The following is a 57,671-nucleotide window of genomic DNA, read 5'->3' as shown; positions in this document are numbered from 1 at the left end:
ATCGTCTGCTTCATCCACCGTTACCTGCGGGCGCAGGCGAACCGCCTGGACGACCTGGCCGACCGGCGGCTGGCCACAGAGACGGGCCACGTCGCCGACCAGGCGCGTTCCGCCGAGCGTCTGGCGCACTACCGGCGGCTGCACGACACGGTGCTCACCACCCTGACGGCCATCGCCCGCGGCGGTCTCGACCACAGGGAGGAGCAGGTACGGCTGCGCTGCGCCGCCGACGCGGAGTACGTCAGGCTGCTCATCGGGCGCGAGGGCACCGGAACGGCCGCCCGCCTGGAGGACAGCCTGGCCAAGGTGATCACCAGGGCCTCCGGGCTCGGGCTGCGGGTCCGCTACGCCGCGGCCTGCCTGCCCGAGCGGGTGCCCGCGGCCGTCGTCTCCGCTCTCGCGGACGCCTCCCAGGAGGCGCTCAACAACGTGGCCCTGCACTCGGCGACGAAGGAGGCCTGGCTGACGGTCATCGGCGAGGACGCGCACGGGAACGTTCCTGAGGACGGCCGGGGCCGTCGGGTGACCGTGCGCGTCGTGGACCGGGGGAGAGGCTTCGACCCGGCCTCCACAGCCCCGGGCTTCGGGCTCGCCTCCTCCGTCGCCGGCCGCATGCGGGAGGTCGGCGGCCAGGTCACCGTCCTGTCCGCCGAAGGCGAGGGCACCTGCGTCGAACTGGTCTGGCCCGGTGACCCGGCAGGGAGCGGGACGGGGCCGGTCCTCGACGGTCACGTCAACCGAGACGGAGCCCGGCCCCCCACCGGGCCCGGAGGGGACGGGCGTCAGAGTGACCGCGGCGCGCACGGCTGACCCGCGGTGCACGACCCCGTCGCGCCCCCACCAAGTGGCCCGCGTTCCAGACGGACCCTCAAGGGATCCCCTCGCCCGTGAGGCGCCTTACGGGGTTCCCCACTGTCTCCGACGCCAGAAGTGAAGAGCGTCGGCTTGTGCCTTACCCGGTGTCGTGCGCGAGGGGTTTGACCTTGTGCTTTACCGGCGCCAAGTATGAGGAGTGTCGGCTTGGGCGCGTCGGCGCTTGGACTGAGGAACGCAGGAGCGCAGCGACGGAGTGACGAGGGAAAGCGCCGACTCGGGGCGCCCAAGCCCGCGACGCCGTCAGGCGGAGCAAGGAGACACAGCGACGAGGGAAAGCGCCGACTCGGAGGCGCCCAAGCCCGCGACGCCGCCAGGCGGCGCAAAGAAACACAGCTATCTCAACCAGCCGTCCTCCCTCACCCGGGTGGCGAGGTCGAGTTTGGTGTAGGCGGGTCTGCCCGCTCTGCGGTACTTCTCCTTGACCCGGTCGAGGTAGTTCTTGGCGGTTCCCGGCTGGACTCCCGCGCTGCGGGCCGCCGCGGACAGCGTCATCCCCGACGCGTAGGCCAGCAGGACGGCCCGTTCCTGGGGGGAGAGCACGGGGCGGTCGGCGGCGCGGTCGGACAGCCAGCAGAGCGCCAGTTCGGGGGAGTGCGTGCTTCCCCGGGTGGCGACCTCGCGGACGGCGGAGGTCAGCACGCTCAGGTCGTGGTCCTTGGTGAGGTATCCACCGGCCCCGGCTCTGACGACCTGGGAGCCCATGCTCGGTGAGGTGATCACGCTCACCACGAGCACCCGGCTGCCCGTGGCCACGATCCTGCGTACGTTGCCGATCGGGTCGGAGCGGTCGGCCAGGAGCAGGTCGAGGATCACCACGTCGGCGGGGGCGTGTCCTCTGGAGAGCAGTTCTGTGACCGTGCGGGCGGTGCCCGCCAGGCGTATGTCGGGGACTCCGGAGAATCAGGCGGTCAGTCCGTCGAGCAGCATCCGGTCGTCGTCGACCACTGAAACCGCGATCATGGTTGCCCTTCCCGGCACCGAGGAAACGGGGTGGTCTCGCCGTGATATGAACGCGTCAAAATCCTATTATGTCCTTACTTTTCGACCTGACTAACATAGATCATTACGCCGGTCGAAGTGAGAAATATGACATATACCAAGGCATAAAGCGCCTGAGTCACGCCCGGCGGGAGGGCTCAGCCCCCGCGAGCCGTACGGCCGGGCAGGAGGGCCTCGCCGCCGAGCCAGGCGGCCAGTCGCTCACGCTCGACGAGGATCAGCCCGCCCTGGTTCGCCTCGGTCAGGGCGGGGCGGGTGAGGCGGCCGGAGGTGACCAGGACGCCGGTGTGCCCGGCGAAGGCGTGGGCCAGCGCGCCGAGGAAGTCGCGGACCTGGGGGGCGCCGACGCTGCCGGTGTAGCGCTTGCACTGGAAGGCGAAGGGACGGCCCCCGGGGCCGATCGCGGTCAGGTCGACGCCCCGGTCGCCCGCGCCGCCGAGCAGCCTGACATGACGGAAGCCGTCCCGGCGCAGCAGTTCCGCGGTGAGCCTCTCGAACTCCGCCCCCGTCAGCCGGTCGACCCGCTCCAGCTCGGAGTTCTCCCGGAACCACCTGCGCTCCCGCTCGGCCGTCGCTCTGGCGCGCGCCACGGCGAAGGCCGTGGCCAGGACGAGCGCGGCGACGGCGGCGGCCACGAACCACGGCCAGTTCCGCTGCAGGAAGGGCAGGGCCGCCCTGAGCAGCAGGAACACCAGCGCGGCGCCGAAGAGCCAGAGCAGGAGACCGGTCTCGCCTCCCTTCCCGCGCTTTCCCGCGCCCGAGGGTCGTCTTCTTCCGGCCGGTCGCCGGTCCGCCATCGTGTCAGCTCCCGTCGTCAGGGGGTCGAAGCAGTGAGTGTGAACGACGTCTCCGACAGAAACGGTCATGAGAGGAGGGAGAGTTCCCCCTTTCGCGGAAGAAAGTCCCCCCGGGGACCGATCGCGTTGGCGAGGCCGTACGAAAGGGAAAAACCATAAAAGAGCGGATAGTTCGCCATATAAGGCTTATGGAGAGAACGCGAACTTCATTTGGGTGCCGCTCCGTGGCCCCGAGGGGCGCCGCCCGGATCGGGTCCCGGTACGGCCCGGCGGGGGCGAGGTGGCGGTGCCGCCGTATCGCGCGGTGGGGGGCGCCGGGGCGCGCGGGGCGGCGGCGGACCGGGGAGCGCTCTCTCGTTTGACCCGGAAAGATGTGCACAGTCTTGGAACCCTGTGAAATCGCTATTGGATTTTGATTTAAAATGGTAAGGTTTCTCCCTATCATCGCCGCATGGACATGGAAATGCGCCATCTTCGGGTCATCCATGCGATCGCCGAGCACGGCAGTATCTCCAAGGCGGCCTCCTCCCTCGGACTGTCCCAGCCCGCGCTGGCCGGTCAGCTGCAGCGCATAGAGCGCATGCTCGGCGGCCAGCTGTTCGAACGGGCCCACGAGGGCAGCCGCCCGACCGCGCTCGGCGGATGGATGCTGGAGCGGTCGAGTTCGCTGTTGCACGCCTTCGGCACCCTGCAACGGGATGCGCGCCACTACGTCGAGCGGGGTACGGGGAAACCTCTCGTGCGGGTCGGCTGTGCGCCGATGTCGCTGGCGGGATACGTCAGCAACTGCATGTACGACCTGGTGCCCGGGGTGGACTTCACCATCCGTACCGAGGAGTGCATGGACACCCTGCACTCCTTCATGGAGACGGGCAGGCTGGAACTGGCCGTCCTGGGTGACTATCCGGGCTACGAGCTGACGCCGCCGCCCGGGGTGGTGTACGAGATCCCGGTGATCGAACCGATCTTCATCGGGCTCGCGGAGTCCCATCCGCTGGCCCGGCAGGAGGAGATCGACCTGGCCGACCTGGCCGGCGACGACTGGGCGATGCCCCCGCAGGCGGAGGTGGGCCACAGGGAGCACTTCTGGGACGCCTGCAGGAAGCACGGCTTCGCCCCCAGGCTGAACTTCTCGGTCAGTCCCGCCCTGGCCTACGACCTGATCAGAGCGGGCAGGTGTGTGGGGATGTTCCAGGCGATCTACCAGCCGCACCCGGGGATCGTGGTCCGCCCGCTGGTGGGCACCCCCATGTTGTTCCGCTACATCATCGCCTGGACCCGGCACGGTCCGCTGGCCGAGCACGTGGTCTCCCTGATCAGCAGTGCGATCCGCAGGTACTGGAGCGAGGCGCTGAAGGTCCCCGTCTACGCGGCCTGGCTCGAACGCCACGGACAGCCCCTGCGTTTTCCGTAGTGTCCCATGCCGGTCGTCTTGATGGGGTTCATGCGGCAAATCTGGTTCGAGTGAAAAAATTGGAAAAGTGAAGACGTATCATATCAAGGGGAAAGATTTTCATCTTCCGGATGAGCGTGCCGAGAAGGATGTGGCCGATGCTTTTGAGGCCACAAACCATGGGATTAGACCGCTGCTGCTCATGTTCTGACATCGTGGAAACGCCGCAATGATCAGCGGCTCAGAACACGATTCCGGAGGATCAATGAAGCTCTATCGCTCATCGCTCCGAAGCGCCGCGACGGCCGCCGCCGTCGCGGCGCTTCTCGGGAGCGGATTGACCACCGTATCGGCCATTCCCGCCCAGGCGGCCCCCTGCACCGTCAACATCTACAAGGTCAACACAGGTCATGGCGGGTCGAGTGTGTACGTCAGTTACATGGGCGCCGAGCTGGTCTATCAGGATCCGAAGGCGGATGATTCCCCCGTTACCGGGCCAAGTTCCTATGTGATGAAGCCCAACCAGGTCAATGGCAGACGTGCCGTCTACCTGGCCGGTGGCCGTCTGGCCTGGATGTACGCTCCGGCGCTGGAATACGAAACCTGTCGTTAGCCGGATTCGAGAGGGCGGCCCGCGACCGTGCGGCGCCGCCCTCTTCTCTTTTCCTCCGGGCGAACCTTTCCGTGGAGGCCGCCCGGACGGCCCGGGGAAAACCCGGCCCGGGAAACGGCGCCCGTCTTTGCGGTGGTCGGCCCGGACGGAAAAGGTGTGTCCGAAACGGACCGCCGTTATTCATTGCACAGGAAGGTTTCCTATTTAATACTGTTGTCAACGCGGCGTGTCCACGGTGCGGGGAGCAGCCTCTCCGCATCCCGGCCGCTCCGCCGTACCCCCCGGAGGTTCGTGTGGCCATTGGCCTCGGGGCGCTGACCGGCCCGGTCGTTCTCCCGTGGGCGATGTCCGGGCCTGACAACGACATTGACTCCGGTTGTGCCGGAGGTCTTTGGCGCCGCCCCTGATGTTCGCGGGATGGGGAATGACCTGCGGACACTCAAGAACGGCCTGGTCGTGCGACCGTCGGCCGGCATATGACACCGACGATTTCAGCCGCTCATCCGATGGGTAACGGGTGTCCGCTGACCAGTGAATACGCGCTGCCCCCTGTCAAGAGATGAACGCCTGATCACCCCATAGTGGCGGACTATGGGCAGCTGGAGGGTTCCTGACATGTCGTAGTAATGGCACCTTTGGTCCAGCCCTGGCCGGCCACGGCTCCTTGGTCCCTTTCCCCCCAGGGGACTTGTGAGAGGAGTCATCCAGAGTGAGATCCAAGCTCAGAACAGGTGCCGTCGCCGTACTGGCGACAGCGGCGTTGGCGGCTTCCACGTTCGCGAACGCGCCCGGCGCCTACGCGGCCAAGCCCGCGGTGGACGCGAAGCCCACCCCCGTGGGAGCGGCGCAGAAACTCGACAGGGCGTTCACCCCGCCCAACGCCAGAGGCCGCGAGCGTGCGATCGCGAACGCGGGCAAGGCGCTGGCCGCGGAGTCCGGGACACTGCGCAAGAGCGCACAGGACAAGTTCACCCTGGCCAAGACCATCGACGGCGCGTACGGCCTGCAGTACCTGACCTACGCCCGCACCCACCGAGGGCTGCCGGTCTACGGCGGCGACGTGATCGTGACCACCGACCGGGCGGGTGACCAGCTCGGCCAGGTCGCCTCCGGCCAGCGGGCGGAGATCAAGGTCGGGGTCACCCCCAGGGTCAGGCCCTCGGCGGCGGCGGCCACCGCCCGCGCCAAGCTCGCCAAGGTGGAGAGCGCCGACGCCCCGACCCTGCTGGTCCACGCGGCGGGCACCCAGCCGAAGCTGGCCTGGGAGGTCGTGGTCAGGGGCGCCACCGAGAAGGCGCCCAGCGTGCTGCACGTCTTCGTCGACGCGCTGACCGGCTCGGTGCTGGACTCCTACGACGAGGTCCGCGCGGGCACCGGCAACAGCTTCTACAACGGCAACCCGGTCACCATCCAGACCTCGGGGTCGTCCGGTTCCTACACCATGCGTGACACCACCCGCAGCGGCCTGGCCTGTGGCGGCCAGAACGGCTCGGCCTACACCAAGAGCACCGACTCCTGGGGCAACGGCTCCGGCACCAACCTTGAGACCGCCTGCGTCGACGCCCTCTACGCGGCGCAGACCGAGTGGAACATGCTCAGGGACTGGCTGGGCCGCAACGGCTTCAACGGCCGGGGCGGCGCCTTCCCCATCCGCGTCGGCCTCAACGACGTCAACGCGTACTGGAACGGGTCCTACACCAACTTCGGCCACAACCAGTCGAACAACCAGCAGGCGACCCCGATGGACGTCGTCGGCCACGAGTTCGGCCACGCCATCTTCCAGTTCTCCGGTTCCGGGGACGGCGGCAGCGGCAACGAGGCCGGCGGCCTGAACGAGTCGACCGGTGACATCTTCGGCGCGCTGCTCGAAAGCTACGCCAACAACCCCAACGACCCGGCGGACTACCAGGTCGGCGAAGAGGTCAACCTGGTCGGCCAGGGGCCGATCCGCTACATGTACAAGCCGAGCACCAACGGTGACCCGGACTGCTACAGCTCCTCGATCCCGAACACCGAGGTGCACGCGGCGGCCGGTCCGCAGAACCACTGGTTCTACCTGCTCGCCGAGGGCACCAACCCCGGCGGCGGCAAGCCCACCAGCCCGGTCTGCTCCGGATCGTCGAACCTGACCGGCATCGGCATCCAGAAGGCCGGCCAGATCTTCATGGCCGGGCTCAACAACAAGACCTCGCCGTGGACCCACGCCAAGGCGCGCGCCGCCACGGTCGCCGCGGCCAAGCAGCTCTTCCCCAACAGCTGCGTCGAGTGGAACGCGGTCAGGGCGGCCTGGAGCGCGGTCAACGTCTCCGCCGGTTCCGGTGAGGGCACCTGCACCATCCAGAACCCGAACGACTTCTCGGTCTCCCTCAACCCCACCTCGGGCAGCGTCCAGGCGGGCCAGCAGGCGACCTCGACCGTCGGCACCACGGTGACGGCGGGCAGCGCCCAGTCCATCACGCTGCGGGCCTCCGGTCTGCCTTCGGGGGCGAGTGCCTCCTTCAGCCCGCCGACCATCACCGCGGGCCAGAGCTCGACGCTGAGCGTCACGACCTCGTCGAACACGCCGAACGGCACCTCGTCGATCACGGTCACCGCGGACGGCACCGACGTCGACAGGACCGCGACGTACTCGCTCACGGTCAACGGCGGCCCGCCCGGCGGCGGTGAGGCACCGGACATCAGCCTCGCCAACGTCAAGGCGCACCTGCAGCAGTTCCAGAGCATCGCCAGCAGCAACGGCGGCAACCGCCGTTCGACCGGCGCCGGCTACACCCAGTCGGTCAGCTACGTGGAGAACAAGCTCCGCGCCGCGGGCTACACCGTGACCCGGCAGAGCTGCACCTCCGGCTGCAGCGGCGGCGCGGGTCCCAACCTGATCGCGGACTGGCCGGGCGGCGACGCCAACCAGGTCGTCATGTCCGGCGCCCACCTCGACAGCGTCTCCGCCGGTCCCGGCATCAACGACAACGGCTCGGGCTCCGCCACCCTGCTTGAGGTCGCGCTGACCCTCGCCGCGAAGAACCCCACCATGACCAAGCACGTGCGGTTCGGCTGGTGGACCGACGAGGAGCAGGGCCTGCTCGGCTCGAAGTACTACGTCGGCTCGCTCAGCTCGGCCGAGCGCTCCAAGATCAAGGTCTACTACAACTACGACATGGTCGGCTCGCCCAACGGCGGCTACTTCATCAACAACATCGCCACCGCCGCGGCGGCCGATCTCAAGGCCTTCTACACCAAGATCGGCGTCCAGACCGAGGAGAACGTCGAGGGCGCCAACCGCTCCGACGACGCCTCCTTCCGCAACGCGGGCATCGCCACCTCCGGTGTGGCCGCGGGCGCCAGCGACATCAAGACCTCGGCCCAGGCCACCAAGTGGGGAGGTACGTCGGGCAGGGCGTACGACTCCTGCTACCACTCCTCCTGTGACACCACCAGCAACATCAACGACACCATCCTCGACCGGGCGGCCGACGCCGCAGCGTACGCGGTCTGGAAGGGTGCCGTCGGCGGCGACACCCCGCCCCCGACCGACGACTTCTCGGTCTCGGTCAGCCCGTCCTCGGCCACGGTCCAGGCCGGTGAGTCGGCCTCGGCGACGCTGAGCACCCAGGTCACCTCGGGCAACGCCCAGTCGGTCTCGCTCAACGCCGGCGGCGTGCCCTCCGGCGCGAACGTGAGCTTCAGCCCGGCGACCATCACCAGCGGGCAGAGCTCCTCGGTCAGCATCACCACCTCGTCCGCGACCCCGGCGGGCACCTACTCCATCAGCCTCAACGGCAACGGGACGAGCGCCAACCGCTCGGCCGTCTTCACCCTCACCGTCGGCGGGACCGGCGGCGGGCGCACCTTCACCAACGACACGCCCTTCGAGATCAACGACGGATACCAGGACTACACCGACATCGACGTCGCCCTCGACGGGGAACCCGAAAGCACGTTCACCGTCACGGCCGACATCCAGCACACCTGCTCGCAGGACGTGCGCATCACCCTGTACCAGCCGAACGGGTCCGCCCGGGTGCTGAAGTACGAGGGCTACGAGGCCTGCACCCCCTACGATGGGCCGGTCACCTTCACCGTGAGCAACCCCTCCAGGCTCGGCAACGGCACCTGGTCGCTCATGGTCGGCGACTACTTCCAGGGAGACACCGGAGTGGTCAACTCCTGGAGCATCTCCTTCTAGCGGGAACACCCCAAGAAACCGGAGAGCGAGCACCCGGCGGTGGCCCGGACCTGTGAGGGTCCGGGCCACCGCCCCCGCCGTTATCCGGGAAGCCTGCCCGGCAGGTCGGAGACGCTCTCGCGCCAGGCCCGGTGCAGGTCCGCGAACCGGCCCGCGTCCCGGACGAGCCGATCGGGCGGCCCGTCCTCGACGATCTCGCCGCCCTCCATGACCAGGACCCGGTCGGCGATCTCGACGGTCGAGAGGCGGTGCGCGATGATCAGGGCGGTCCGGTCGGCGAGGATCGTGCGCATCGCCCGCTGGACCAGCCGTTCCCCCGGTACGTCGAGACTTGAGGTCGCCTCGTCGAGGATCAGCACCGCCGGGTCGGCGAGGAAGGCCCTGGCGAAGGCGACGAGTTGCCGCTGTCCCGCGGAGAGCCGTCCGCCGTGCTTGCCGACCTGGGTGTCGTAGCCGTCGGCGAGCGCGGAGACGAAGCCGTGGGCGCCGACCGCCTTGGCGGCCTCGACGACCTCGGCCGTGGACGCCTCCGGCCTGCCGAACCTGATGTTGTCCGCGACCGACCCGGTGAACAGGAAGTTCTCCTGCGTCACCAGGACCACCGCCGCGCGCAGCGTCTCGTCGTCCAGGTCGCGCAGGTCGACCCCGTCCAGCAGCACACGCCCGGCGACCGGGTCGTAGAACCTGGCCACGAGCTTGGCCAGGGTGGTCTTGCCCGCCCCCGTCGTGCCGACCAGCGCCACACTCTGCCCGGCGGAAATCGTCAGGTCCATCCTGGGCAGTACGGGGGTCCCGTCGAGGTAGGAGAACTCGACCGCCTCGAACCGGACGCCACCGCGTGGCCGTACCAGCGGCACGGGGTCACGCGGCTCGGCGACGTCGGGTTTCTCCTCCAGCACGCCGGAGAGCTTCTCCAGCGCCGCGCCCGCCGACTGGAAGGCGTTGTAGAACTGGCTGATCTCCTGCATCGGCTCGTAGAACTGACGCAGGTAGAGCAGGAACGCGGCCAGCACGCCGACCGTGACGTGGCCGCCGAGCGCCAGCCACCCGCCGTAGAGCAGGATCGCGGCGATCGTGACGTTCCCGATCAGTTTGACGACCGGTGCGAAGATCGAGATCAGGCGCATGCCCCGGATGTTGGCGTCGCGGTAGTCGACGTTGAGCCGGCCGAAGATCTCCTGGTTGCGCGGCTCCCTGCGGAAGGCCTGGACCGCCCTGACACCGGCCATCGACTCCACGAAGTGGACGATCAGCAGCGCGACCGTCTCCCGTGTCCTGCGGTAGGCGATGCTCGACTGCCGCCGGAACCAGCGGGTGAACAGCAGCAGCACCGGCAGCGGGAGCAGGGCGACCAGGCCGAGCCGTACGTCGAGGACGAGCAGCAGGACGGCGGTCCCGGTCAGGGTCAGCACCGCGGTGACGAGCCCGTCGAAGCCGGATTCGAGCATCTCGTAGATGGCGTCGATGTCGGAGGTGAGCCGGGAGACGACCCGGCCGGAGGTGTAGTCCTCGTGGAAGGACAGCGACAGCCGCTGGAAGTGGGCGAAGACCCGCCGCCGCAGTTCGAGCAGGACGTCCTGGCCGATACGGCCGGAGCGCCTGAGGAACACCTGCCGGGTCGCCGCCTGGAGCGCCGCGGCCACCAGCACCGCCATGACCACCGCGACGAGCGTGCCCGGTCCCTGTCCCGAGGTCATCGGCGGGATGCCCGAGTCGATGCCCACCTTGACCAGGAACGGGATGGCCAGCGAGGCCCCGTTGCAGACCACGATGACCGCGACGAGCACCGCGATCTCCCGCCGGTACGGCCGCAGCAGCTCGGCCAGCAGCCGGCGCGACCGGGCGCGCAGCAGGAAGGAGGCCCGCTCGGACAGCTCGTCCTGGTTCTCCGCGGCGACGCCCCGCCAGCCCGGGCTCTCGCCGGTCGTCTCCGTCTTCTGGTTCTCCTTCGTGGTCCCGCTCACAGCAGCGCCTCCTGTTCGTCCAGCGGCTCGTCGAGGGCCGCCGACAGCAGCTCGCGGTACTCGGGAACGGTCGCCATCAGCTCGTGGTGCGGGCCGACGTGGGTGATCGTGCCGTCGAGCAGCAGGGCGACCCGGTCGGCGAGCAGCACCGTCGAGGCGCGGTGCGCGACGACGATCCCGGTCGCGTCCCGCAGCACCCGCCTGAGCGCCTCCTCGACCAGGGCCTCGGTCTCGACGTCCAGGGCGGAGAGGGTGTCGTCGAGGACGAGGACCTTCGGCCTGGCCAGCACGGCGCGGGCCAGGGCCAGGCGCTGACGCTGGCCACCGGACAGCGACATGCCCTGCTCACCGATCCTGGTCTCCAGCCCCCACGGCAGGTCGTGGACGAACCCGGCCTGGGCGATCTCGACGGCCGCCGCCATCTCCTCCTCGGTGGCGTCGTGCCGTCCCAGCGTGAGGTTCTCCCTGACGCTCATCGAGAACAGCGTCGGCTCCTCGAAGGCGGTGGCGACCATGGTGCGGAGCGCGGCCAGGGACAGGTCCCGCACGTCGTGGCCGTCGAGGGTGACCCGGCCCTCGGTGACGTCGTGCAGGCGGGGCACCAGCGAGGTCAGCGTGGTCTTGCCCGACCCCGTCGCGCCGACGACCGCCACCGTCTCCCCCGGACGGACGTCCAGCCAGACGTCGCGCAGCACCGGCCTGTCCGCGCCGGGGAAGGTGAAGCCGACCCCCTCGAAGCGCAGGTGCCCGCGGGGCCGTTCGACCGCGTCCGTGCCGCCGACGATGGCGGGCTCGGTGTCCAGGACCTCCATCACCCGGTCGGCCGCGGTCATCGCCTCCTGGCCCATCACCAGGATGAAGCCGAGCGCGGAGATGGGCCACACCAGCTGCAGCATCAGCGTGGTGAAGGCCACCATCGTGCCCAGGGTCAGCGCTCCCGTGCCGACCGCGAGCGCACCGGTCAGCAGCACCACGGCGAGGGTGACGTTGGGGACGACCTCAAGGAAGGTGAAGAAGCGGGAGGACAGGCCCACCTTCTCCATCGCGGTGCGGTAGATCTTCAGCGCCGCGTCGCCGAAGACGCCGCCGACGTACGGCCCCCGCCCGAAGGCCTTGATCGTGCGGATGCCCGCCGCGGACTCCTCGACCAGGGTGGCCAGGTCGCCCTGCTGGTCCTGGACCCGGCGTGAGGCGTCGACGTACCCCCGCTCGAAACGCAGCGAGATGAGGGCGATCGGCAACGCCGAGGCGGCGACCAGCAGGCCGAGCGGCCAGTACATGTTCAGCAGCAGGCCCGTGACCGTCACGATCTGGACGCTGATCAGGACGAGGAAGAGCATGCCGAAGCCGAGGAAGCGCCGGATCGCCGACAGGTCGGTCGTCGCGCGGGACAGCAGCTGCCCGGACTGCCAGGAGCCGTGGAAGCCCATCGGCAGCCGCTGGAGGTGGGCGTAGAGGTCGTCGCGGATGCTGGTCTCCACGCCGAGGACGGCCTCGCCGAGCATCCACCTGCGCAGCAGGACCAGCAGCGCCTCACCCGCGCCGAGGGCCAGCGCGAGCAGGAACAGCGGGAGCAGCGCGCCGGTCTCACCGCTGGCGACGGGGCCGTCGATGACCTCCCTGCCGATCAGCGGGATGACGATGCCGATCCCGACCCCGGCCAGGGCGGCCAGCCAGATGACGATCAGCCGGGTCGTGTAGGGACGGAGGTAGGGCCGCAACCGCCACAGTGACGAGATCCTGGCGCGGCGGGGGTGGGGGAGAGGGGAACGGGTGGTACCGGATTCTCGCGCTGAGGCGACGGTATCGGGGGGCATCAGCAGGCAGCACACTCCTTACTGGGTTCAGCACTGTCCTCGCAGAAGGGCCCGTAAAGGCTAAAACCCCCGTCAAACGGTTTTCCGCGTCACGGGCCCCGGTGAACGCCCGCCGGATCGGTCCCCCCGTCCGGCGTGCGGCGACCATCAGAGTGTCCGCAACGGTTCAGACGCCGACAACTGTCCTGAAAGTGGGCCTCCCCTGACATCGGGGCCACACGACCCGCGTCTCCACCCACGGGTGGAGTTCTCCTGTCTCCACCCGTGCTCCGATCCGCGCCGGGGCCACCGTCCCTACCGTCGCTGACATGGATTCGCTGCAGATCGCCGTCTTCTCCCTCGTCGTCCTCGCCCTCGTCGTCTACCGCCAGATGCGGACCCGGCCCGCCGCGGGACGCGGCCTGCTGGTCTTCGGCCTCATCCTGACGGGGGCCGGGGTGTACGGCGGCGGCCTCCTGGAGGAGAGCCCGTCCGTCCTCGGCGTCGCCGTGATCGCCGTCGAGGCGGTCATGGCCGTCGCCTTCGGCGCCCTGCGCGCCTGGACCGTGCGGGTGTGGCGGGAGGCCGACGGGGTCGCCTGGGCCAGGGGCACCGCATGGACCCTGGCGGCCTGGGTGGTCTCCTTCGCCGCCCGCCTGGCCCTGTTCGCCGCGGGCGGCGCGCTCGGCCTCACCTACCGGCCGGCCGCCGCCCTCGTCTTCGCGGGCCTGACCGTCGCGGCCCAGGCCGTCCTGGTCGCCAGGAGGGGGCGGATGCTCTGCGAGGCCGTACCGGCGTGGGTGCCCGCCTCGCAGCCGGCCGGGCGGGATCGGTAACGTCCGTGGCGTGACGACGCGACTCAGGGACACCACGATCGCCCCCGTTGTCCTGCGGGCCGGGGTGATCGTGTTGTTCCTGGTCGCGCAGGCGGGTGCCGGGGCCGGGTTCGGCCTGTCGGGGGAGAGGCTCGCGGTCACGCTCCTGGCCTTCGCCGTCGCCGGGTTCCTCGCCGTGGCGATCCTGCCGTCGGCGACCGGGCCCTCGCCGCGCCTGCCGCTCCTCGGGGTGCCGGTCAAGGTCGTGGCCCTCGGCCTGGCGGTGCTGCTCGCGCTCTGGCTGGAGATGATGGCCGTCGACGGACCGGCCGTCGCGGTCCTGCTCTTCGGCGTGGGGACCGCCGCGGTCAGGTATCCCCTCGCCCGCTCGCTGCCGATCGGAGGGCTCGCGCTGGGCGGGCTGCTGGTGGCCGGGGCGGTGACCGGCGCCTTGGAGCGGGACCTCAGCCTGGCCTTCAGCCTCTGCATGGTCTTCATGATCGCCTACTCGATCAGGGAGCGCAGGGCCGCCAGGAGCGCGCAGGAGCGGGAGGCGGTGCTCGCCGAGCGCGCCCGTATCGCCAGGGAGATACACGACATCCTCGCCCACAGCCTGTCGGCGCAGATCGTGCACCTGGAGGGGGCCAGGATGCTGCTGCGCGCCGACCGGGCGGGAGAGGCCCTGGAACGGGTCGAGCGCGCCGGTGACCTGGCCAGGAACGGGCTTGAGGAGGCACGAAGGGCCGTGTCCGCGCTGCGGGAGAACCAGCCGCCGCTGCCCGAGGCGCTGCGGAGGCTGGCCGAGGAGTTCCACGCCGCGACCGGGCAGGAGTGCGCCCTGCTGACGTCGGGCAGGCAGCGGCGGCTGCCGCCGGAGACCGAGCTGGCGGTGATCCGCACCGCCCAGGAGGCGGTCACCAACGTGCGCCGGCACGCGCCCGGCTCCCCGGCGACCGTACGGCTCGGCTTCCACGGCGGCTCGTGCGAACTGGAGGTCACCAACCCCCTGGCGGACTCCCCGGGGACGCCCGGGGGAGGATACGGGATCGTGGGCATGCGGGAACGGGCCGAGCTTCTCGGCGGGACGCTGGAGTCGGGGGAGCGGGAGGGGATCTTCCTGGTCCGGCTGCGGGTGCCCGCGTGAGCGCCCGGGTGCTGGTGGCCGACGACCAGGCCGTGGTCCGCGAGGGGCTGGTCCTGCTGCTCGGCCTGCTGCCGGACGTCGAGGTGGTCGGCTCGGCAGGGGACGGGCTGGAGGCGCTGCGGCTGGTCGCGGAACTGCGTCCCGACGTGGTGCTGATGGACCTGCGGATGCCGAGGATGGACGGGGTCGAGGCGACCCGGGAGATCCGTGCCGCCTTCCCCGCGACCCAGGTCGTGGTGCTGACCACCTACGCGGACGACGAGTCGGTCTTCGCCGCGCTGCGCGCCGGGGCGCGCGGCTTCCTCACCAAGAGCGCGGGCGCGGAGGAGATCGGCAGGGCCGTCGCGGCGGTCGTCAACGGCGACGCCCAGCTCGACCCCGGCGTGCAGCGCCGCCTGCTCAACGCCGTGATGGGGGAGCCGTCCCCGCCGCCGGGCCGTACCCGGCCTGCGGAGCGGGAGCGGCAGGAGCGGCGGGGGCGGGGGCCGCTGCCCGACGGGCTGACCCCGCGTGAGGCGGAGGTGCTGCGCCTCATCGCCAGGGGACTGTCGAACGCCGAGATCGCCGCCGTCCTGTTCATCGGCGAGGCCACCGTCAAGACGCACATCAACAACCTGTTCGCCAAGGCCCGGCTGCGCGACCGGGTCCACGCCGTCACCTACGCCTACCGCGTCGGCCTGGCGGAGCCGGAGACCGGCGGGGCGTAGGGAACGCGTCAATAAACAGTGCGAAGGCGTATGGAACCCATCAAGGCGCGCAAAAACCCATAAATCCCGCGATTTCCTTGTCGCATGGCCGCCAAACGGCGGCCGGGAACGTATGCGCCAACAAGGAGTGAGGATGGCCGACGTCATCTTCGTCGCCCTGACGATCGCGATCTTCGCGGTCCTCGGGCTCGTCGTCAAGGCGGTGGAACGGCTGTGAGCGCCGTCAACGCCATCGGCCTGGTCGTGGCCGTCGTGCTGGCGGCCCTCATGGTCGCCGCCCTGTTGTTCCCGGAGCGCTTCTGATGTCACCGGCCCTGTCGGGGATCGTGTTCATCGCCTCCCTGATCGTCGCCCTCGCGGTGGCCCACCGCCCGCTCGGCGACTACATGTACCGCGTCTACACCGCCCCCGGGCACCTGGCCGCCGAGCGGGTGATCTACCGGCTGGCCGGGGTCCGCCCCGAGGCCGGGCAGCGCTGGAGCGCCTACGCCCGCGCCGTGCTCGCCTTCTCCGCGGTCTCGGTCCTGCTGCTGTACGGCCTGCAGCGCCTGCAGGAACGGCTGCCGCTGAGCCTGGGCATGCCCCCGGTCACCGGCCACGTCGCCTGGAACACCGCGGTCAGCTTCGTCACCAACACCAACTGGCAGGCCTACTCCGGCGAGTCCACCATGGGACACCTGGTGCAGATGGCCGGGCTCGCGGTGCAGAACTTCGTCTCGGCCGCGGTCGGCATGGCCGTGGCGATCGCCCTGGTCCGCGGCTTCGCCCGCGGCCGGAGCGAGGAACTGGGCAACTTCTGGGTCGATCTCGTACGCGGCTCGGTCCGCATCCTGCTGCCGATCGCCTTCGTCGGGGCGCTCGTGCTGGTCGCGGGCGGCCTGGTGCAGAACCTCGCCGCGCCGTACGAGGTGACCACCCTGACCGGCGGCACCCAGGCGATCACCGGTGGCCCGGTCGCCAGCCAGGAGATCATCAAGGAACTCGGCACCAACGGCGGCGGTTTCTACAACGCCAACTCCTCCCACCCCTTCGAGAACGCCACCGGCTGGACGAACTGGGTGGAGATCTTCGCGATCCTGCTGATCCCGTTCGCGCTGCCGCGCACCTTCGGCCGCCTGGTCGGCGACCGGCGGCAGGGATACGCGATCGTCGCGATCATGGCCACCCTCGCCGTCGTCAGCGTCGCGGTGCTGACCGGCCTGGAGCTGGCCCACAACGGCACCGTCCCGCAGGCTGTCGGTGCCGCGACCGAGGGCAAGGAGGTGCGCTTCGGCGTCGCGAACTCCGCGACCTTCGCCGCGGCCACCACGCTCACCTCGACCGGCGCCGTCAACTCCTTCCACGACTCCTACACCGCGCTCGGCGGTATGGTCACGATGGTCAACATGATGCTGGGCGAGGTCGCGCCCGGCGGCGTCGGCTCCGGTCTGTACGGCATGCTGGTACTGGCCGTGATCACGGTGTTCGTCGCCGGGCTGATGGTCGGCCGCACCCCCGAGTACCTGGGCAAGCGGATCGGCGCCCGCGAGATCAAACTCGCCTCGATGTACTTCCTGGTCACCCCCGTCCTGGTGCTCGTCGGCACCGCACTGGCGATGGGCTCGTCCGAACAGCGCGCGAGCATGCTCAACGGCGGGCCGCACGGCCTGTCGGAGGTGCTCTACGCCTTCACCAGCGCCTCGAACAACAACGGCTCGGCCTTCGGCGGCCTGACCGTCAGCACGCCGTGGTACGACACCGCGCTCGGGCTGTGCATGGCGTTCGGCCGGTTCCTGCCGATCGTGTTCGTGCTGGCCCTGGCCGGCTCCCTGGCCCGCCAGGACCCGGTTCCGGTCTCGGCGGGCACGCTGCCGACCCACCGGCCGCAGTTCGTCGGCATGGTCGTCGGCGTGACGGTCGTCCTGGTCGCGCTGACCTTCCTCCCCGCCCTGGCGCTCGGCCCGCTCGCAGAAGGAATCCGGTAGACGTGTCCACCCCAACGCTCCAGGCCCCGGCCCCGGGGAGCCCGCGCAAGGAGAGCCGGGTCGGCGGCGGCCTGCTCGACCCCGCCCAGCTGATCACCTCCCTTCCCGCCGCGTTCACGAAGCTCAACCCGGCCACGCTGTGGCGCAACCCCGTCATGTTCGTCGTCGAGGTCGGCGCGGTCTTCACCACCGCCCTCGCGATCCTCGACCCCTCGTTCTTCGCCTGGGCCGTCGTGGTCTGGCTCTGGCTGACCGTGCTCTTCGCCAACCTCGCCGAGGCTGTGGCCGAGGGCCGGGGCAAGGCGCAGGCCGCCACGCTGCGCGCCGCCAAGCGCGACACCGTCGCCCGCAGGCTCAGGGACTGGCGGCCCGGCTCCGAGGAGCCCTCCTACGACCAGGTCGGCGCGCCCGAACTGCGGCAGGGCGACCACGTGGTCGTCGAGGCGGGGGAGATCATCCCCGGCGACGGTGACGTGGTCGAGGGCATCGCCAGCGTGGACGAGTCGGCCATCACCGGCGAGTCAGCGCCCGTCATCCGCGAGTCCGGCGGCGACCGCTCCGCCGTCACCGGCGGCACCAAGGTCCTCTCCGACCGGATCGTCGTACGGATCACCCAGAAGCCCGGGGAGAGCTTCATCGACCGGATGATCGCCCTGGTCGAGGGCGCCGACCGGCAGAAGACCCCCAACGAGATCGCCCTCAACATCCTGCTGGCCGCGCTGACCGTCATCTTCCTGACCGCGACCGTCACCATGCAGCCCCTGGCCATCTACTCCAAGGCCGTCAACCCCGGGGTCCCCGACTCGCTCGCACTGACCGCCGACGGCGTCAGCGGGATCGTGCTCGCGGCCCTGCTGGTCTGCCTCATCCCCACCACGATCGGCGCCCTGCTGTCGGCGATCGGCATCGCGGGCATGGACCGGCTCGTGCAGCGCAACGTGCTGGCCATGAGCGGCCGCGCGGTCGAGGCCGCGGGGGACGTCTCCACGCTGCTGCTGGACAAGACCGGCACCATCACGCTCGGCAACCGGCAGGCCGCCGAGTTCGTCCCGGCGCCCGGCGTCTCCGCCGAGGAACTGGCCGAGGCGGCCCAGCTGTCCAGCCTCGCCGACGAGACCCCGGAGGGCCGCTCCATCGTCGTGTTCGCCAAACAGGCCTACGGCCTGCGTGAACGCGCCCCCGGTGAGCTGGCCCACGCCGAGTGGGTGCCCTTCACCGCCCAGACCCGCATGTCCGGGGTCGGGGTGGACGGCCGCCAGGTCCGCAAGGGCGCGGCGACCGCGGTGATGAAGTGGGTGCGCGACCACGGCGGCCACCCGACCGGCGAGGTCGGCGCGATCGTGGACGCCGTCTCCGCCTCCGGAGGCACCCCGCTGGTCGTCGGCGAGATCACGGGCGGCCCCGGTGGCACCGCCAGGGTGCTCGGCGTGATCCACCTCAAGGACGTCGTCAAACAGGGCATGCGCGAACGGTTCGACGAGATGCGCAGGATGGGCATCCGCACCGTCATGATCACCGGCGACAACCCGCTGACCGCCAGGGCCATCGCCGACGAGGCCGGGGTCGACGACTTCCTGGCCGAGGCCACCCCGGAGGACAAACTCGCGCTGATCCGCAAGGAACAGCAGGGCGGGCGGCTGGTCGCGATGACCGGCGACGGCACCAACGACGCCCCCGCCCTCGCCCAGGCCGACGTCGGGGTGGCCATGAACACCGGCACCTCCGCCGCCAAGGAGGCCGGGAACATGGTCGACCTGGACTCCAACCCCACCAAGCTCATCGAGATCGTGGAGATCGGCAAGCAGCTGCTCATCACCCGGGGCGCGCTGACCACCTTCTCCATCGCCAACGACGTCGCCAAGTACTTCGCGATCATCCCGGCGATGTTCGCCGCCGTCTACCCGGGCCTGGACGCGCTCAACGTCATGCGGCTGGCCGGCCCGCAGTCGGCGATCCTGTCGGCGGTGGTGTTCAACGCGATCGTCATCGTCGCGCTCATCCCACTGGCCCTGCGGGGGGTGCGCTACCGCCCTGCCAGCGCCTCCAGGCTGCTCAGCCGCAACCTGTACGTCTACGGCCTCGGCGGCGTCGTCGCGCCGTTCGCCGGCATCAAAGTCATCGACCTGCTCATCCAGTTCCTTCCAGGGATGTCTTAAATGGAACGCCTGCCCGGCTGGCTCAGCCGTCACCTCGCCGCGCTGCGCGCGCTGCTCGTCCTCACCCTGCTCCTCGGGCTGGCCTACCCCCTTCTCGTCACCGGAGTCGCCCAGGCCGTGTTCGGCCACCAGGCCGACGGATCCCCCGTCCAGAAGGACGGCAAGGACGTCGGCAGCGAGCTGATCGGCCAGAACTTCACCGGCAAGGACGGAACCCCCGTCGGGAAGTACTTCCAGAGCCGTCCCTCGGCGGCGGGCGACGGCTACGACCCGCTGGCCAGCGGCGCGAGCAACCTGGGCCCCGAGGACGTCCTGGACGTCCTCCCCGTACCGGGTGACGCCGGTAGGCCGTCCCTGCTGACGCGGGTCTGCGCCCGCTCCAAGGCGGTCGGGGAGCTGGAGGGCGTCAGCGGCGCCAGGCCGTACTGCACGCCGGACGGGGTCGGCGCGGTGCTGAAGGTCTTCCCCGCGACCGGCACCCCCCAGCGGGTGGTCAGCGCCAACCAGGCCTGCCCCGTCACGCCGTTCCTCACCGCCTACCAGGGCGTCAGGGTCACCTGCGCCAAGCCGGGGGAGGACCTGTCGGCGGGCCGTACGGTCCCGGTCCGCGGCACGGGGGTCGCGGTCGTGCCCGCCGACGCCGTCACCGCGAGCGGCTCAGGGCTCGACCCGCACATCTCCGTGGCCTACGCCGAACTCCAGGCCCCCCGGGTGGCCAGGGAACGCGGCCTGGGCGTGGCGAGGGTCAGGGAACTGATCAGGGAGCACACGACCGGCAGGCCCCTGGGCTTCATGGGCGAGGCGGCGGTCGACGTCCTGGAACTCAACCTCGCCCTCGACAGGGGATGATCGTAGGAAGAGGCGAGAGGAGATGAGCGGGCGATGAGCGGGGCGCGCGGGAAACTGCGGATCTACCTGGGCGCGGCCCCCGGCGTCGGCAAGACCTACGCGATGCTCGACGAGGGGCACCGGCGCCTGGGACGCGGCACGGACGTGGTCGTGGGGCTCGTCGAGACCCACGACCGGCCCCGCACCGCGGCGCTGCTCGACGGCCTTGAGACCGTCCCCCGCGCGACCCTGGTCCACCGGGGGGCGAGCTTCACCGAGCTGGACGTGGACGCCGTCATCGCCCGCAAACCGAAACTGGTGCTGATCGACGAGCTGGCGCACACCAACGTGCCCGGCTCGCGCAACGCCAAGCGCTGGCAGGACGTCGAGGAGATCCTGGACGCGGGGATCGACGTCATCTCCACCGTCAACATCCAGCACCTGGAGTCGCTCAACGACGTCGTCCAGGAGATCACCGGCGTTCCGCAGCGTGAGACCGTCCCCGACGAGGTGGTACGGCAGGCCGACGCCGTACAGCTGGTGGACATGGCGCCGGACGCGCTGCGCCGCAGGATGGCCCACGGCAACATCTACCTTCCGGAGAAGGTGGACGCGGCCCTGTCGAACTACTTCAGGGTCGGCAACCTCACCGCGCTGCGGGAGCTGGCGCTGCTGTGGGTCGCGGGCAAGGTCGACGACCAGCTCGACCGCTACCGCGCCGAACACGGCATCGCCGGGACCTGGGAGGCGCGCGAACGCGTCGTGGTCGCGCTGACCGGCGGCCCCGAGGGCGACACCCTGGTACGGCGGGCCGCCAGGATCGCCGCCAGGACCAAGGGCGCCGATCTGCTGGCCGTCCACGTCACCCGTTCCGACGGGCTGAACGGCACCGACCCGGCGCACCTGGCCCGCCAGCGCGCCCTGGTGGAGAGCCTGGGAGGCACCTACCACCAGGTGGTCGGCGACAGCGTCCCGCGCGCGCTGCTCGACTTCGCGGGCGGGGTCAACGCCACCCAGCTCGTGCTCGGCGCCTCCCGCAGGGGACGTTTCGCGCAGCTTTTCTCCCGGGGGGTCGGGGTCACGACCACCGCCCTGTCCGGCTCCATCGACGTCCACATGATCACGCACGGCGAGGTGGGCAGAGGAGCCGGGCGCGACCGGCCGAGGGCGGCGCTCACCCGAGGACGCAGGATCGCGGGCTGGGTCATGGCGCTGCTGGGCATCCCGGCGATCACCGCGCTGCTCGCCCCGCTCAGGGACGGCCTGAAGCTGTCGAGCGCGATCCTGATGTTCCTGCTCATGGTGGTCTGCGTCGCCCTCGCCGGAGGGATGTGGCCCGCGGTCACCGCGGCCGTCGCCGGGTTCATGCTGCTCAACTACTACTTCACCCCGCCGGTCGACCGGTTCACCATCGCCGACCCGGAGAACATCTTCGCGCTCAGCGTCTACGTGCTGGTCGCCGTCATGGTCAGCGCGGTGGTCGACCTGGCCGCCAGACGGACCAGGGAGGCGGCCAGGGCGAGCGCGGACGCCGAGGTGCTGTCCACCCTGGCGGGACACGTGCTCAGAGGGGAGGCGGCGCTGGCTTCCCTGCTGGCGCGGCTGCGCGAGACCTTCGGGCTGACCTCCGTCACGCTGCTCGAACGCACCGGCGAGCCCGCCCCCGAGGACCGCTCCGAGCCCGCGGCGTGGCGGATCGCGGCCACCTCGGGAGGGCCGCCCTGCGCCACCCCCGGCGCCGCCGACACCGACGTGGTGATCGACCGCGACCTGGTGCTCGCCGCGCGCGGCAGGCTGCTCGACGCGGCCGACCGCAGGGTCCTGGAGGCCTTCGCCGCGGAGGCGGCCGTCGCCCTGCGCCAGGAGCGGCTGCGGCGTGAGGCGGACCTGGCCGGGCCGCTGGCCGAGGCCGACAGGATGCGCACCGCGCTGCTCGCCGCCGTCAGCCACGACCTGCGCACCCCCCTGGCCTCGGCCAGGATCGCGGTCGACAGCCTGCGCAGCACCGAGATCGACTGGAGCGAGACGGACCGGCGGGAACTGCTGGCCACCGCGGACGAGTCGCTGGTCAAGCTCGACCGGCTGGTCGCCAACCTACTCGACATGAGCCGCCTGCAGGCGGGGGTGCTCGGACTGGCCCTCGAACCCGTCGCGGTGGGGGAGGTCGTCCCGCGCTCCGTCGACGACCTCGGGCCGCTCGGCGAGCGTGTCGAGGGCGACATCCCGCCCGGCCTGCCCGAGGTCGTCGCCGACCCGGCCCTGGTCGAGCGGATCCTGGTCAACGTGATGTCCAACGCGGTGCGTTACACCCCGGGAGACCACAAGGTCCTGGTCACCGCCAGCTCCTACGGCGACAGCGTCGAGGTCCGCGTCATCGACCGGGGCCCCGGCGTGCCGAGGGAGGCGCACGACCGGATCTTCATGCCCTTCCAGCGCCTGGGCGACCGCGACAACCACACCGGTGTCGGCCTCGGCCTCGCCCTCTCCAGAGGGCTGGCCGAGGCGATGGGCGGGACGCTCACGCCGGAGGAGACACCAGGGGGAGGCCTCACCATGATCCTGAAACTGCCCATCGCCCCCGAGGAGCGGACATGACCCGCGTCCTCGTCGTCGACGACGAACCGCAGATCCTGCGCGCGCTGCGCATCAACCTCCTGGCCAGGCACTTCGAGGTCGCGGTCGCCGACGGCGGCGGCGCCGCCCTGCGCGAGGCCGCCGACTGGCACCCCGACCTCGTCGTCCTGGATCTCGGGCTGCCGGACATCGACGGGATCGACGTCATCCACGGGCTGCGCGGCTGGACCAAGGTGCCGATCATCGTCCTGTCAGGACGGGCGGGCAACCAGGACAAGGTCGAGGCCCTGGACGCCGGGGCCGACGACTACGTCACCAAGCCGTTCAACATCGACGAACTGCTGGCCCGCATCAGGGCCGTCACCCGCAGGACCACCGTCCACGAGGCCGAACTCGCCCGCGTCGAGGTCGGCGCGCACGTGGTCGACCTGGCGGGCAAGACGATCTCCGGAGGGGTACGGCTGACGCCGACCGAGTGGCAGTTGCTGGAGATCCTGCTGCGCAACCCGGGCAAACTCATCAGCCAGCGCCAGCTGCTGACCGAGGTCTGGGGCGCCGCCTACGTCAGGGAGACCCACTATCTGCGCCAGTACATGGCCCAGATCCGCAGGAAACTGGAGCCCGACCCGGCCCGACCGGTCCACCTGCTCACCGAACCCGGCATGGGCTACCGCTTCCAGCCCTGAACGAACCCCGTCCTGGAAGGGCGGGCGACGGGACAGCACCGTAATCCTGAAAAATCAGGAAAAGGCGGCTCATGCCGTGCGGGGGCGTGCGATGGCCGTCATCAGCAGGCCGCCGGACACCAGCCACCGGCCGTCGAACCCCGTCAGCGGGCGCCCCTCGACCAGCGGGCCCTCGACGAGGATGCGGGCGCTGAAGACGCCCGAAGGGTCGAAGGTGACGTGGGCCTCCTCGAAGCCGAGCCAGCGCCGGGCCAGGGGATACCAGGCCTTGTAGACGCTCTCCTTGGCGCTGAACAGCAGCCGGTCCCAGTGCACGTCCCCGCCGAGCAGTTCGAGCTCCTTGCGTTCGCCCTCCGAGGAGACGGCCCCGAGCACGTCCTCGGGGAGCGGCTCGTGGGGCTCGGCGTCGATGCCGACGGTCAGGGCCTCAAGAGAGACGGCGGCGGCGCGGTAGCCCGCGCAGTGGGTGATGGCGCCCGTCACCCCGCCGGGCCACGTGGGTGCCCCGCGCTCGCCGGGCAGGATCGGCACGGGCGGCAGTCCGAGATCGGCCAGCGCCTGCCTGGCGCAGTGGCGCGCGGTGGTGAACTCGATCCGCCGTTTGCCGACCGCGCGGGCGATGACGGCCTCCTCCTCGGGGAACAGCGTGGCCTCGGGCGGGTCGTCGAAGGCCTCGGCGCTCGCCACCCAGGACGGCAGAATCCTGTCGATCACGAGGCCGCCCCGGGGGAGGACAGGATCAGGCGCGGCCTGCCGGGCGGGGTCGGCCGGGGCCGCCACTCACGGGGATAGCCGAGGGAGACCTCCTCGAAGCGCACGCCGTCGTGCCAGGTCGTCCTGGGGATGTGCAGATGGCCGTAGACGACCGCGGCGGCGTCGAAACGCAGGTGCCAGTCGGCGGTCAGCTCGGTGCCGCACCAGATCGCGAACTCCTGGTGCCGCAGGATCCTGGTCGGCTCACGGACCAGCGGATAGTGGTTGACGAGCACGGTGGGCACGCCCTCGGGGCGTCCGGCGAGCCTGCGTTCGGTCTCGGCGATCCTGGCCCGGCACCAGGCGGCACGGGAGGGGTACGGGTCGGGGTGCAGGAACATCTCGTCGGTGCACACCACCCCCTTCTCGTACGCCAGGGCCAGCGCCTCCTCCTCGGTCGCCGCGCCGGGCACCCGGAAGGTGTAGTCGTAGAGCACGAACAGCGGGGCGACGGCCACCGGCCCGCCGGGCCCCTCCCACACCGGGTAGGGGTCCTCGGGGGTCACCACCCCCAGGTTCTGGCAGACCTTCACCAGGTGCCGGTAGCGTTCCTCGCCGCGCAGCTGGACGGGGTCGCTGGGATGGGTCCACAGCTCGTGGTTGCCCGGCGCCCACACGACCTTCGCGAAGCGCTCGGAGAGCAGGCGCAGTGCCCACTCGACGTCGGCGACCGCCTCGGAGACGTCCCCGGCGACCAGCAGCCAGTCGGAGGGGGAGTCCGGCCGCAGCCCCTCGACGATCCTCCGGTTCTCCTGGTATCCGATGTGCAGGTCGCTGATGGCCAGCAGCGAGGTCATGCTTGCACCGTCCTCGGTGGTTCAGAGGTCTCCCGGGCCACGGCGGCCCGGGGGTCGTCCGCCGGGGCGGGCCCACGCGGCCGCGCCGTACGGCGTCGCCGCCTCCGTCCCCGTCCGCCCCGATGCCAGGAAGATATCCGGAACCCCCGCGATCACCAAGAGGGTGGGTTCGGGGAGCCACGGCCGTAGGGCACGGGCGGGTCAGGGCGGGCGCCGGTCCCCGGAGAGGGTGAGGGCGCGTTCCAGCAGGCCGAGCAGCCGGGTGTGCTCCCGGCCGCCGCGCTGTTCCGGGGGAAAGGTGTTCAGCGCGGCCCGCAGCCAGCAGGCGGCGACCCCTGGAGCCGACTCCATGACCGCCGCGGCGGCCTCGCCCAGGGCCGTCAGGTGCTCGTGCTCCGTACACGCGGGCGTGGGCCTCGCGGCGGTGCCCCGGCCCGTCCCCTCGTGGGGCGAGCCCGACCGTGGCCGCGCCCGTCTTCCGTGCGCGGTTCTCTCACATGTGGTTCTCTCACGCGCGGTGCGGACCCGCTTCCACCGGACCGCCGACTTGTCGCCCGCCACGCCATCACCCGACCAGACCGACTCCATAATGTCAATATTACCTACCGATTTATAGGGTATATCTGCGACGTGTGACTTCGGGAGCGGGAGGCCGGTGGCGGCATGCCCATGATCAGACCTTTACCCCGGTTTGCAGCGCCGGAGGTGTCGGCGTCTCGGACACGCGTCGTAGCCTGACGACTACCGCGGACAACGGAGCGTTCACCCATGCCAGTGACATCGACCATGCATCCGGCTGTCGGCGCGGCCTTCCTCAGACGCGACCGTGCGGGCCGGGCACTCGCGGCGGACGCCGAACGCGTCGCCCTGGCCTGCCGTGAGATGGCGTCGCGGTTCCGCAGGGGCGGAAAGCTGATCGTCTTCGGCAACGGCGGCTGCGGCACGGACGCGGCCCACATCACCGCCGAGTTCATGCACCCGGTCATCGTCGGCAGACGGACGCTTCCCGCGCTGGCGCTGAGCAACGACTGCGCGACCGTCACCGGGGTGAGCGGAAGGGAGGGCCTCGCCGAGGCCTTCGCCCACCAGGTGCGCCGCTGGGCGGACCCGGCCGACATGGCGCTGGGGATCTCCCGCGACGGCCGCTGCGAGAACGTGCTGCGCGGCCTGGAGACGGCGGGGGAACTGGGGCTGCTGACCGTCGCGCTCACCGGGGGCGACGGCGGGATCACGGTCGGGCGGGGCGTTGCCGACCATCTGCTGACGGTCGACTCCGACGACCCCGCCGTGGTCAAGGAGGTCCACGTGACCCTCTGCCACCTGCTGTGGGAACTGGTCCACGTGTTCTTCGAGAAGGCGGGACCCGTGGGCGAGGGAGCGCGATGAGCACGCTTGAGGATCCCGCCGCCGGGGCGGTGCCCGCCCTCTACCCCTTTCCCGTCCCGGGACGGCGGATCGCCGCCCCCGCACGATCCGACTCCGCCGCGGCGCTGGCCGAGGCCCGCAGGTCGGCCGAGGAGAAGGCGGCCGAGATCGTACGGCTGCGCTGGCAGGTCGCCGAGGTCGCGGGCGACGAACTGGCCGAGTGCGCCCAGGAGATGGCCATCAGGTTCGCCGCGGGAGGCAGGCTGTTCGCCTTCGGCAACGGTGGCGGCAGCGCCGACGCCCAGCAGGTCGCGACCGCCTTCCTGCACCCGGCCTACGGCCTGTCGCTGCCCGCCCTCAGCCTGACCGGCGACGTCGCCGTGGTCACCGCGCTCTCGAACGACGTGGGCTTCGAGGCCGTCTTCGCGCGTCAGCTGGCCACGCTCGGAAGGCGCGGCGACATCGCCCTCGGCCTGTCCACGAGCGGCGGCTCCTTCAACGTCCTGCGGGCCCTGGAGGAGGCCGCGCACCAGGGCATGCTCACCATCGGCCTGGCCGGGGACCAGGGCGGCAGGATGGCCGGGCTCGGCCTGCTCGACTATCTCTTCGTCATCCCGTCGTCGTCGGCGCACCGGGTCCAGGAGGCCCAGGCGACGGTCTACCACGTGCTGTGGGAACTCACCCAGCGAGCGCTCGGGGTGAACCCGCCGGGCACGGGCTGAGGGCGGGCGGCGACAGGACAGAGACACAGGACAGAGACACAGGACGGTGGCACAGCGGCGACGGGGTACCGGCGGGCGGCGGGCGCGAGATGGCGGGAGGCGGCATGACGGCGTGGACCGGAGACGGGATCCCCTCCGGCGTGCCCGCGCGGATCGCCCGCAGGGTCGCCGACGCCGTGCTGTACCGGGACCGATCGCCCGCGGCTCCGGGGGAGCGGCCGGGAACGCTGGTGCCGCCGGGACGTCCCGAGGAGGAGGGCACCTCGTGGAGCATGACCGAGTGCCTGCTCGAACGGGCGCAGGACGCCTCGGTCCACCTGTGCCTGCGCTTCCTGCACCTCAGGAGGTGCGGTGTCGAGCGCACCCGGCCGGAGTCCGGGGAGGGGACCTTCCTGTCCTACGACGAGGCGACCGAGCGCGAGATCGGAGTGTCCTTCCCGCTGGCCGTACTGCTCGGCGGGGAGCGGACGACGGAGGTGAACGTCCCCGGGGACCGTTTCACCGAGCAGATCCGCGGCCCCCGCGGCGGACCGGAGGGGCGGGTGGTCTGCGAGCACCTGCCGTTGGACGCTGCCCTCACGATGAGCGCCGAACGCCTGGCCGGGCCGTGCGGGCTCATCCGGTTGCGTGTCGTGGCGCGCAACACCGCGCTCCTGATCGGGCGGGGGGTCTCGGGCGAGTACGCGCTGCGGCGGTCGCTGCTTTCGGCGCACCTGATCGTCGAGACAGACGGCGGGGGCTTCGTCTCGCTCGCCGATCCCCCCGAATGGGCCGGGCCGTTCGCCCGTGCCTGCCGTAACGAGCACACCTGGCCCGCGCTGGTCGGTGAGCCGGGGCACCGTGACGCGGTGCTTTCTTCGCCCGTGGTCCTGCCCGACCACCCGGACGACCCCGCGCAGGCGGGGGATGAGGAGGCCATCGCGTGAGGAGCTTCGCCATGGGAGGAGGACTGCCGCGACGGCCGCTGACCGCGGTGACGACAGCGGTGACGACGGTGGTGACGACGGTGGTGACGAGGGCGCTGGTGACGGGAGCCGGCTGGGTGGTCTACCGGGTCCTGCCCCGTCTCAGGCGCCGGGGCGGCCGCCCGGAGAACGGTGGGACGTGACACTCCGCGCGGCGGGAAGCCGCTGAGGAACAGGACAAACCGGGAACGAGGGAATCGGGCATGCACGAGTTCGGGGTCGCGGAGGCGATCCTCATCGCGGTCGAGGAACGCGCGGAGGGCCGGAGGGTGGGCCGGGCCAGGGTGCACGCGGGCGCCCTGCTCCGGGTGACGGAGCCGGAGATCAACCACGCCTTCGCCAAGGTCGCGGAGGGCTCGCTGGCCGAGGGGGCGAAGGTGGAGCTGCTCATCGTCCCCGCCCAGCTCATCTGCCGCAGGTGCGGCCAGACCGCGGCGGCGTTCGTCCCGCGCTCCGTCTGCGTCGAGTGTGACGGCACCGACGTCGAGACCGTGGGCGGCGACGACCTCTTCCTCGACTCCGTCCAGTTCCTGGAGTCCGCCCAGGCCGCCGGGCCCGCGGACGTGCCGGAGCGCGCTTGACCACACCAGGGCGTTTTATGGCCTTTTTTGCGACTTCTTGCGTGATGGGGTGATTTATTAGCACGGAGCCCGGGGATGGATCGTCAGGGAATGCGATGATCATGGCCCATTCCGGCTCGCTCTCCGGTAGGCGCATCCGAATGCGGTTGCGGCTGCGAAGTTACCCCCAACAAGACAGAGGAGCGACGCCCATGGCCACCGTCACCCGCGAAACCGATCATCTTCGCGAGCGGATGAGCCGCTACCTGGACGAGTTCCTGGAGCGGGAGACAGCGGAGATGGCCTTCCTGGGTGAGGACCTCGACTTACTACGGCACACCCTGCTCGGTTTCGTCCGCCAGGGCGGCAAACGTCTCAGGCCCGCCTTCGTCCACTGGGGGCACCGGGCGGCGGGCGGCGAACCAGGGGACGAGGCCGTGCTCGCCGCGGGCTGCGCGGTCGAGCTCGTGCACGCGTGCGCGCTGATCCTCGACGACGTGATGGACGAGGCGGAGACCCGGCGGGGGAGGCCCGCCGTACACCTCGCGCTCGCCGAGCACCACGGCGGACGGGGCTGGCGGGGGGACGGGCGGCGTTTCGGGGAGTCGGCCGCGACCCTGTTCGGCATGCTCGCCTACACCTGGGCCGACGCGGCGCTGCTGCGCGCCGGGCCCCACCTCACCGACGCGTTCGAGGTCTTCACCCGGATGCGGACCGAGGTCGTCGGCGGCCAGTATCTCGACCTCGCCTACGCGGCCGGGGGAGCGAGCAGCCCGGTCGAGGCCGCTCGGGTCGCGACGTACAAGTCGGCCAAGTACACCATCGAGCGCCCCCTGCACCTCGGCCACGCCGTCGCGGGTGGCGACCCGAGGGGGCGCGCCCCGCTCAGCGCCTACGCCCTGCCCCTCGGGGAGGCGTTCCAGCTGCGCGACGACGTGCTCGGTGTCTTCGGCGACCCGGAGGTCACCGGCAAACCCGTCGGCGCCGACCTGCGCCAGGGCAAACACACCTGGCTCACCGCGACGGCCAGGGAGCGGGCGGGCCGGTACGACGCCGCGCTGCTCGACGACGTCCACGACGAGGCGGACGTCGCGGCGGCCCGACGGCTGATCGTCACCACGGGAGCCCTGGAGACGGCCGAGGAACGCATCACGGACCTGGTCTCCCTGGCCAGGACGGCCCTGGACGAGGCGGACCTGCCGGCGGAGGTCGTGCGCGGGCTCGGCGAGCTGGCCGACCTGGCGACGCGGAGGCGGGCGTGAGCCCGGTCGTGGTCGTCGGCGCCGGGCTCGGCGGCCTGGCGGCGACGGTCAGGCTGGCCGCGGCGGGCAGGGACGTCACGCTCGTCGAGGCCAGGGACGTGCCTGGAGGCTGCTGCGGCTCCGTGAGCCTGGACGGCTACCGCTTCGACACAGGTCCCTCCGTGCTGACCATGCCGCAGGTGCTGGCCGACGTCTTCGCCGCGGCAGGGCACGACATGGAGAGCCTGCTGCCGCTGCGGCGTCTGGACCCCTACTACCGGCTGCGTTTCCACGACGGTTCCCACCTGGACGTGGTCGCCGGCCGGGATGCCATGGCCGAACGGGTACGCGAGCTGTGCGGAGCGGCCGAGACCGACAGGTATCTCCGTTTCAGGGCGAGGCTCGGTGAGCTCTTCACCGCGGAGTGGCACGACTTCATCGACCGTGACGTGACACGGTTGCGGAGCCTGCTGCGCCCTCTCGCCCTGGCGAGGCTGGCCTCTCTGGGGGGTCTGCGACGCCTCGACCGGCTCGTCAAGGCCCACCTCACCGACCCCAGGCTGATCAGGGCGCACACCTTCCAGGCTCTGTACGTGGGGTTGTCCCCTCGCCAGGCCCTCGGCATCTACGCCGTGATCGCGCACATGGACACCGTCGGCGGTGTCTTCTTCCCCGCCGACGGCGGCATGCACGCCATCCCGCGGGCACTGGCCGACGTGGCGCGGAAGGCCGGGGCGCGCATCAGGTACGGCACGCGGGCCGTCAGGGTCGAGACCGGCCACGACGGGGTCCGCGCGGTACGGCTCGACACCGGCGAACGCCTGCCCGCCCGGCACGTCGTGGTCGCCTGCGACCTGCCCGGCGCCCATCAGGGGCTGCTGCCGCCCGAGGCGAAGGACTGGCGCCTGCGCCGCCCCCGTTTCTCACCCTCGTGCCTGGTCATGCACTTCGGCCTCGACCGGAGGCTGGCCGACCAGGCTCACCACACGCTGCACTTCGGCAGCGACTGGGAATCCGGCTTCTCCGCCCTGCGCGCGGGCAGGCCACAGCCCGACCCCAGCCTGCTGGTCACCTACCCCGAGTCCGACTCCTCCGCCGCCCCCGAGGGCCACGCGACACTCACCGTGCTGGAGCCGACCGCGAACCTGCGTGGCGAAGGAGACTGGACCCGTCTGACCCCGTACCTGCGCGAACGTCTGCTCGGCAGACTGGCCGGCCTCGGCTACGGCGACCTTTCGCAGGACTCCCGGCTGACCTTCGACCCGCCCGCCTGGGCCGGGCTCGGCCACTCGGCGGGCACCCCTTTCGCCCTGGACCACCGCCTCACACAGACGGCCTGGTTCAGACCGGCGGGCGCGGCCGGTCGTGTCCCCGGCCTGCACTTCGCTGGAATGCACACCGCCCCCGGCGTCGGCGTGCCGCCGGTGCTGATCTCCGGCAGGCTGGCCGCGGAACGCATCCTGAGGACACCCCGATGACCCTGGCGCCTCCGGTGACGCTGACCACCAGCTACGAACTCTGCCGCAGACTCAACGCCCGCCACGGCCGCTCCTACTACCTGGCGACCCGGCTGCTGCCGGCCTGGAAACGTCCCCACGTGCACGCCCTGTACGGTTTCGCGCGCCGTGCCGACGAGATCGTGGACTCTTTCGCGATGACCGGGGACCGGGCGGCCGCGCTGGACGGGTTCGCCGTACGTACGGCCCACGCCCTCGCGGGCGTCCCCCAGGACGATCCGGTGCTTCCGGCGTTCGCGCAGACCGTGCGCTCGTTCGGCATCGACCACGGCGACATCGAGTCCTTCCTCGCCTCGATGCGGGCCGACCTGACCGTCAGCCGCTACACCACCTACGACGACCTGCTCGGCTACATGGAGGGGTCGGCGGCGGTCGTCGGCACCATGATGCTGCCGGTTCTGGAGGCGCTGCCCGGCATGGTGGAACGGGCCCGCGAACCCGCCAGGCAGCTCGGGTTCGCCTTCCAGCTGACGAACTTCCTGCGTGACGTGTCCGAGGACCTGCGACGTGGCCGGGTCTACCTGCCACTGGAGGACCTGGAGAGGTTCGGGGTACGGGTCGCAGACCTGGGGCGGCCCACCCCCACCCGCGCCCTGCGCGAGCTGCTGGCCTTCGAGACCGAGCGGGCTCGTGAGCACTACAGACGCGCGGCCGAGGGAATCGACCTGCTGATCCCCTCCTCCCAGCCGTGCGTCCGCGCCGCCCACGAGCTGTACGGCGAGATCCTCAGCCGTATCGAGGCGGCCCGCCACGACGTCCTCGGCGCCAGGGCGGTCGTGCCGCTGGGCCGCAGACTGGCCGTCTTCACCCGGCACCTGTACGCGGCCTGTGTGGCGGACAGGGCCGAACGCCGGGTGGTCACCCGGAGTCCCCAAGGAGGGCGCGATGCCTGATCCGGTGGCCGTCGACGCCATGGGCGGAGACCACGGCCCAGCCGAGACGGTCGGCGGCGCGGTCGTGGCCAGCCGCGAGTGCGGCGTCCCCGTCGTGCTCGTCGGCAGATCCGGGGAGATCCGCCGGCACCTGGCGCGACACGGCGCCCTGGGGGAGATCGGCGTGGTGCACGCGGAGGAGGTGATCCCGATGGACGAGCCGGGCGCGGCGGCCACCGAGGCCGCCTCAAGCCTGAGGATCGGCTGTGAACTGGTCGGGCGGGGCGACGCCTCGGCGTTCGTGTCCTCGGGCCCGACCGGGGCCGTCGTGGCGTGCGCTGTCCGCGGCATCGGCAGGGCGCCGGGCGTGCTCAGGCCCGCCCTGGCCGTCGCCCTGCCCTCGGTGACCGGTGGCGCGACCGTGCTGATCGACGCCGGGGCGACCGCCGATCCGGTGCCGGAGATGGTCGCCCAGTTCGCGGTGCTCGGCACCTCCTACGCCCGGCTGGTCCTCGGCGTGCCGGACCCGTCCGTCGGCCTGCTGTCGATCGGCTCGGAACCCGGGAAGGGGAACCGGGTGACCCGTGGGGCGGGAGAGTTGCTGTCCAGCCTGCCCCTGCGCTTCCACGGCAACGTCGAGGGACACGATGTGCTGGCCGGGACCGTGGACGTGATCGTCACCGACGGGTTCACCGGCAACATCGTGCTCAAGAACGTCGAAGGGACGGTGCGCGCGGCGCTCACCCTGGTCGCGGAGGGGGGAATCGCCACCTCCGAGGCGTTGCGTGAGGTCACCCGCCGCTATGACCCCGAAACCCACGGCGGGGCGGCGCTGCTCGGTCTGCGCGGCACCGTCGTCGTCGCGCACGGCGCGTCCGGGGCTGCGACGATCGCACGGGCCTGCGTGCTCGCCCGTGCCCTGGCGGGCGGCGGCGTCACCGGCCGCCCCGGGGACTGGCCCGCCGCCGAGTCCGTTCGATGAGCCGGGCGCTCCCCTCAGGCGATGGGGTCGGCGCCGTTCCAGGTCCCCTCACTGGCGTACGGCGCGAACCGGGCGAACAACTCCTCGGAGTACCACCGCTGTGCCCTGGTTCGCTCGATCACCTCCCGATGCGCCCGTCCCCGGTAGGCGAAGTCCCGTACCGCGCCCGTGTCGCGCCACAGCGAGAACGTCGCCTGTCTGGCCAGCGGCCACTCGCCGACGCCGACGCAGGCCAGACAGCCGTCCTGGCCCAGCAGGAGACGGTCGACTCGGGGAACGGACCGGTAGAACGCCACCAGCCGGGACGGCCGGATCGACGCCCGGGTGAGTACGGCCACCGGCCCGCCGCCCGCCGCGTCGTCTCCGCCCGCCTCCGGTATGCCGGAGCCGAACGGTTCGACGCCACCCCACCTCCCACGCGAGGCCAGCGGCCTCAGCCGTACCTGCCATGCCTCCACGGCCCGCCCGCGCCAGCGCGCCACGATCGGGGAGGTCGCGAGGAAGCCGTCGAGGGCGGCCTCGTGCCGCCAGACCGCGAACAGAGCCCAGCGGCGCAGGTCCGCGCCCAGGCTCATCGACGCGCCACGGCCGGTGCCGAGCAGCCGCCAGAACACCAGCCCGTCGGTGCCCGTGAGTGAAGGCCGGTCGAAGGCCATGTGACCGACAGCCCCCAGATCCGCATATCTGATGAGATGGAATGAGGCGATGACTCCCGGACCGCTCTGCGCGCTGGTGGCTCTCATCGGCGGCTACCTCCTGGGATCCGTGCCGGTCGCCGTACTGGTCGGGCGGATCCACGGCTTCGATCCCCGCGAGACGGGGGACCGCAACCCCGGCTTCTGGAACGTCATGCGAAGTCTCGGCCGGCGGGCCGCCGTACCCGTCTTCGCGGGCGACACCCTCAAGGGCACGCTCGCCGCAGGGCTGGCCCTGGCGGTGAGCGGCGCGCACACCACGGGGACCGGCGTGGTCGCCGGCGGCGGCGTCGTGCCGGTGTACCTGGCGGTGGCCGCCGCAATGGCCGGGCACGCATGGCCGGTGTTCGCCGGATTCAGGGGCGGCCGGTCCGTCCTCACCTTCGTCGGCGGCTTCGCCGTGATCTGCCCCCCGGCCTTCCTGCTGGGCGTCGTGGTCCTGGTCCTGGCCGCCCTGACCGCGCGTTCCTTCGCGGCCGGGGCCAGGGTCGCGGTTTTCGGACTGCCGCTCCTCCAGCTGTTCTTCACCCCGATCGGGCAGGTGGCCGCGACGGGGGCGCTGATGTGTCTCATCGGCCTTCGTTTCGGACAGGCCGCCTGGTCCTCCCACGCGGGCCGGGCGGCGGACGGTACGTGAGAGCGCCCATCTCCGCGGCGGGGTAGCGGCGGCCACGCCACGAGCGCACGGGGCGCATCGTCGCCTGCGTCAGCCGTACGGCTGTCAGCGGATCCAGCAGCGGAGAAAGCAGCACGCCGGGCCCCGGTACGGCGTAGTTGCCGCGCAACGCGCGGGCCAGCAGTGTCCGCGCGGCCAGCAATCCCAGATCGAGACGGGTCGGCCTGCCGGAGAGCAGCCGCAGGACGGGCAGGGCGGTCGTCAGCCAGACGACCGCCAGGTCGGCGACCTGCCAGCCTGGCCCGGTGACGTCGCGCAACGGCAGCGACCTGCCCCACTCACGCCACACCCCGGCGGCGGACTCGTGCATGTCCACCTCCAGCAGCCCGCCCGCGTCCAGGAAGGCGACCGCCCAGCCGTCCGCCGCGAGGAGCCTGGCCAGCGCCACGTCGTCGGTCATGTGCCCGCGCACCCTGCCGAACCCGTCCGCCTCCAGCATCGCCGTACGGCGGAAGGCCATGCACTGGCCGTTGGCCACGACCCGGTGGGGAGGCGGTGGCGTTGACGGCCCGATCGGGCCGAACCGGTAGACCAGCGTCGCCAGGAAGGAGGCGTGCAGTGCCTGCTCGGCGACCCCGTCGCAGACGAAGCGCGGACCCGCGCTGACCAGGTCGTGGTGCGCCAGGGCGGCGGTGAGCGCCCCGACCAGGCCGGGGGCGGGCCTGGTGTCCGCGTCGAGGGTCACCACGACGTCGTTGACCGCGGCCGTGATCCCCTGCCGCAGCGCCCACTGCTTGCCGACCCAGCCACGGGGCGGCGGCGTGCCCGCGACGACCCTGGCGCCAAGCCCGGCCGCCAGGGCGGCGGTGCCGTCCCGTGACTCGTCGTCCACGACGACGACCTCGGCCACCGCGGGATCGGCCAGGAGCGCCTTCAGGCAGGGACCGATGCGCTCCTCCTCGTCGCGTGCCGGCACGACCACGGAGACCGGCGTATCCGTCGTCGTGGGACTCAGCGGAGGCAGGCGGTCACGGCCGCGGGCGAGCCGCACCGCGGCGGTGACCGCGGCCGCCGCCTGGAGCACGGTCAGCGCCCTCATCGGCGCGTCCGGATACGCGGACGGCGGGCGTCCTGCTTCAGGGAGAAGTCCTCCTCCACGAGCGAGGCCACGATGCGACCGCCCAGCGTCACCAGCGGCAGCCCGCCGCCGGGATGCGCGGAACCGCCGACCAGGTAGAGGCCACGTCTGGGCCCTCTGTTGCCCGGACGCCTGAAGGGCGCCAGCGGGCCGTCGTAGGCGCCGCCGTAGATCGCCCCGCCCCATGCGCCGTAACGGTCCCGCAGATCGGCGGGGGTGAACAGGTCGACGAAACGCAGCCTTCCCGACAGGTCGTGACCACGCGCGGCCAGGCGTTCCAGAACCAGGTCCCGGTAGGCGGACGGCGACATCGGCCACCGCAGCGGATCACGGGCGGGGACGTTGACCAGCATCACCCAGTTCTCCGCGCCGTCCGGTGCCTGCGACGAGTCGTCGACGGCCGAGCAGCCGACGTAGACGGTCGGATCCTCCGCAGGCCTGTGCCGCTCGAAGATGTCGGCGAACTCCCGCCGGTAGTCGGCTGAGAAGACCACCGAGTGGTGCGCCAGGCCTTCGGTCCTGCCCTCGACGCCGGCCAGCAGCAGGAACGCCGAGGACGACCTGCCGAGCCTGGCGATCCGCCGCAGCCGCCGCCGGTCAGGCAGGAGCCGCCCGTACAGCGCCGCCGCGTCGACGTTGGCGATCACCACGTCGGCCCGCTCGCGTTCTCCCGAGGCGAGCCGTACCCCCAGGACCCGCTCCGAGTCGGCGAGCACGTCGGTGACCCCGGTGCGCAGTGTCACCTCGACCCCGGCCTCCTCAAGCCGTGCCCGCAGGGCGTCCGCCAGACGGGGCAGGCCGCCACGCACGTACCAGCCTCCCTGCCCGTGTTCGAGGGCGGGGACGCATCCCAGCGCCGCCGGAGCCCGGTAGGGGTTCGCCCCCGCGTAGGTCGCGTACCGTCCCGTGTACTGCCGCAGGCGGGGATCGGTGAAGAAACGCCTGGCCAGACCGTCGAGCGTACGGCCTGGCGCGACCGCGAACAGGTCGGACAGTCGTGCTTCCGCGGGCGGCCGGTCGATCGGGCCCGCGAAGAACGTGCGGTGCGACGCCTCAAGACAGGTCCGTCCCCAGCGGTGGAAAGCCAGCCAGTTCCGGCCCTCCCCGGGCGCGAGCCGGTCGACCTCCGCGGCCATGGCGCCGGGATCACGGCGGGCCGTCAGCACCGAGCCGTCGGCGAAGCGGTAGCGGCACAGTTCCCGGGGTTCGACGAGGTCGAGGCCGAGCCCGGCGAACAGGTGCGGCATGGTCAGCAGCGACGGGCCCAGGGAGAAGGCGAAGCCGTCACGCCGGTGCTCGGCCAGTTTGCCGCCGAGGCGGTCAAGCCGCTCGTACAGGCGCACCCGGTGGCCCCGCCCTGCCAGCAGAAGGGCGGAGACCATCCCGCCGACGCCGCCTCCCACCACGATCACGTCTGCCACGCGCGGCTCCTTCTTCTGACGCCCGACCAGGCGGCCACGGCGAAGCACCCCATGCAGACCCCTCCCAGGACGGCCACCAGGGGGTCGGGCGGGGTGAAGACCACCGCGAAGCCGACCGTCTCCATCAGGGCCATCACGGTGTAGAGACCCACGAGCCCCGCGCTCGTCGTGGCGCCTGCCGCGGTGATTCCGTCGATCAGGACCATGACCAGCAGCGAGACCAGCAGCCAGCCGGCGAAGTTGCTCAGCGGGACACCGCGGTAGGGCCCGGGGGCATGCCAGGTCCACAGGCCGAGCCGCGTCATCTGAGGGTCGAGGAACAGGTCCCAGGCGGTGAGCGCGCAGGCGCCGAGCACGATCCGTGTGACCCGGCCGCCCCTTGAAACCGTGGTGGCGGCCAGTGCCGTCGCGTGCGCGGCCAGTCCCATGCCGCCCCAGGCGAGCGCCACGATCACGGGCACCCCGCCCGGCTGCGGCCAAAGGACGTCGGTGTAGGCGTAGCCGCCGAACGGCAGCCCTGTTCTGACGCCGACCCACTCGGCGGCGTACCCCGCCGCGGCCGCGGCGCAGAGGGCCGCAGAGGCCCTGAACGGACCGTACGTCCCGGCGGCGAAGGCCAGGGCACAGACCGTGAGCAACAGCACGATCAGACCGGTCAGCCGGGCGGGCCGGGAGTCGAGACCGGACACGACCTGCGCCGCGACCATGACGGTCAGCAGGATCCCGCCCGTCGCATCCGGAAGGGAGGGTCTGGCGCGCGGGGCGCCCCGGGCGTCCGTCGCGCCAGGACCCGGCCGTCCGCTGCTCATCTTCTCGCTGTGCCCCACGAACGGTCATTCGAGCGTTGCCCCATGGTCAGATTCACTTTGGCCTCCCGGAGTCCGTCCCTGTTCCCCACGGTGTTCCCTCCACCCGTGCCGCTCAGTGCCGCTCAGCGCCGCTCCGCGCGGAGCGGCGCACCGGGTGCGGGAGGGGGAACGGCGGGTGTCGCGGCCGAAACTTTTTCGGAAATCCGGGACGAGGTTATCCGCCGCCATGAATACACATCAAAGGTTGGCGCGAAATATTAAGTTAACCAATGGTTTACATGGTTTGCACTGCATGCACCTTATGTCCATTACTTGCTCATGTAAAACCAGAAAGGGTTGTCCGTAAATCCTATTTGGGGCTGAAAGAATAGATTATTAACTGCGCCCGCAAACCCGGGTTTCTGTCATTGCTTCTATGGGTTGAGGGTGGCCTGCAAAAAATCTGGTCCGCGTCATATTGATTCCGGTTGGTGCCTGTGGTTACGTCTGAATGTCGAACGATGGGGGATGAATTACCGCATTGTCCGAACATGGGAAAATTGTCGCCAGCCCAAATCTGCCCAGGTCAAAGCCATTTTGGAGTACTGTGACGTTGTCCGGACTCTTGATAGAGGGATGTCATGCGCGAGAGCGTCTTCGGGGGAGGGGGGGTGAAGATGACGGGCTTCGGGGGAGCTCTCCCGTTCCGCCGGAGGTCGCCGCCGTGATTTCCGTATCCGCCGTTCCTTTGACCGATTTGCGGTCGTTCGAGTCTTTTTAGGTGGATGCGTGGCATGGGTATTATGTTCGAACAAGTGTCGCAACGGCGGCGAAGGTTAAACAGTTTCACGTTTCCGGCGCGCCGTCTCGTGCGCCGTTGCGCCTACCCCGTCCTTCTCGTCGCCGTCGTTTCGACGGCCGTGGTGGCCATAGACCGCCACCTGGATTTCGGTCAGGTCAGCGCTCTTTTCCTGGCCGGCACGATCGCATACCTCGCACTGCTCGAACGGGTGGTCCCCTACGAGCGTGGCTGGCATCCCGACCGCCGCGAATGGGGCTGGTACGGTCTCTACCTCGTGCTGACGCTCGCCACCAGCAGCGTGGCGCAGTTCCTGGTGACGACCCTCGTCGGCGTCCTGGCGGTCCGGGTCCCGATGATCCCCCTGTGGGCGGAGATCCCCACGGCCCTTCTCATCGGCTCGCTGGCCAGTTACTTGGTCCACCGGCTCGCGCACACCCGCCCCCTGTTGTGGCGCCTGCACGGTGTCCACCACGTCCCCGAGAAGGTCAACGTCGCCAACAACGGCGTCAACCACGTCTTCGACGTCCTGTTCGAGCAAGGGATCGTGCAGCTGTCGCTGGCGCTGGCCGGCTTCTCCCAGGAGGCGGTCTTCGCGGTCGGCCTGTTCGTCGTCGCGCAGGGCTACTTCGTACACGTCAACGCCGACATCCGCATCGGCCCGCTCAACTACGTCTTCGCGAGTCCAGAGCAGCACCGTCTCCATCACAGCACCGACCTGTCGGAAGCCGGTCACTACGGCTCCGACCTGTCGATCTGGGATCTCATGTTCGGCAGCTTCACATGGCGTTCCGGCCGCACACCGGTCGCCGTAGGGCTGACGGACCCCGCGTCCTTCCCCAGGACGGACGCAGTCCTTGCCACCTTCTCCCACCCCTGGCGCCGACGCCCCGCGGTTTCGTCGCCGGAGGCCGGTGGCCCGGCCGCCTGACCAGGCCGGGAACGCGCGCCGTACGGGCGCGTCCACTGTTGTCCGCTTTCCCCTCATGCTCGCGCACAGCGCCATCACACAAGGATCAATCGTGACGGACCTCAGTAATGCTACTCTCCGTGACAAGATCGCCATTATCGGTATCGGGTGTAGATTCCCCGGAGGAGCCTCCGATCACCGCACGTTCTGGCAGAACCTGATCGAGGGCAAGGACTGCATCACGCCGACACCCGCCGACCGCTACGACGTCGCGACGCTCGGCAGCCGGGACAAGACGAAGCCGGGAAGGCTCGTCGGCGGCAGGGGCGGTTACATCGACGGCTTCGACGAGTTCGACCCCGCCTTCTTCGGCATCAGTCCCCGCGAGGCCGACCACATGGACCCGCAGCAGCGCAAGCTGCTCGAGGTGGCCTGGGAGGCGCTGGAGGACGGCGGCCAGAAACCCGGTGAACTGGCCGGGACCGACGTCGGAGTGTTCGTCGGGGCCTTCACCCTGGACTACAAGATCCTGCAGTTCGCCGACCTGAGCTTCGAGACCCTGGCGGCGCACACCGCCACCGGGACCATGATGACGATGGTCTCCAACCGCATCTCCTACTGCTTCGACTTCCGCGGCCCCAGTGTCTCCCTCGACACGGCCTGCAGCTCGTCGCTGGTGGCCGTGCACCTGGCGTGCCAGAGCCTGAGCAGGGGCGAGACCAGCCTCGCGCTCGCCGGAGGCACCCTGCTGCACATGACGCCGCAGTACACCGTCGCGGAGACCAAGGGCGGCTTCCTGTCCACCGAGGGGCGCTCGCGCACCTTCGACGCCTCGGCCAACGGCTACGTGCGCGCCGAGGGCGTCGCCGTGGTCGCCCTCAAGCGCCTTGAGGACAGCCTGCGCGACGGCGACCCGATCCACGCGGTGATCGTGGGCAGCGGGGTCAACCAGGACGGCCGTACCAACGGCATCACGGTGCCGAACCCCGACGCCCAGGTCAGGCTGATCGAGCGTGTCTGCGCCGAGGCGGGCGTCGAACCCGGCAGCCTGCAGTACATGGAGGCGCACGGCACATCGACACCGGTCGGCGACCCGATCGAGGCGGGCGCGCTCGGCCGCGCGCTGTCCATCGGCCGCAGACCCGGCGCCAAGTGCTACGTCGGCTCGGTCAAGACGAACATCGGGCACACCGAGTCGGCCGCGGGGATCGCCGGTCTGATCAAGACCACCCTGGCCCTGAAACACAGGAAGATCCCCCCGCACATCAACCTCGAACAGGTCAACCCGGCCATCGACCTGGAGTCGATGCCGTACGAGATCCCGGCGGAGCCGACCGACTGGCCCGAGCACGAGGGACCGGCGCGCGCCGGCGTGAACTCCTTCGGCTTCGGCGGCACGAACGCGCACGTCCTGCTTGAGGAGGCTCCGTCACGCCCGGCCGAGCCCGCCCCCGCGCGCGACACGGGACACGCCATCCTGCCGCTGACCGCGCGCGACCCGCAGGCCCTGCCCGAACTGGTCAGGGGCGTCAGGCAGGAGCTCGCGGCCGGTGTCTCGCCCGGTGACCTCGGCTACACGCTGGCCCGCCGCCGTCAGCACCTCGAATCACGGCTCTCCGTGGTCTACTCCTCACCCGAGTCGCTCGACGAGCGCCTGGCCGACTACCTGCGCGGCGAGCAGGGGCCGTACGTGCTGCAGGACCAGCGGCGCGAGGGGCCGCGGCCCGAGCTGGTGTGGGTCTTCACCGGCATGGGCCCCCAGTGGTGGGCCATGGGCCGCCAGCTGCTTGAGAGCGAGCCGGTCTACCGCGAGGTGATCGAAGACTGCGACCGTGAGATCCGCCAGCAGGCGGGCTGGTCGCTGATCGAGGAGATGGGCGCGGCCGAGGCCGACTCCAACATGGCGGAGACCTGGCTGGCGCAGCCCGCCAACTTCGCCGTGCAGATCGGCCTGGCGGCGCTGTGGCGCTCCTATGGCGTGTACCCCGACGCCATCGTCGGGCACAGCACCGGCGAGGTCGCCGCCTTCCACGAGGCGGGCGTCTACGACCTGCGCGAGGCGGTCAGGGTCGTGCTGCACCGCAGCCGCCTGCAGCAGAAGCTGGTCGGCACCGGCACCATGCTCGCCGTGAGCCTGCCGGAGGACGAGGCGCGGAGCCGCGTCGCCCCCTACGGCGACCTGATCTCGGTCGCCGCGGTCAACAGCCCGACCGCGATCACGCTGGCGGGCGAGGAGGAGGCGCTCGGCAGGTTGCAGGCCGAGCTGCAGGCCGAGCAGATCTTCGCCAAGTTCCTCACCGTGCGGGTGCCCTACCACAGCGCGCAGATGGACCTGATCAAGGACGAGCTGCTGTCCTCGCTGGCCGGGCTCGAAGGACACCCCGCACGGGTCCCGCTCTACCTGACGGGCAAGGAGGGCCTCGCGCGCGGCCCCGAGCTGGACGCGGAGTACTGGTGGCACAACGTCCGCGACAGCGTCCGCTTCCGCGCCGCCGTCGACCGCCTCGCCGACGACGGCTACGGCCTGTTCCTTGAGATCGGTCCGCACCCGGTGCTGGGCCACTCGATCAAGGAGTGCCTGGAGGCCAAGGACGTCGAGGGCAGGACGCTGCCCTCCATCCGCCGCCAGGAGGACGAGAACGCGCGCTTCACCATGTCGCTGGCCGCCCTGCACAACCTGGGTGTCGACATCGCCTGGGACAGGCTCTACCCCTCGGGTGAGACGGTGACGCTGCCGCGCTACCCGTGGCGGCGCGACCGCTACTGGACCGAGCCCGAGCAGGTCAGGCAGGTACGGCTCGGCAGGCTCGACCACCCGCTGCTCGGCCGCCGCCTGGCCATGACCGAGCCCACCTGGGAGGTCAAGCTCGACACCGAGGCGCTGCCCTACCTCGACGACCACCGCATCCAGGGCAACGCGCTGTTCCCCGCGGCGGGCTACCTGGAGATGGCGACCCAGGCGGTGCTGGCGATGACCGGCGGCACGGAGGCGACCCTGGCCGACGTCGAGCTGCGCAAGGCGCTGTTCCTGCCCGAGGGCGAGGTCAGGACGGTCCAGCTGTCCTTCTCCTCGGAGGGGGCGTCCTTCACCGTGGCCACGGCGCCCGACGGCTCGGGCGACCGGGTCGTGCACGCGGGCGGCGTCGTGCGCGCGGGCCAGCACCGCAGGCTCAACCCGGCACTCGACATCGAGGGGATCAAGGCGCGCAGCGAACGCCACCTCCGGGGAGAGGGCTGCTACGCGGCGCTGGCGGACATGGGCTACCACTACGGCCCCGCCTTCCAGGGGATCGAGGAGGTCTGGATCGGCGGAGACGAGGCGCTCGCCCGCATCCGCCCGCCCGAGGCGCTCGGCGGTGACGCGGCCAACGCGCACTTCCACCCGGCGCTGCTCGACGCCTGCTTCCAGACCCTGCTGACGCCGCTGGTCCTCAGCCACACCGAGGGGACCGGCATCCGCCTGCCGCTGTCGATCGAGGAGGTGCGCGTCCGCCCCGTCGGCGACCGGCCGCTGTGGGTGCACGCGACCGTCGTACGGCGCGGCGGCGACGAACTGGTCGGCGACATCGCCGTCCACGACGCCGACGGCGCCTCGCTCGGCCGGATCAGCGGCTTCCGCGCCGCCGACGTCGAGAAGGCCTCGACGGCGGTCGGCAGGAGCACCATCGACGGCTGGCTGGCCGAGGTGACCTGGGTCCGCAGGCCGTACGGCGAGCCCGCGGCCGAGAGCGGCGAGGGCGCGGCGGAGAACGCCGGTGAGACAACGCGGGACTGGCTGATCCTCGCCGACTCGCGAGGGGTCGCCGACGAGCTCGCGGGCCTGCTGCGCGCCCGGGGCACCCGCTGCCACCTGGTCCGCCCCTCGGACGTCTACCGTCTTGAGGACGCCGACGGCGAGTCCGCGGTCGTCCCCGGCTCCGCCGACGACCTCGCCCTTCTGTTCGACGGCCTGGAGGCGAGCGGCACGTCGTTCGGCACCGTCGCGCACCTGTGGAACCTCGACCTGCCGTCGATCGAGGAGACCGACCGCGACTCACTCGCCGGGCACAACGGCCTCGGCGCCTACTCGCTGGTCGCGCTGGCCCAGACGCTTCCCGCGGGGCAGGACGACAGCAGGCTGCACGTCGTCACCCGGGGTGCGCAGGCCGTCACCGCGGACGAGGCGGCCGAGCCGCTCGGCGCTCCCGCGTGGGGCGTCACCCGGGTGCTGCGCCACCAGGAGCTGACCGCCTGGCGCGGCAAGCTCGTCGACCTCGACCCCGCGGGCGGGGACGTCAAGGCCGAGGCCGAGGCGTTGCTGCGTGAGCTGCTGACCGACGATGAGGAAGAGATCGCCCTGCGCGGCGGCGAACGCCACACCAGCAGGCTCGCGCAGGCCGCGGACCTGACCAGCCCGCTCCCGCTGCGGCTGCGCGCCGACGGCGGCTACCTGGTGACCGGCGCGTTCGGCGCGCTTGGCAGGCTGATGTGCCGCACGCTCGTCGCGCGGGGCGCCCGCAGGCTGATCCTCGTCGGCCGCACCCGGCTGCCGGAACGAGACCGATGGCGCGAGACGGACCCGGACACCACCGCGGGCCGCAACGTGCGCTTCGTCAAGGAGCTTGAGGCGCTCGGCGCCCAGGTGATCCTGGCGCCGCTCGACATCACCGACGAGGCGGCCCTGACCGCCTGGCTCGACGACTACCGGCGCAACGACTCCCCGCCCATCCGCGGCGTGTTCCACCTCGCGGGCCACGTCCGCGACACGCTCGTCCCCGAGATGGACCGGCAGGCCTTCGACGCCGTCCACGGCCCCAAGGTCGCGGGCGCCTTCCTGCTCCACCGCCACCTGCGGGACGAACCGCTTGAGCACTTCGTGCTGTTCGCCTCGATCGCCTCGCTGCTGACGACCGCGGGCCAGACGAACTACGCGGCGGGCAACGCCTTCCTGGACGCGCTGGCGCACCACAGGCGCGCCAAGGGGCTGCCCGCGCTGAGCCTCGACTGGGGCCCCTGGGCCACCGGCATGATCGAGGAACTCGGCCTGATCGACCACTACCGCAACAGCCGGGGGATGAGCTCGCTGCCACCCGACGCGGGCATGGCGGTGCTCGAACGCGTCATCGGCCAGGACAAGGCCCAGCTGCTGGTCGCGACCGTCGTCGACTGGCCGGTCTTCATGGCCTGGTACGACTCGCCGCCGCTGCTGGTGACCGAGCTGGCCGCGGCCGCGGACACCTCCTCACCCGCGGAGAGCGGGGGCTTCCTCGACACCTTCCGCGAGGCCGACGAGGACAAGCGCAGGCTCCTGGTGACCGAGCGGTTCACCGCGCTGGTCGCGGGCGTGCTGCGGGTGCGGGCGGAGCAGGTCGAGCCCGAGGTCAGCCTCAACACCCTGGGACTGGACTCCCTGCTCGCGATGGAGGTGCGGGCCCGGGTCCAGGCCGACCTCAAGGTCGCGCTGCCGGTGGTCGCCCTGCTCAGCGGCACCTCCGTCGGAGACCTGGTCACCCAGCTGCACGACGGCCTGGCCGCCCTGGTCGCCGCGGACGCGGACGACGACGGCGCCGACGCCGCGGTCGAGGTGTACCTGGACGAGAACCAGTACCCCCTGACCCAGAACCAGAAGGCGCTGTGGTTCCTCAAGCAGCTCAACCCCGACGGCTTCGCCTACAACATCGGCGGCGCGGTCGAGGTGCGGGTCGAGCTCGACCCCGAGCTGATGTTCGACGCCGTCCGCGCGCTGATCCGGCGCCACCCCATCCTGCGCGGCAACTTCGTCCTGCAGGACGGGCAGGCGCTGCAGCGGATCTCCGCCGAGGCCAGGGAGGACCTCGCCCTGTTCGACGTGCAGGACGAGGAGTGGGACGACATCTACCAGATGATCATCCGTGAGTACCGCAGGCCGTACGACCTGGAACGGGACCCGCTCGTCCGCTTCCGCCTGTTCAAGCGGGGTGAGGACCGCTGGGTGATCATGAAGGCGGTCCACCACATCATCTCCGACGCCATCTCGACCTTCACCTTCATCGAGGAACTGCTGGCCATCTACGAGGGTCTGCGCCGGGGTGAGCAGGTCGAGCTGCCGCCGCTGACGGCCACCTACCTCGACTTCCTCAACTGGCAGAACCGCTTCCTTGCCAGCCCTGACGCGCGGCGGATGCTCGACTACTGGCGCGGTCACCTGCCGGCCGAGGTGCCGCTGCTCAGCCTGCCCGTCGACAAGCCCCGCCCGGCCGTGCAGACCAACAACGGCGCCTCCGAGTTCTTCGTGCTCGACGCCGACCTCAGCGCCCGCGTCCACGCGCTGGCCCGTGAGAACAAGATGACCGTGTTCATGGTGCTGCTGAGCGCCTACTACCTGCTGCTGCACCGCTACTCGGGACAGGACGACATCATCGTCGGCAGCCCGGTGACGGGCCGCACCCAGGAGGAGTTCGCCTCCCTGTACGGCTACTTCGTCAACCCGCTGCCGCTGCACGTCAGCCTCGCCGGTGAGCCGTCGGTCTCCGAGCTGCTGGCGCAGGTCCACACCACGGTGCTCAACGGCCTGGACAACCAGGAGTACCCGTTCGTGCTGCTGGTGGACAAGCTCGGCCTGCAGCACGACCCCAGCCGCTCGGCGGTGTTCCAGGCGATGTTCATCCTGCTCGCCCACAAGGTCGCCACCGAGAAGTACGGCTACCGCCTGGAGTACATCGAGCTGCCCGAGGAGGAGGGGCAGTTCGACCTGACGCTCTCGGCCTACGAGGACGAGGCCGAGCAGCGCTTCCACTGCGTGTTCAAGTACAACACCGACCTGTTCCTGCCCGAGACGGCACAGCGCCTGGCCTCGCACTACGTCAACCTGCTCGACGCGCTGACCCGCGCCTCCTCGGCGCAGCCCGCCACCCGCCTCGAACTGCTCGCCGCCGACGAGCGCGAGCGGGTCCTGGAGACCTGGAGCGGTGCCAGGCGCAGGACGCTGCACGAGACCCCCGTGCACGAGCTGATCAGCAGGGCCGCCGCCAGGAACCCCGGCGCGGTCGCGGTCACGGCCCCCTCGGAGACGGGCGAGACCGCCCGGCTGACCTACGCCGAGCTTGAGGAGCGGTCCAGGGCGCTGGCGGGCAGGCTGCGCGGCCTGGGCGTGCGTGAGGGCGCGGTGGTCGCGCTGTGCCTGGACAAGTCCCCCGACCTGATCGTCACCCTGCTGGCGGTGCTGCGGGCCGGTGGAGCCTACCTGCCGCTCGACCCCGACTACCCCGCCGAGCGCCTGGCCTACATGGTGCGCAACGCGGGTGCCGCCCTCGCCGTCGTCGACGAGTCGGGCCGGGAGAGCCTGGCCGGGGCGGCGGGGATGACGCTGACCCTGGAGGAACTGCACCGGGACACCGCGGAGGCGCGGGACGACGAGCCGGAGCCCGAGGTCGGGCTCGACGACCTCGCCTACGTCATCTACACCTCGGGATCGACCGGCAGGCCGAAGGCCGTGCAGGTCACCCACCGCAACCTGGCCTCCGTCAACGCCGCCTGGCGGGAGGCCTACCGCCTGGACGAGGACGTCCGGGTGCACCTGCAGATGGCGAGCTTCTCCTTCGACGTCTTCACCGGTGACCTGGTCCGCGCGCTGTGCTCGGGCGGCAACCTGGTCCTGGTCCGCCGTGAGCTGCTGTTCGACACCGCGCGGCTGTACCGGACGATGCTGGAGGAGAAGGTCGACTGCGGCGAGTTCGTGCCCGCGATCGTCCGTGGCCTGACGGCCTACTGCGAGCGGGAGGGCGAGCGCCTGGACTTCATGCGCCTGCTGATCGTCGGCTCCGACGCCTGGAAGGTCGAGGAGTACCGGCGCCTGCGCGCCCTGTGCGGCTCGCGGACCCGCCTGGTCAACTCCTACGGCCTCAGCGAGGCCACCATCGACAGCGCCTACTTCGAGGGCCCGGCCGACGAGCTCGACCCCAGCCAGATGGTGCCGATCGGGCGGCCCTTCCCCAACAGCGCGCTGTACATCCTCGACGAGCACGGCGAGCCGGTGCCGCCCGGTGTCCCCGGTGAGCTGTGGGTCGGCGGCGACGGCGTCGCGACCGGTTACCTCGGCGACCCCGAGCAGACCGCGCAGCGCTTCGTCACCGTGACCCTCGGCCGCGGGGACGGGGCCGAACCGTTACGGCTCTACCGCACCGGCGACCTGGCGAGCTGGGACGCCCACGGCGACGTGCGGCTCCTCGGGCGCGTCGACGCGCAGATCAAGGTGCGCGGCCACCGCATCGAGATCGGCGAGATCGAGACGCGGCTCGTCGCCTGGCCGACGCTGGCGCAGGCGGTGGTCACGGTCGTCGCGGACGCGCGCGGCGAGAACGCGCTGTGCGCCTACTGCGTGCCCGCCCAGGGCGAGTCCCTGGACTGGCGCGAGCTGCGCAGGCACCTGGCCGGGTACCTCCCGACCTTCATGGTCCCGTCGTACTTCGTCGAGCTGCCCGAGCTGCCGCTGACTCCCAACGGCAAGGTCGACGTCGCGGCGCTGCCCGCACCCGAGGCGGACACCGGGGAGCGGGCCTACGAGGCGCCGGTGACGCTGTACGAGATGCGCATGGCCGAGCACTGGAAGGCGCTCCTCGGCCTTGAGCAGGTCGGCCTGCAGCACGACTTCTTCGAGGTCGGCGGCAGCTCGATCAAGCTGATCGAGCTCATCTACCGGCTCCAGGGCGAGTTCAACATCACGATCCCGGTCAGCCACCTGTTCAAGGTCACGACCCTGCACGGCATGGCCAAGACGGTCGAGCACATCATCACCGGCAGGCTGGGCGGCGCGCAGCCGTACCTGTGGTTCAACCCCGACCAGGACCGGACGATCTTCTGCTTCCCGCCCGCCGGCGGCCACGGCCTGGTCTACCGGCAGCTGGCGGCGCACCTGCCCGAGTACCGGTTCGTCGCGTTCAACTACGTGGCGGGGGACGACAAGGTCACCCACTACGCCGACCTGATCGAGTCCCTGAGGCCCGAGGGCCCCTGCGACCTGTTCGGCTACTCGCTCGGCGGCAACCTCGCCTTCGAGGTGGCCAAGGTGCTCCAGAGCCGGGGGCGCGAGGTGCCGAACGTGGTCATCATGGACTCCTACCGCATCTCCGAGTCCTTCGAGCTCGGGGAGGAGCACCTCGCGATCTTCGAGCGTGAGCTGAGCGAGCACCTGCTCAGGCACACCGGCTCGGAGATCGTGGCCGAGGAGACGCTCGGCCAGGCCAGGGAGTACATCGACTTCTCCAGCCGCACGCCGAACCTCGGAGTGGTCTCCGCCGCGGTCAGCGTGATCTCCGACGAGGAGAAGGTCTCCTTCTACGCCGCCGCCGAGAGCGGCACCTGGCACGGCAGCTCCGAGGTCCGCACCGAGGTCTTCCGCGGTTCGGGCACGCACGCCGAGATGCTCGGCCAGGACCACATCGCACGCAACGCGGACCTGGTCCGCGAGATCCTCGCGGGAGGCGCCACCCATGCCGGCTGAGACCGAACCGGACTGGAGCGTCCGCGAACGACCTCCAGGAGGCAGGCCCCGGGTCCTCGTCATCGGCGGGGGCGTCGCGGGCATGGCCACCGGCTGCTACGCGCAGATGAGCGGGATGGAGACCCGCGTCCTCGAAAGGCACGTCCTGCCGGGGGGCTGCTGCACCGCCTGGGCGCGTGACGGTTACGTCTTCGACTACTGCATCGAATGGCTGATCGGCACCGCCCCGGGCAACAACGCCAACCAGGTGTGGCGGGAGCTCGGCGCGCTCGACGGCAAGACGATCACCAACTTCGAGATGTTCAACAAGGTCACCGACGAGACCGGCAGGTCGGTGACGTTCTACAACGACCCGGACCGCCTGGAGCGGCACCTGCTGGAGGTCTCTCCCGCAGACGCCGCCCTGATCCGGTCGTTCTGCCGTGACCTGCGGCGCTTCGTGAACATCGACCTGTACCCGTTCCTGAAGCCGCCGCCGCTGCAGACGGCGCGGGAGAAGCTCGGCACGCTGCGGACGGTCCTGCCCGCCTTCCGGCTGTTCTGGCGCACCGCGGCGACGCAGATGCACACCTTCGCCGACAGGTTCCAGGACCCGCTGCTGCGCCGGGCCTTCCGCAACATCTTCTTCCAGGACCCGGAGAGCTTCCCGGTGCTGCCGTACCTGTTCAACATGGCCAGCGCCCACAACGGCAACGCCGGCTTCCCGCAGGGAGGGTCGCTGGGGCTGGCCCGCTCCATCGAGGAGCGCTACACCTCGCTGGGCGGCACGATCAGCTACCGGGCGAGGGTGGACAGGATCCTGGTCGAGGACGGGCGCGCGGTCGGGGTCGAGATGCGGGGCGGCAAGCGGTACTACGCCGACCATGTCGTCTCGGCCTGCGACGGCCACACCACCGTGTACGGCCTGCTGGAGGGCAAGTACACCAGCCCGAGGATCGAGAAGCTCTACGACGAGATGCTGAACCGCCCCGGCATCCTGTTCCCCGCGGTGGTCTCGGCCTTCGTCGGCATCGACGGCGACTTCGAACCCGGCGACGCGCACAGCACCACCTACCTGCTGCCCGAGGAGGAAGGGGCCAGGCTGCCCGGCGCGCTGCAGAGCAGCCTGGTCGTGCAGCTGCGCTCGCGCTACTCCGAGGGGTTCGCGCCGCAGGGCAAGTCGGTGATCCACTGCACCTACTTCAGTGACTTCGGCTACTGGAGGACGCTGCGCACGGAGAACCGCAAGGAGTACTGGGCGCGTAAGCGGCAGGTCGCCGACTTCGTCCGGGACTTCCTGGAGCGGCGCTATCCGGGGCTCGGTGAGCGCATCGACCTGGTCGACGTGGCCTCGCCCGCGACGACAAGGCGCTACACCGGCAACTTCAACGGAAGCATCCTCGCCTGGAAGGCCTTCTCCGACGCCGACGACCTCGCGACCAAGCTGGTCAACGAGGACCGTATGCGGCTTCCGGGGCTGCGCGGATTCTCCATGGCCGGTCAGTGGGTCGGCATGGGCGGCCTGATCCGCGCCGCCTCGACCGGGCGTTTCGTCGTGCAGTACCTGTGCGAGGAACTGGGAATGGAGTTCAAGGCCTGGGAGAGCGACAACGACGAGGCCTGGCATCCGGGGAAGTTCGGCCACATGCCACAGCTCGACAAGCGGCTCGTGCGATAGGTGGCGACAGTGATCACCAAGGAGAACAGGGACGTGTCACGGCCCGGTCAGAACAGAGAGACGATGATCATCATCGGCGCCGGTCTCGGTGGTCTGTCCACCGGCTGCTACGCGCAGATGAACGGGTACAGGACCCAGATCTTCGAGATGCACGAGATCCCCGGCGGCTGCTGTACGGCGTGGGAGCGGGGTGACTTCACCCTCGACTGCTGCATCAGCTGGCTGCTCGGCAACGGGCCGGGCAACCAGATGCACCAGATCTGGCTCGAACTCGGCGCGCTCCAGGGCAAGCAGATGCGTCACTTCGACGTGTTCAACATCGTGCGGGGACGCGACGGCAGGGCGGTGTACTTCTACTCCGACCCCGACCGGCTCCAGGCGCACCTGCTCGACCTCTCGCCCGCCGACGCCAAGCTGATCAAGGACTTCTGCGCGGGGCTGCGGGCGTTCAGGAAGTGCCTGGCCGTCTACCCCTTCCTGAAGCCCGTCGGCCTGATGGGCCGGATCGAACGGCTGCGGATGCTGGCCTCCTTCGTCCCCTACTTCAACGTCATCCGCAAGTCGATGGCGGTGCTGATGACGGAGTACTCGGCGAGGTTCAAGGACCCGCTGCTGCGGGAGGCGTTCAACTTCATCCTCTACGAGAAGCACGCCGCCTTCCCGGTGCTGCCGTTCTACTTCCAGCTGGCCTCGCACGCCAACCTGTCGGCGGGCGTTCCCGAGGGCGGCTCGCTCGGCCTGTCCACCTCGATCGAGCAGCGCTACCTGCGGCTCGGCGGCAAGGTGACCTACAACGCCAAGGTCGAGGAGGTGCTGGTCGAGGACGACCGCGCGGTCGGCGTACGGCTCAGCGACGGCAGCGAACACCGCGCCGACATCGTGGTCTCCGCCTGTGACGGCCACACCACGATGACGAAGTTCCTCAAGGGGCGCTACCTCAACGAGGCCTACCGGAAGCTGTACACCACGACCATCAAGGAGCCGGGCATGGTCTTCCCCGGCTACTTCTGTCTGTTCCTCGGCCTGCGGCGCCCCTTCCCCGAGGGGGACCCCTGTACGACCTATCTGCTCACGGAGGAGGAGGCCGCCGACCTGACCGGCATCCGCCACCCGAGCATCAACGTGCAGTTCCGCAGCATGCACTACCCCGAGCTGTCGCCGGAGGACAGCACCGTGGTCTACGCGACCTACTTCTGTGACATCGCCCCCTGGCGCGCCCTGGCCGAGGGGCCGGAGCAGTCCAGCCGCAAGCACAAGGGAGAGGAGATCCACACCATGCCGGTACGGCGCGGCCGCGAGTACTCCGCGGCCAAGCGCCGGGCGCGGCTGGCGCTCATGGAGTTCCTCGAACGGCGCTTTCCCGGCATCACGGACGCGGTGGCCGTACGCGACGTGTCGACGCCGCTCACCCAGGTCCGTTACACCGGCAACTACGACGGGACAGTCCTGGGCTGGCAGCCGTTCGTGGAGAGCGGAGAGACCCTGGAGGAACTGGTCAAGAAGCACGGGCCCGGCCTGCCCGGGCTGGAGAACTTCTACCAGTCGGGCGTGTGGGCCACCACCGGCGGCCTGATCCGCGCCGCCGCGGCGGGCAGGCACGTCATGCAGTTCGTCTGCCGTGACGACGGCAAGGAGTTCACCGCCTCCATCGACGACACGGCTCCGCCGCCGACCCACCTCGTGATACCGGTCGGGCCGCGTCCCGGCCGGGCGGACGCCCCGGCGGAACCCCGCAGGCAGGCCGTGCCCACCGGCCGGTAGTTTCAGGGGGCGGCCGGTTCTCCGGCCGCCCCCATGAGCGTCTCCGCGACGGCCCGGGCCCGCAGGGCGGGGACGGTGGAGCGTTCACGCAGGGCGGTGACGATGGCGCCGTCCATGAGCATGACGAGTTGCGGCGCGAGCGCGGCGGCGCGGGGGTGCCCGGCGGCGGTGAGCAACGACTCGACGTAGCCGGTCACCCGGTCCTTGTGGCCGGCCGCGACCCGGTGCGCGGCGCCCGCGGGGTCGGCGGCCTCCACCATCGTGTTGATGAACGCGCAGCCGCGGAAGTCGGCGCGGGCGAACCGTTCGGCGAGCGCGTCGAAGACCGCCAGCGGCCCGCCGCCGTGCGCGGCGACCCGTTCGGCCAGCCACTCGCGCCACCGCCGGTCACGGCGTTCGAGCACGGCCACGACCAGGTCGTCCTTGCCGGGGAAGTGGCGGTAGAAGGAGGCGCGCCCCACCTTGGAGACGGTCAGGATCTGCTCGACGCCGACCGCGCGCACCCCCTGGGCGTAGAAGAGCTCCTCGGCGGTGTCCAGCAGGCGTTCACGGGCTCGGGTCGGCACGTCGTCGATTCTATCCGCCGTTGACGCAAATGGAACTGATCGGTACCGTCTTCTCAAACGGAACCGACCGGTACCGTTTTGGGTTCTGATCACGGAGGACACCATGCCGAGGCTGCCGCAGCTGACCGAGGATCCCGACGGCCTGCTTGAGGAGACACGACGGCAACTGGGCAGAGTGCCCAACCTGTACGCCGCCCTGGCCAACGGCCCCGCCGCGCTCCGCGGCTATCTGGCCATGCGCGACGCGCTGTCCCGCGGCGTGCTCAGGGCCAGGCTGCGCGAGCAGATCGCCCTGCTGGTCGCCCAGGAGAACCGCTGCGTCTACTGCGTCAGCGCGCACACGCTGCGCGGCGGCCTGATGGGCATGGACGGGCGGCAGCTTGAGCGCACCCGCGACGCCCGCGACGACGACCCGCACACCGAGGCGGTGCTGCGCGTCACCAGGCAGGTCGTCAGGACGGGCGGCAGGGTGGACGACGAGGAGCTCGCCCTGGCCAGGAAGGCCGGGGTGACCGACGCCGAACTCGCCGAGATCGTCGCGCACGTGGCGCTCAACACCCTGTCCAACCACTTCAACCACCTGGCCCGCCCCGACCTGGACTTCCCCGAGGTGACCGTATGACCCTCACCTGGCGCACCGCCTCCGTCGAACTCGTCGAGGGATACCTGCTGACCGGCGAGGACGGCGCACCCACCACCCGCGTGGGACAGGCCCGCGTCGCCTTCGAAGGGGGGTTCGCGCACGTCGAGGTGCCGGGCAGCGGTCGCGTCGAGGTGCTCTCCGCCCCGGCGATCCGCCTGGTCACCTACCGTTCCGAGGACTCCTGCGCCGTGTGACGCCCGCCGTGAACCTTCCGGCGGGGCCGCCGTCCCTCCAGGTGGTCCAGTACGGCTCGCGCCACCTCGCGCTTGGAGGCCGAGGGACGCTGGAAGCGCAGGTCGGCGACCTCCTCGAAGAAGGCGGCCCTGCGCTCGTGCAGCTCGGTCGCCAGGGCCAGCGGCTCCATGCCGAACCGCGGCCGGTACGGCTTGGCGGCGATCTTCTCGGCGACGAACTCGGGGGCGGCGTCCAGCCAGACGACCAGGGCGGGCTTCATCTCGGTCCGGGCGCCGGGGTCGTCGAGCACACTGGAGGCGGCGGCGATGACCGGAGCGGGCCGCTCCGCGAGGCAGGCCCGCAGGTGCTCGACCTCCCTGGCGTGCAGGACCTCCATCCCCTCACGCTCGGCGATCTCCGCGGCCGTGGCGCCGTAGCGTTCCCGGAGATACTCGTCGCTGTCGCGCACGGGCCTGCCGAGGCTCTCGCCGAGCAGGCGCGAAACGCTGGTCTTTCCCGCCCCCATCAGGCCGACCACGACGATCGGGATGTCGTTCGTCATGCTGCCCTCCTCCTGCCGGCGCCCAGGTGATCCCCACCGTCGGCCCCTGCCCGGAAAACACCGTCCCATCCACCCTGGTTTCCCCTCTCCTATCGGCTTCCCGGCCTTGTGAGGGAACAGACCGGTTTGCTGCGTCCTGCTGGAGGACCGGAAAACGGGCACACGCGACGGTCCTCCACGGCGAACCTCTCGATGGAGGGCTGTTACAAAGCCGCAGGAAGACCGAGAAGTTTCCCTCCTACCGTCATCGTTGTGCCGGGCGGGGCGTGCTGAGACGCCTCTCGTCGGGTCCCGGCGCGTACGAGGCCCAAGGGGGAGACGATGAGAAGGATCACAACGGCCGTGGCCGTCACGCTGCTCGGGTTCGTGGTGGTGACCTGCGCGGCGGCCTGCGGGGCCGACGAGGTCAGGCGGCCGCTGGCCCAGACGTTGTCCCCGGAGGACGCGGAGCCGGTCTCCCACGAGGTTCCGCAGGAGAGCGGGGTCTACGTGATCAATCTGTACGGTGCCGAGGAGGGGCAGCCCGCCCGGCGCCCGGCGAACCTGGTCGCCTCCGAGTTCAGCACCCTCAAGGGGATCACCTGGCGGAGCTGGGGTCCGGAGAGGGCCGTCGGCGGCGGCAGGCTGAGCGGGACGTGGTGCCTGCCCGGCTGTCAGGCCAGACCGTACGAGGCGACGATCACTCTCAGCAAGGCCAGGAAGGTCGGGGAGAGGCGCTACTTCACGAAGTTCGACATCACCGGTGACTTCCCCCGCCCTGACAGCCCCAAGGACACTCTGAGCGGGACGCTCCCGCTGCCGTTCTCCACCCCCTGAACTGCGGGTTTCTGAGCGGAGGGGTCAGCGGGTCGCATACCCTCCACACGATGATGACCGGTGTGAAGCGAGCAGCCCCCCTGAGCGCCGCCGTTCTGACCGCTGTTCTGACGATGATTCCGGTGGTGGCGGGGTGCGGAGCGGACGGCGGGGTGCGGGTGGAGGGGTCGGCGCCGCCCTCCAAGCCCCCCAGAGGGCCCGTCTACGTGATCGCCTACCTGGGAGATCCGCTGCGACGGCCGAGCAGGCTCGCGTTGGACGAGTTCAACAGCGTCACGGGGATTCGCTGGGAGTCCTGGGGAGGAGAGAGCGCCGTGGGAACGGGTGAGCTGAGCGGCACGTGGTGTCTGCCCGGCTGTCAGGAGAGGCCCTACCGGGGGACGATCACGCTCAGTGAGCTGATCTGGCACGAGCGGGCCGGATACTACGGCCGGTTCACGGTGAGGGCCGACGGCCTCCCTCCTGACAAGGCCAAGGAGCTGACCGGCGGGAAACTCACGGTGCCGGAGTCCTGAGACATGATCGACGTGCTCCTGGTCGAGGATGACCCGGTGATCCGCGAGGCCACTGGCATGGCCCTGGAGCTGTACGGCATGCGGGTGCGGACGGCGTCCGACGGACTGGGCGGCCTGGCCGAGTTCCGCGCCCGCCCACCGGATGTCGCGCTGCTGGACGTCATGCTTCCGCACCTGGACGGGGTCAGCCTGGCCAGGCGGATCAGGGAGGGCGGCGAGACCCCGATCATCATGATCTCTGCCAGGTCCGACGCGATCGACGTGATCAACGCCCTGGAGGCAGGGGCCGACGACTACGTCACCAAGCCGTTCGACGCCGCCGTGCTTCACGCCAGAATCCGCGCCGTGCTCCGCCGTGTCGCCATGCCCGGGCAGGCGAACGCGCCACTCGCCTTCGGCGACCTCGCGATCGACGTCGAGTCCATGGAGGTACGGCTGCGCGGCGAGCGGGTGGCGCTGACGCCGACCGAGCTGAAGCTCCTGCTGGAGTTCGCCGCGGAACCGGGGGTCGTGCTGTCGAGGGACACTCTGCTCAACCGGGTCTGGGACTACGCCTGGGACGGGGACACCAGGGTCGTCGACGTCCACGTGCAACGGCTCAGAGCCAAGATCGGTAACGACCGCATCGAGACCGTGCGCGGTTTCGGCTACAAACTGCGGAGATGACGCATGGGTCTGCGCGCGAAGCTCAGCCTGGTCATCGTGGGAATGTCGGTGCTCGTCGCCACGGTCTTGAGTCTTCTGGTCCACACACGTACGGCCGTCGTCACACTCGACTCCGCGCGGCGCGGCCTGGACGCCGAGCTGACGAGCACCCTGATCCGTCACCAGGAGGGGCAGGACACCCCGCTGGCGGCCGGAGACGTTCCCGCGCCGCTGGCCGCGGCCCTCGGCGAGGGGACACGCGCCACCTACCTGCAGGACGGCACCACTCTCTGGGCGGCGACCAGGGCCGACGGGCAGACGCTCTCGCTGCGCCGCTCCTACGAGGCGGAGAACGCGGAGCTTGCCCGGCTCGACCGCATCCTCCTCGGTTCCGGCCTGGCGGCGGCGCTGTTCGCCTCCGGTGTGGGGCTGGTGGTCGCGGGCGGGCTCAGCAGCAGGATCCGCGCGGTGGCGAGAACGGCCGCCCACATCGCCGAGGGGGACCTGTCCGCCCGGGTCGAGGCGCGGGGCCGGGACGAGATCGCAGCCGTCGGGGCGGCGCTCGACCAGATGGCCGACGCGTTGCGGGCCAGGCTCGAAGCGGAGCGGCGGGTCACCGCCGACATCGCCCACGAGCTGCGCACCCCCGTCGCGGGACTGGTCACGGCGGCGGGGCTGTTACCGTCGGGGCGCCCCGCGGAACTGGTCAGAGACAGCGCCGCGACGCTGCGCCGCCTGGTCGAGGACATCCTGGAGGTGGCCCGGCTCGACGCCTCCGCCGAGACGCCGGTCAGGGAGGTCCGCTCCTCGGGGGCGCTGGCCAGGCGGGCGGTCGTGGCCTCGGGGGTGCCGGGCGTCGAGGTGGTCGTCGCAGGTGAGGCCGAGGTGGAGACCGACCCGCGACGGGTCGAGCGGATCCTCGCCAACCTCGTCACCAACGCGGCAAGACACGGAGCCCCGCCCGTTCGGGTCAACGTCACCGGGTTCAGCGTGACGGTCAGGGATCACGGTCCCGGTTTCCCCGAACCGATGCTCGTCATGCTCCGCGAGCACGGCCCACAGCGCTTCGGCACCGGGTCGGCCGCCCGTGAGGACGGCGTCGGCCTCGGGCTGACCATCGCCGCGGGACAGGCCCGTGTCCTCGGGGCGCACCTCAGCTTCGCCAACGCCCCGGACGGCGGTGCGATCGTCCGGCTGGACCTCGCCTGACCCGGTGGTGCCTGCCGGGTCGCCGGGCAC

At 70.9% G+C, this 57,671-nt stretch carries 46 protein-coding genes (1 of these 46 running past the window's edge); 33 read left to right on the top strand and 13 right to left on the bottom strand.

Annotated features, from left to right (window positions below; translation table 11 throughout):
- A protein-coding gene (locus ACIBVQ_RS19050; protein WP_399178850.1) for a sensor histidine kinase crosses the window boundary here: on the top strand, nucleotides 1–810 show its 3' portion. 537 nt of this gene lie to the left of the window's left edge; 810 of the gene's 1,347 nt are visible here — the last part of the coding sequence; the start codon falls outside the window, past its left edge; its stop codon occupies nucleotides 808–810.
- A 399-nt stretch (nucleotides 811–1,209) separates the two neighbouring features.
- Here the strand turns inward: ACIBVQ_RS19050 and ACIBVQ_RS19045 are convergent, their stop codons facing one another.
- Together ACIBVQ_RS19045 and ACIBVQ_RS19040 are read right to left on the bottom strand one after the other, a co-directional pair.
- Complete coding sequence (locus tag ACIBVQ_RS19045; protein ID WP_399178848.1) at nucleotides 1,210–1,692, bottom strand: hypothetical protein; 483 nt, start codon at nucleotides 1,690–1,692, stop codon at nucleotides 1,210–1,212.
- A gap of 320 nt (nucleotides 1,693–2,012) precedes the next feature.
- On the bottom strand, nucleotides 2,013–2,672 hold the full coding sequence (locus tag ACIBVQ_RS19040) for a restriction endonuclease (RefSeq protein ID WP_352012625.1): 660 nt from the start codon (nucleotides 2,670–2,672) through the stop codon (nucleotides 2,013–2,015).
- A 463-nt stretch (nucleotides 2,673–3,135) separates the two neighbouring features.
- On the opposite strand from ACIBVQ_RS19040, the gene ACIBVQ_RS19035 reads away from it, so the two are divergent.
- The 3 genes from ACIBVQ_RS19035 to ACIBVQ_RS19025 all read left to right on the top strand — a co-directional run bounded on the left by ACIBVQ_RS19035 (nucleotide 3,136) and on the right by ACIBVQ_RS19025 (nucleotide 8,861).
- Entirely contained in the window at nucleotides 3,136–4,086 is a 951-nt protein-coding gene (locus ACIBVQ_RS19035; RefSeq protein WP_362916967.1) for a LysR family transcriptional regulator, read from the top strand.
- Nucleotides 4,087–4,330: 244 nt separating this feature from the next.
- Complete coding sequence (locus ACIBVQ_RS19030; RefSeq protein ID WP_352012623.1) at nucleotides 4,331–4,678, top strand: hypothetical protein; 348 nt, start codon at nucleotides 4,331–4,333, stop codon at nucleotides 4,676–4,678.
- A 709-nt stretch (nucleotides 4,679–5,387) separates the two neighbouring features.
- Entirely contained in the window at nucleotides 5,388–8,861 is a 3,474-nt protein-coding gene (locus ACIBVQ_RS19025; protein WP_399178845.1) for a M28 family peptidase, read from the top strand.
- An 80-nt stretch (nucleotides 8,862–8,941) separates the two neighbouring features.
- Here ACIBVQ_RS19025 and ACIBVQ_RS19020 read toward each other — a convergent pair whose 3' ends face one another.
- Both ACIBVQ_RS19020 and ACIBVQ_RS19015 read right to left on the bottom strand, forming a co-directional pair.
- Nucleotides 8,942–10,825: an ABC transporter ATP-binding protein gene (locus ACIBVQ_RS19020; RefSeq protein WP_399178843.1), complete on the bottom strand. Its 1,884-nt coding sequence runs from the start codon at nucleotides 10,823–10,825 to the stop codon at nucleotides 8,942–8,944.
- Entirely contained in the window at nucleotides 10,822–12,546 is a 1,725-nt protein-coding gene (locus tag ACIBVQ_RS19015) for an ABC transporter ATP-binding protein (protein WP_399178841.1), read from the bottom strand. Before ACIBVQ_RS19015 ends, ACIBVQ_RS19020 begins: the two co-directional genes overlap by 4 nt.
- A 404-nt stretch (nucleotides 12,547–12,950) precedes the next feature.
- On the opposite strand from ACIBVQ_RS19015, the gene ACIBVQ_RS19010 reads away from it, so the two are divergent.
- From ACIBVQ_RS19010 to ACIBVQ_RS18970, 9 genes are all read left to right on the top strand, one after another.
- A complete protein-coding gene (locus tag ACIBVQ_RS19010; protein ID WP_399178839.1) occupies nucleotides 12,951–13,457 on the top strand; it encodes a hypothetical protein in 507 nt (168 codons plus the stop codon).
- 10 nt (nucleotides 13,458–13,467) lie between these two features.
- Nucleotides 13,468–14,580 (top strand): sensor histidine kinase, encoded by a 1,113-nt coding sequence (locus ACIBVQ_RS19005; protein ID WP_399178837.1) that lies wholly within the window; start codon nucleotides 13,468–13,470, stop codon nucleotides 14,578–14,580.
- Entirely contained in the window at nucleotides 14,577–15,287 is a 711-nt protein-coding gene (locus ACIBVQ_RS19000; RefSeq protein ID WP_352012617.1) for a response regulator transcription factor, read from the top strand. Before ACIBVQ_RS19005 ends, ACIBVQ_RS19000 begins: the two co-directional genes overlap by 4 nt.
- A 213-nt stretch (nucleotides 15,288–15,500) precedes the next feature.
- Complete coding sequence (locus ACIBVQ_RS18995) at nucleotides 15,501–15,590, top strand: K(+)-transporting ATPase subunit F (protein ID WP_352012616.1); 90 nt, start codon at nucleotides 15,501–15,503, stop codon at nucleotides 15,588–15,590.
- The gene (gene kdpA, locus ACIBVQ_RS18990; protein WP_399178835.1) at nucleotides 15,590–17,251 is read left to right on the top strand and encodes a potassium-transporting ATPase subunit KdpA; all 1,662 of its coding nucleotides are present in this window, start codon (nucleotides 15,590–15,592) and stop codon (nucleotides 17,249–17,251) included. The genes ACIBVQ_RS18995 and kdpA overlap by 1 nt, the downstream gene beginning before the upstream one ends.
- A 2-nt stretch (nucleotides 17,252–17,253) precedes the next feature.
- The gene (gene kdpB, locus ACIBVQ_RS18985) at nucleotides 17,254–19,407 is read left to right on the top strand and encodes a potassium-transporting ATPase subunit KdpB (RefSeq protein WP_362772148.1); all 2,154 of its coding nucleotides are present in this window, start codon (nucleotides 17,254–17,256) and stop codon (nucleotides 19,405–19,407) included.
- Nucleotides 19,408–20,256, top strand: a complete 849-nt coding sequence (locus tag ACIBVQ_RS18980; RefSeq protein WP_399178832.1) for a potassium-transporting ATPase subunit C — start codon at nucleotides 19,408–19,410, stop codon at nucleotides 20,254–20,256. It abuts the gene before it with no gap.
- A 33-nt stretch (nucleotides 20,257–20,289) separates the two neighbouring features.
- Entirely contained in the window at nucleotides 20,290–22,830 is a 2,541-nt protein-coding gene (locus ACIBVQ_RS18975) for a DUF4118 domain-containing protein (RefSeq protein WP_399178830.1), read from the top strand.
- Nucleotides 22,827–23,495: a response regulator gene (locus ACIBVQ_RS18970; protein WP_352012611.1), complete on the top strand. Its 669-nt coding sequence runs from the start codon at nucleotides 22,827–22,829 to the stop codon at nucleotides 23,493–23,495. The genes ACIBVQ_RS18975 and ACIBVQ_RS18970 overlap by 4 nt, the downstream gene beginning before the upstream one ends.
- Before the next feature lie 69 nt (nucleotides 23,496–23,564).
- Here the strand turns inward: ACIBVQ_RS18970 and ACIBVQ_RS18965 are convergent, their stop codons facing one another.
- The 3 genes from ACIBVQ_RS18965 to ACIBVQ_RS18955 form a co-directional block, all read right to left on the bottom strand.
- On the bottom strand, nucleotides 23,565–24,209 hold the full coding sequence (locus ACIBVQ_RS18965; RefSeq protein WP_399178828.1) for a 4'-phosphopantetheinyl transferase: 645 nt from the start codon (nucleotides 24,207–24,209) through the stop codon (nucleotides 23,565–23,567).
- Nucleotides 24,206–25,045 (bottom strand): metallophosphoesterase, encoded by an 840-nt coding sequence (locus ACIBVQ_RS18960; protein ID WP_352012609.1) that lies wholly within the window; start codon nucleotides 25,043–25,045, stop codon nucleotides 24,206–24,208. Before ACIBVQ_RS18960 ends, ACIBVQ_RS18965 begins: the two co-directional genes overlap by 4 nt.
- A 201-nt stretch (nucleotides 25,046–25,246) precedes the next feature.
- Nucleotides 25,247–25,633: a hypothetical protein gene (locus ACIBVQ_RS18955; RefSeq protein WP_399178826.1), complete on the bottom strand. Its 387-nt coding sequence runs from the start codon at nucleotides 25,631–25,633 to the stop codon at nucleotides 25,247–25,249.
- Between the two features lie 180 nt (nucleotides 25,634–25,813).
- Between ACIBVQ_RS18955 and ACIBVQ_RS18950 the strand changes: the two genes are divergently transcribed.
- The 9 genes from ACIBVQ_RS18950 (at nucleotide 25,814) to plsX (ending at nucleotide 33,269) form a co-directional block, all read left to right on the top strand.
- The gene (locus ACIBVQ_RS18950; RefSeq protein WP_399178824.1) at nucleotides 25,814–26,431 is read left to right on the top strand and encodes an SIS domain-containing protein; all 618 of its coding nucleotides are present in this window, start codon (nucleotides 25,814–25,816) and stop codon (nucleotides 26,429–26,431) included.
- Entirely contained in the window at nucleotides 26,428–27,132 is a 705-nt protein-coding gene (locus ACIBVQ_RS18945) for an SIS domain-containing protein (protein ID WP_399178822.1), read from the top strand. Before ACIBVQ_RS18950 ends, ACIBVQ_RS18945 begins: the two co-directional genes overlap by 4 nt.
- A 104-nt stretch (nucleotides 27,133–27,236) precedes the next feature.
- Entirely contained in the window at nucleotides 27,237–28,058 is an 822-nt protein-coding gene (locus ACIBVQ_RS18940) for a hypothetical protein (RefSeq protein WP_352012605.1), read from the top strand.
- Between the two features lie 11 nt (nucleotides 28,059–28,069).
- Nucleotides 28,070–28,240 carry a hypothetical protein gene (locus ACIBVQ_RS18935; protein ID WP_399178820.1) on the top strand — a complete coding sequence of 57 codons (171 nt, stop codon included), beginning with the start codon at nucleotides 28,070–28,072 and terminating at the stop codon, nucleotides 28,238–28,240.
- A 60-nt stretch (nucleotides 28,241–28,300) separates the two neighbouring features.
- The gene (locus tag ACIBVQ_RS18930; RefSeq protein ID WP_399178819.1) at nucleotides 28,301–28,678 is read left to right on the top strand and encodes a hydrogenase maturation nickel metallochaperone HypA; all 378 of its coding nucleotides are present in this window, start codon (nucleotides 28,301–28,303) and stop codon (nucleotides 28,676–28,678) included.
- Between the two features lie 191 nt (nucleotides 28,679–28,869).
- On the top strand, nucleotides 28,870–29,919 hold the full coding sequence (locus ACIBVQ_RS18925) for a polyprenyl synthetase family protein (protein ID WP_399178817.1): 1,050 nt from the start codon (nucleotides 28,870–28,872) through the stop codon (nucleotides 29,917–29,919).
- Nucleotides 29,916–31,376, top strand: a complete 1,461-nt coding sequence (locus ACIBVQ_RS18920; protein WP_399178815.1) for a phytoene desaturase family protein — start codon at nucleotides 29,916–29,918, stop codon at nucleotides 31,374–31,376. Before ACIBVQ_RS18925 ends, ACIBVQ_RS18920 begins: the two co-directional genes overlap by 4 nt.
- Entirely contained in the window at nucleotides 31,373–32,308 is a 936-nt protein-coding gene (locus tag ACIBVQ_RS18915) for a phytoene/squalene synthase family protein (protein ID WP_386189240.1), read from the top strand. The genes ACIBVQ_RS18920 and ACIBVQ_RS18915 overlap by 4 nt, the downstream gene beginning before the upstream one ends.
- The gene (gene plsX, locus ACIBVQ_RS18910; protein WP_399178812.1) at nucleotides 32,301–33,269 is read left to right on the top strand and encodes a phosphate acyltransferase PlsX; all 969 of its coding nucleotides are present in this window, start codon (nucleotides 32,301–32,303) and stop codon (nucleotides 33,267–33,269) included. Before ACIBVQ_RS18915 ends, plsX begins: the two co-directional genes overlap by 8 nt.
- A 14-nt stretch (nucleotides 33,270–33,283) precedes the next feature.
- Here the strand turns inward: plsX and ACIBVQ_RS18905 are convergent, their stop codons facing one another.
- Nucleotides 33,284–33,925: a spheroidene monooxygenase gene (locus tag ACIBVQ_RS18905; protein WP_352012598.1), complete on the bottom strand. Its 642-nt coding sequence runs from the start codon at nucleotides 33,923–33,925 to the stop codon at nucleotides 33,284–33,286.
- A 49-nt stretch (nucleotides 33,926–33,974) separates the two neighbouring features.
- On the opposite strand from ACIBVQ_RS18905, the gene ACIBVQ_RS18900 reads away from it, so the two are divergent.
- Nucleotides 33,975–34,601, top strand: coding sequence for a glycerol-3-phosphate acyltransferase (locus ACIBVQ_RS18900; protein WP_399178810.1), 627 nt, complete (start codon nucleotides 33,975–33,977; stop codon nucleotides 34,599–34,601).
- On the opposite strand, the gene ACIBVQ_RS18895 is transcribed toward ACIBVQ_RS18900, so the two are convergent.
- From ACIBVQ_RS18895 to ACIBVQ_RS18885, 3 genes are read right to left on the bottom strand one after another with little or no spacing between them, the layout of a single operon-like run.
- On the bottom strand, nucleotides 34,534–35,679 hold the full coding sequence (locus ACIBVQ_RS18895; protein WP_399178809.1) for a glycosyltransferase: 1,146 nt from the start codon (nucleotides 35,677–35,679) through the stop codon (nucleotides 34,534–34,536). The genes ACIBVQ_RS18900 and ACIBVQ_RS18895 overlap by 68 nt on opposite strands.
- Nucleotides 35,676–37,139 carry a phytoene desaturase family protein gene (locus ACIBVQ_RS18890; RefSeq protein WP_399178807.1) on the bottom strand — a complete coding sequence of 488 codons (1,464 nt, stop codon included), beginning with the start codon at nucleotides 37,137–37,139 and terminating at the stop codon, nucleotides 35,676–35,678. Before ACIBVQ_RS18890 ends, ACIBVQ_RS18895 begins: the two co-directional genes overlap by 4 nt.
- A complete protein-coding gene (locus ACIBVQ_RS18885) occupies nucleotides 37,127–37,948 on the bottom strand; it encodes a carotenoid biosynthesis protein (RefSeq protein ID WP_399178805.1) in 822 nt (273 codons plus the stop codon). The genes ACIBVQ_RS18890 and ACIBVQ_RS18885 overlap by 13 nt, the downstream gene beginning before the upstream one ends.
- 902 nt (nucleotides 37,949–38,850) lie before the next feature.
- On the opposite strand from ACIBVQ_RS18885, the gene ACIBVQ_RS18880 reads away from it, so the two are divergent.
- From ACIBVQ_RS18880 to ACIBVQ_RS18865, 4 genes are all read left to right on the top strand, one after another.
- A complete protein-coding gene (locus tag ACIBVQ_RS18880; RefSeq protein ID WP_399178803.1) occupies nucleotides 38,851–39,657 on the top strand; it encodes a sterol desaturase family protein in 807 nt (268 codons plus the stop codon).
- 91 nt (nucleotides 39,658–39,748) lie between these two features.
- The gene (locus ACIBVQ_RS18875; RefSeq protein ID WP_399178801.1) at nucleotides 39,749–49,093 is read left to right on the top strand and encodes an amino acid adenylation domain-containing protein; all 9,345 of its coding nucleotides are present in this window, start codon (nucleotides 39,749–39,751) and stop codon (nucleotides 49,091–49,093) included.
- Nucleotides 49,083–50,750: a phytoene desaturase family protein gene (locus tag ACIBVQ_RS18870; RefSeq protein ID WP_399178799.1), complete on the top strand. Its 1,668-nt coding sequence runs from the start codon at nucleotides 49,083–49,085 to the stop codon at nucleotides 50,748–50,750. Before ACIBVQ_RS18875 ends, ACIBVQ_RS18870 begins: the two co-directional genes overlap by 11 nt.
- A complete protein-coding gene (locus ACIBVQ_RS18865; protein ID WP_362916919.1) occupies nucleotides 50,751–52,511 on the top strand; it encodes an NAD(P)/FAD-dependent oxidoreductase in 1,761 nt (586 codons plus the stop codon).
- A 2-nt stretch (nucleotides 52,512–52,513) separates the two neighbouring features.
- Here the strand turns inward: ACIBVQ_RS18865 and ACIBVQ_RS18860 are convergent, their stop codons facing one another.
- Entirely contained in the window at nucleotides 52,514–53,077 is a 564-nt protein-coding gene (locus tag ACIBVQ_RS18860; RefSeq protein WP_362916917.1) for a helix-turn-helix domain-containing protein, read from the bottom strand.
- Between the two features lie 103 nt (nucleotides 53,078–53,180).
- Between ACIBVQ_RS18860 and ACIBVQ_RS18855 the strand changes: the two genes are divergently transcribed.
- Nucleotides 53,181–53,699, top strand: coding sequence for a carboxymuconolactone decarboxylase family protein (locus tag ACIBVQ_RS18855; RefSeq protein WP_362772189.1), 519 nt, complete (start codon nucleotides 53,181–53,183; stop codon nucleotides 53,697–53,699).
- Nucleotides 53,696–53,914 (top strand): hypothetical protein, encoded by a 219-nt coding sequence (locus ACIBVQ_RS18850; RefSeq protein ID WP_352012587.1) that lies wholly within the window; start codon nucleotides 53,696–53,698, stop codon nucleotides 53,912–53,914. Before ACIBVQ_RS18855 ends, ACIBVQ_RS18850 begins: the two co-directional genes overlap by 4 nt.
- Here the strand turns inward: ACIBVQ_RS18850 and ACIBVQ_RS18845 are convergent.
- Nucleotides 53,884–54,456: a shikimate kinase gene (locus tag ACIBVQ_RS18845; RefSeq protein WP_399178796.1), complete on the bottom strand. Its 573-nt coding sequence runs from the start codon at nucleotides 54,454–54,456 to the stop codon at nucleotides 53,884–53,886. The genes ACIBVQ_RS18850 and ACIBVQ_RS18845 overlap by 31 nt on opposite strands.
- A 321-nt stretch (nucleotides 54,457–54,777) precedes the next feature.
- On the opposite strand from ACIBVQ_RS18845, the gene ACIBVQ_RS18840 reads away from it, so the two are divergent.
- The 4 genes from ACIBVQ_RS18840 (at nucleotide 54,778) to ACIBVQ_RS18825 (ending at nucleotide 57,641) form a co-directional block, all read left to right on the top strand.
- The gene (locus ACIBVQ_RS18840; RefSeq protein WP_362916911.1) at nucleotides 54,778–55,272 is read left to right on the top strand and encodes a hypothetical protein; all 495 of its coding nucleotides are present in this window, start codon (nucleotides 54,778–54,780) and stop codon (nucleotides 55,270–55,272) included.
- 62 nt (nucleotides 55,273–55,334) lie between these two features.
- Nucleotides 55,335–55,787 (top strand): hypothetical protein, encoded by a 453-nt coding sequence (locus ACIBVQ_RS18835; RefSeq protein ID WP_352012584.1) that lies wholly within the window; start codon nucleotides 55,335–55,337, stop codon nucleotides 55,785–55,787.
- A 3-nt stretch (nucleotides 55,788–55,790) separates the two neighbouring features.
- Complete coding sequence (gene cseB, locus ACIBVQ_RS18830; RefSeq protein WP_352012583.1) at nucleotides 55,791–56,453, top strand: two-component system response regulator CseB; 663 nt, start codon at nucleotides 55,791–55,793, stop codon at nucleotides 56,451–56,453.
- Nucleotides 56,454–56,456: 3 nt separating this feature from the next.
- Nucleotides 56,457–57,641 carry a HAMP domain-containing sensor histidine kinase gene (locus tag ACIBVQ_RS18825; RefSeq protein WP_352012582.1) on the top strand — a complete coding sequence of 395 codons (1,185 nt, stop codon included), beginning with the start codon at nucleotides 56,457–56,459 and terminating at the stop codon, nucleotides 57,639–57,641.
- Nucleotides 57,642–57,671 lie beyond the last annotated feature (30 nt).

Origin of the sequence: Streptosporangium sp. NPDC049376, assembly GCF_044466505.1 — a bacterium.
Classification (GTDB): domain Bacteria; phylum Actinomycetota; class Actinomycetes; order Streptosporangiales; family Streptosporangiaceae; genus Streptosporangium.
The sequence above is the reverse complement of the archived record's forward strand: the minus strand, read 5'-3'. Positions and strand labels throughout refer to the sequence as shown.

Bases quoted from the DNA above. Each gene is read 5' to 3' on its own strand.
- ACIBVQ_RS19010 (WP_399178839.1), top strand. From the start codon at position 12,951: ATGGATTCGCTGCAGATCGCCGTCTTCTCCCTCGTCGTCCTCGCCCTC.
- ACIBVQ_RS18850 (WP_352012587.1), top strand. From the start codon at position 53,696: ATGACCCTCACCTGGCGCACCGCCTCCGTCGAACTCGTCGAGGGATAC.
- ACIBVQ_RS18845 (WP_399178796.1), bottom strand. From the start codon at position 54,456: ATGACGAACGACATCCCGATCGTCGTGGTCGGCCTGATGGGGGCGGGA.
- ACIBVQ_RS19030 (WP_352012623.1), top strand. From the start codon at position 4,331: ATGAAGCTCTATCGCTCATCGCTCCGAAGCGCCGCGACGGCCGCCGCC.
- plsX (WP_399178812.1), top strand. From the start codon at position 32,301: ATGCCTGATCCGGTGGCCGTCGACGCCATGGGCGGAGACCACGGCCCA.
- kdpA (WP_399178835.1), top strand. From the start codon at position 15,590: ATGTCACCGGCCCTGTCGGGGATCGTGTTCATCGCCTCCCTGATCGTC.
- cseB (WP_352012583.1), top strand. From the start codon at position 55,791: ATGATCGACGTGCTCCTGGTCGAGGATGACCCGGTGATCCGCGAGGCC.
- ACIBVQ_RS18895 (WP_399178809.1), bottom strand. From the start codon at position 35,679: ATGAGGGCGCTGACCGTGCTCCAGGCGGCGGCCGCGGTCACCGCCGCG.
- ACIBVQ_RS18970 (WP_352012611.1), top strand. From the start codon at position 22,827: ATGACCCGCGTCCTCGTCGTCGACGACGAACCGCAGATCCTGCGCGCG.
- ACIBVQ_RS19040 (WP_352012625.1), bottom strand. From the start codon at position 2,672: ATGGCGGACCGGCGACCGGCCGGAAGAAGACGACCCTCGGGCGCGGGA.
- ACIBVQ_RS18975 (WP_399178830.1), top strand. From the start codon at position 20,290: ATGAGCGGGGCGCGCGGGAAACTGCGGATCTACCTGGGCGCGGCCCCC.
- ACIBVQ_RS18900 (WP_399178810.1), top strand. From the start codon at position 33,975: ATGACTCCCGGACCGCTCTGCGCGCTGGTGGCTCTCATCGGCGGCTAC.
- ACIBVQ_RS18950 (WP_399178824.1), top strand. From the start codon at position 25,814: ATGCCAGTGACATCGACCATGCATCCGGCTGTCGGCGCGGCCTTCCTC.
- ACIBVQ_RS18855 (WP_362772189.1), top strand. From the start codon at position 53,181: ATGCCGAGGCTGCCGCAGCTGACCGAGGATCCCGACGGCCTGCTTGAG.
- ACIBVQ_RS18840 (WP_362916911.1), top strand. From the start codon at position 54,778: ATGAGAAGGATCACAACGGCCGTGGCCGTCACGCTGCTCGGGTTCGTG.
- ACIBVQ_RS18915 (WP_386189240.1), top strand. From the start codon at position 31,373: ATGACCCTGGCGCCTCCGGTGACGCTGACCACCAGCTACGAACTCTGC.
- ACIBVQ_RS18885 (WP_399178805.1), bottom strand. From the start codon at position 37,948: ATGAGCAGCGGACGGCCGGGTCCTGGCGCGACGGACGCCCGGGGCGCC.
- ACIBVQ_RS18945 (WP_399178822.1), top strand. From the start codon at position 26,428: ATGAGCACGCTTGAGGATCCCGCCGCCGGGGCGGTGCCCGCCCTCTAC.
- ACIBVQ_RS18925 (WP_399178817.1), top strand. From the start codon at position 28,870: ATGGCCACCGTCACCCGCGAAACCGATCATCTTCGCGAGCGGATGAGC.
- ACIBVQ_RS18930 (WP_399178819.1), top strand. From the start codon at position 28,301: ATGCACGAGTTCGGGGTCGCGGAGGCGATCCTCATCGCGGTCGAGGAA.
- ACIBVQ_RS18960 (WP_352012609.1), bottom strand. From the start codon at position 25,045: ATGACCTCGCTGCTGGCCATCAGCGACCTGCACATCGGATACCAGGAG.
- ACIBVQ_RS18870 (WP_399178799.1), top strand. From the start codon at position 49,083: ATGCCGGCTGAGACCGAACCGGACTGGAGCGTCCGCGAACGACCTCCA.
- ACIBVQ_RS19035 (WP_362916967.1), top strand. From the start codon at position 3,136: ATGCGCCATCTTCGGGTCATCCATGCGATCGCCGAGCACGGCAGTATC.
- ACIBVQ_RS18940 (WP_352012605.1), top strand. From the start codon at position 27,237: ATGACGGCGTGGACCGGAGACGGGATCCCCTCCGGCGTGCCCGCGCGG.
- ACIBVQ_RS18825 (WP_352012582.1), top strand. From the start codon at position 56,457: ATGGGTCTGCGCGCGAAGCTCAGCCTGGTCATCGTGGGAATGTCGGTG.
- ACIBVQ_RS18935 (WP_399178820.1), top strand. From the start codon at position 28,070: ATGGGAGGAGGACTGCCGCGACGGCCGCTGACCGCGGTGACGACAGCG.
- ACIBVQ_RS18905 (WP_352012598.1), bottom strand. From the start codon at position 33,925: ATGGCCTTCGACCGGCCTTCACTCACGGGCACCGACGGGCTGGTGTTC.
- ACIBVQ_RS18955 (WP_399178826.1), bottom strand. From the start codon at position 25,633: ATGGAGTCGGTCTGGTCGGGTGATGGCGTGGCGGGCGACAAGTCGGCG.
- ACIBVQ_RS18980 (WP_399178832.1), top strand. From the start codon at position 19,408: ATGGAACGCCTGCCCGGCTGGCTCAGCCGTCACCTCGCCGCGCTGCGC.